The organism is Geodermatophilus sp. SYSU D00525 (genome assembly GCF_054050475.1).
The window spans coordinates 55,013-109,565 of sequence record NZ_JBJGZK010000010.1 but is presented as its reverse complement, the minus strand read 5'-3'; the positions used below and the strand labels follow the sequence as shown (position 1 = coordinate 109,565).

The 54,553-nt window shown below is 75.8% G+C and carries 62 protein-coding genes and 1 other RNA gene (2 of these 63 cut by a window edge); 17 read left to right on the top strand and 46 right to left on the bottom strand.

The genetic code is table 11. The annotated features are described in order from the left end of the window. The 5 genes from ACI796_RS11220 to ACI796_RS11200 form a co-directional block, all read right to left on the bottom strand. Window positions 1-211, bottom strand: the 5' end (the start) of a protein-coding gene (locus ACI796_RS11220; protein ID WP_456941307.1) for an RNA polymerase sigma factor. Its footprint begins 332 nt before the window's first position; only the first 211 of its 543 coding nucleotides appear in the window; its start codon is at window positions 209-211; its stop codon lies off the left edge, out of view. A gap of 104 nt (window positions 212-315) precedes the next feature. Continuing rightward, window positions 316-1,836, bottom strand: a complete 1,521-nt coding sequence (locus tag ACI796_RS11215) for an adenylate/guanylate cyclase domain-containing protein (protein WP_456941306.1) — start codon at window positions 1,834-1,836, stop codon at window positions 316-318. Between the two features lie 66 nt (window positions 1,837-1,902). Then, window positions 1,903-2,790, bottom strand: a complete 888-nt coding sequence (locus tag ACI796_RS11210; RefSeq protein ID WP_456941305.1) for an alpha/beta fold hydrolase — start codon at window positions 2,788-2,790, stop codon at window positions 1,903-1,905. A 9-nt stretch (window positions 2,791-2,799) separates the two neighbouring features. Further along, the gene (locus ACI796_RS11205) at window positions 2,800-4,251 is read right to left on the bottom strand and encodes an FAD-dependent oxidoreductase (RefSeq protein ID WP_456941304.1); all 1,452 of its coding nucleotides are present in this window, start codon (window positions 4,249-4,251) and stop codon (window positions 2,800-2,802) included. Between the two features lie 90 nt (window positions 4,252-4,341). Further along, a complete protein-coding gene (locus ACI796_RS11200) occupies window positions 4,342-4,518 on the bottom strand; it encodes a hypothetical protein (RefSeq protein ID WP_456941303.1) in 177 nt (58 codons plus the stop codon). Between the two features lie 95 nt (window positions 4,519-4,613). Here ACI796_RS11200 and ACI796_RS11195 point away from each other — a divergent pair, with 95 nt between their 5' ends. Then, window positions 4,614-4,991: a YybH family protein gene (locus ACI796_RS11195; protein WP_456941302.1), complete on the top strand. Its 378-nt coding sequence runs from the start codon at window positions 4,614-4,616 to the stop codon at window positions 4,989-4,991. Window positions 4,992-5,053: 62 nt separating this feature from the next. Here ACI796_RS11195 and ACI796_RS11190 read toward each other — a convergent pair whose 3' ends face one another. Continuing rightward, a complete protein-coding gene (locus tag ACI796_RS11190) occupies window positions 5,054-5,911 on the bottom strand; it encodes an SDR family oxidoreductase (RefSeq protein ID WP_456941301.1) in 858 nt (285 codons plus the stop codon). A gap of 272 nt (window positions 5,912-6,183) precedes the next feature. On the opposite strand from ACI796_RS11190, the gene ACI796_RS11185 reads away from it, so the two are divergent. The 4 genes from ACI796_RS11185 (at window position 6,184) to ACI796_RS11170 (ending at window position 12,107) form a co-directional block, all read left to right on the top strand. Beyond that, window positions 6,184-8,019: a BCCT family transporter gene (locus ACI796_RS11185; protein ID WP_456941300.1), complete on the top strand. Its 1,836-nt coding sequence runs from the start codon at window positions 6,184-6,186 to the stop codon at window positions 8,017-8,019. 10 nt (window positions 8,020-8,029) lie between these two features. Continuing rightward, the gene (locus tag ACI796_RS11180) at window positions 8,030-9,124 is read left to right on the top strand and encodes an FUSC family protein (protein ID WP_456941299.1); all 1,095 of its coding nucleotides are present in this window, start codon (window positions 8,030-8,032) and stop codon (window positions 9,122-9,124) included. Window positions 9,125-9,261: 137 nt separating this feature from the next. Continuing rightward, window positions 9,262-10,386, top strand: coding sequence for a hypothetical protein (locus ACI796_RS11175; protein WP_456941298.1), 1,125 nt, complete (start codon window positions 9,262-9,264; stop codon window positions 10,384-10,386). 65 nt (window positions 10,387-10,451) lie between these two features. After that, window positions 10,452-12,107: an FAD-dependent oxidoreductase gene (locus tag ACI796_RS11170; protein ID WP_456941297.1), complete on the top strand. Its 1,656-nt coding sequence runs from the start codon at window positions 10,452-10,454 to the stop codon at window positions 12,105-12,107. A gap of 15 nt (window positions 12,108-12,122) precedes the next feature. Here the strand turns inward: ACI796_RS11170 and ACI796_RS11165 are convergent, their stop codons facing one another. Further along, window positions 12,123-12,809 (bottom strand): TetR/AcrR family transcriptional regulator, encoded by a 687-nt coding sequence (locus ACI796_RS11165; protein ID WP_456941296.1) that lies wholly within the window; start codon window positions 12,807-12,809, stop codon window positions 12,123-12,125. A gap of 93 nt (window positions 12,810-12,902) precedes the next feature. On the opposite strand from ACI796_RS11165, the gene ACI796_RS11160 reads away from it, so the two are divergent. Further along, window positions 12,903-13,604: a DUF4386 domain-containing protein gene (locus ACI796_RS11160; RefSeq protein ID WP_456941295.1), complete on the top strand. Its 702-nt coding sequence runs from the start codon at window positions 12,903-12,905 to the stop codon at window positions 13,602-13,604. Window positions 13,605-13,610: 6 nt separating this feature from the next. On the opposite strand, the gene ACI796_RS11155 is transcribed toward ACI796_RS11160, so the two are convergent. The 5 genes from ACI796_RS11155 to ACI796_RS11135 form a co-directional block, all read right to left on the bottom strand. Continuing rightward, complete coding sequence (locus ACI796_RS11155) at window positions 13,611-14,057, bottom strand: SRPBCC family protein (RefSeq protein WP_456941294.1); 447 nt, start codon at window positions 14,055-14,057, stop codon at window positions 13,611-13,613. 100 nt (window positions 14,058-14,157) lie between these two features. Then, entirely contained in the window at window positions 14,158-15,075 is a 918-nt protein-coding gene (locus ACI796_RS11150; RefSeq protein ID WP_456941293.1) for an oxygen-binding di-iron domain-containing protein, read from the bottom strand. 117 nt (window positions 15,076-15,192) lie between these two features. Then, the gene (locus tag ACI796_RS11145) at window positions 15,193-16,371 is read right to left on the bottom strand and encodes an anti-sigma factor RsbA family regulatory protein (RefSeq protein WP_456941292.1); all 1,179 of its coding nucleotides are present in this window, start codon (window positions 16,369-16,371) and stop codon (window positions 15,193-15,195) included. Continuing rightward, window positions 16,368-17,216, bottom strand: a complete 849-nt coding sequence (locus tag ACI796_RS11140; RefSeq protein WP_456941291.1) for an MEDS domain-containing protein — start codon at window positions 17,214-17,216, stop codon at window positions 16,368-16,370. The genes ACI796_RS11145 and ACI796_RS11140 overlap by 4 nt, the downstream gene beginning before the upstream one ends. Window positions 17,217-17,291: 75 nt before the next feature. Next, entirely contained in the window at window positions 17,292-17,912 is a 621-nt protein-coding gene (locus ACI796_RS11135; RefSeq protein ID WP_456941290.1) for an antibiotic biosynthesis monooxygenase, read from the bottom strand. A 345-nt stretch (window positions 17,913-18,257) separates the two neighbouring features. Here ACI796_RS11135 and ACI796_RS11130 point away from each other — a divergent pair, with 345 nt between their 5' ends. From ACI796_RS11130 to ACI796_RS11115, 4 genes are all read left to right on the top strand, one after another. After that, window positions 18,258-18,737 carry a hypothetical protein gene (locus tag ACI796_RS11130; protein ID WP_456941289.1) on the top strand — a complete coding sequence of 160 codons (480 nt, stop codon included), beginning with the start codon at window positions 18,258-18,260 and terminating at the stop codon, window positions 18,735-18,737. 104 nt (window positions 18,738-18,841) lie between these two features. Next, window positions 18,842-20,245 (top strand): MFS transporter, encoded by a 1,404-nt coding sequence (locus tag ACI796_RS11125; protein ID WP_456941288.1) that lies wholly within the window; start codon window positions 18,842-18,844, stop codon window positions 20,243-20,245. 52 nt (window positions 20,246-20,297) lie between these two features. Beyond that, window positions 20,298-21,047 (top strand): hypothetical protein, encoded by a 750-nt coding sequence (locus ACI796_RS11120; RefSeq protein ID WP_456941287.1) that lies wholly within the window; start codon window positions 20,298-20,300, stop codon window positions 21,045-21,047. Window positions 21,048-21,094: 47 nt separating this feature from the next. Next, window positions 21,095-21,595, top strand: a complete 501-nt coding sequence (locus ACI796_RS11115) for a methyltransferase family protein (protein ID WP_456941286.1) — start codon at window positions 21,095-21,097, stop codon at window positions 21,593-21,595. 113 nt (window positions 21,596-21,708) lie between these two features. Here the strand turns inward: ACI796_RS11115 and ssrA are convergent. From ssrA to ACI796_RS11030, 17 genes are all read right to left on the bottom strand, one after another. Then, window positions 21,709-22,084: a transfer-messenger RNA gene (ssrA, locus tag ACI796_RS11110) on the bottom strand. Between the two features lie 88 nt (window positions 22,085-22,172). Continuing rightward, on the bottom strand, window positions 22,173-23,315 hold the full coding sequence (locus ACI796_RS11105; protein ID WP_456941285.1) for a magnesium and cobalt transport protein CorA: 1,143 nt from the start codon (window positions 23,313-23,315) through the stop codon (window positions 22,173-22,175). 342 nt (window positions 23,316-23,657) lie between these two features. Beyond that, window positions 23,658-25,262: an SLC13 family permease gene (locus ACI796_RS11100; RefSeq protein WP_456941284.1), complete on the bottom strand. Its 1,605-nt coding sequence runs from the start codon at window positions 25,260-25,262 to the stop codon at window positions 23,658-23,660. A 49-nt stretch (window positions 25,263-25,311) separates the two neighbouring features. Then, a complete protein-coding gene (locus ACI796_RS11095; RefSeq protein WP_456941283.1) occupies window positions 25,312-25,845 on the bottom strand; it encodes a carboxymuconolactone decarboxylase family protein in 534 nt (177 codons plus the stop codon). Next, on the bottom strand, window positions 25,842-26,720 hold the full coding sequence (locus ACI796_RS11090; RefSeq protein WP_456941282.1) for an SCO6745 family protein: 879 nt from the start codon (window positions 26,718-26,720) through the stop codon (window positions 25,842-25,844). The genes ACI796_RS11095 and ACI796_RS11090 overlap by 4 nt, the downstream gene beginning before the upstream one ends. 10 nt (window positions 26,721-26,730) lie before the next feature. Continuing rightward, window positions 26,731-27,174, bottom strand: coding sequence for a GNAT family N-acetyltransferase (locus tag ACI796_RS11085; protein ID WP_456941281.1), 444 nt, complete (start codon window positions 27,172-27,174; stop codon window positions 26,731-26,733). Beyond that, entirely contained in the window at window positions 27,171-28,187 is a 1,017-nt protein-coding gene (locus ACI796_RS11080; protein ID WP_456941280.1) for a GNAT family N-acetyltransferase, read from the bottom strand. Before ACI796_RS11080 ends, ACI796_RS11085 begins: the two co-directional genes overlap by 4 nt. Window positions 28,188-28,198: 11 nt before the next feature. Then, window positions 28,199-28,603, bottom strand: a complete 405-nt coding sequence (locus tag ACI796_RS11075; protein ID WP_456941279.1) for a VOC family protein — start codon at window positions 28,601-28,603, stop codon at window positions 28,199-28,201. After that, window positions 28,600-29,496 (bottom strand): amidohydrolase family protein, encoded by an 897-nt coding sequence (locus ACI796_RS11070; protein WP_456941278.1) that lies wholly within the window; start codon window positions 29,494-29,496, stop codon window positions 28,600-28,602. The genes ACI796_RS11075 and ACI796_RS11070 overlap by 4 nt, the downstream gene beginning before the upstream one ends. A 34-nt stretch (window positions 29,497-29,530) precedes the next feature. After that, complete coding sequence (locus ACI796_RS11065) at window positions 29,531-30,694, bottom strand: serine hydrolase domain-containing protein (protein WP_456941277.1); 1,164 nt, start codon at window positions 30,692-30,694, stop codon at window positions 29,531-29,533. 75 nt (window positions 30,695-30,769) lie between these two features. Then, window positions 30,770-31,693, bottom strand: a complete 924-nt coding sequence (locus ACI796_RS11060; RefSeq protein ID WP_456941276.1) for an NADP-dependent oxidoreductase — start codon at window positions 31,691-31,693, stop codon at window positions 30,770-30,772. Window positions 31,694-31,717: 24 nt separating this feature from the next. Next, window positions 31,718-32,194 (bottom strand): SsrA-binding protein SmpB, encoded by a 477-nt coding sequence (gene smpB / locus ACI796_RS11055; protein ID WP_456888337.1) that lies wholly within the window; start codon window positions 32,192-32,194, stop codon window positions 31,718-31,720. A 9-nt stretch (window positions 32,195-32,203) separates the two neighbouring features. Continuing rightward, complete coding sequence (locus ACI796_RS11050; RefSeq protein WP_456941275.1) at window positions 32,204-33,223, bottom strand: hypothetical protein; 1,020 nt, start codon at window positions 33,221-33,223, stop codon at window positions 32,204-32,206. Window positions 33,224-33,333: 110 nt separating this feature from the next. After that, window positions 33,334-34,218: a permease-like cell division protein FtsX gene (gene ftsX / locus ACI796_RS11045; RefSeq protein WP_456941274.1), complete on the bottom strand. Its 885-nt coding sequence runs from the start codon at window positions 34,216-34,218 to the stop codon at window positions 33,334-33,336. 46 nt (window positions 34,219-34,264) lie between these two features. After that, the gene (gene ftsE, locus ACI796_RS11040; protein WP_456938721.1) at window positions 34,265-34,954 is read right to left on the bottom strand and encodes a cell division ATP-binding protein FtsE; all 690 of its coding nucleotides are present in this window, start codon (window positions 34,952-34,954) and stop codon (window positions 34,265-34,267) included. Window positions 34,955-35,091: 137 nt separating this feature from the next. After that, window positions 35,092-36,204 (bottom strand): peptide chain release factor 2, encoded by a 1,113-nt coding sequence (prfB, locus tag ACI796_RS11035; protein WP_456941273.1) that lies wholly within the window; start codon window positions 36,202-36,204, stop codon window positions 35,092-35,094. A gap of 46 nt (window positions 36,205-36,250) precedes the next feature. Continuing rightward, on the bottom strand, window positions 36,251-36,670 hold the full coding sequence (locus tag ACI796_RS11030) for a hypothetical protein (RefSeq protein ID WP_456941272.1): 420 nt from the start codon (window positions 36,668-36,670) through the stop codon (window positions 36,251-36,253). A 60-nt stretch (window positions 36,671-36,730) separates the two neighbouring features. Here ACI796_RS11030 and ACI796_RS11025 point away from each other — a divergent pair, with 60 nt between their 5' ends. Beyond that, the gene (locus ACI796_RS11025; protein ID WP_456941271.1) at window positions 36,731-37,018 is read left to right on the top strand and encodes a DUF6343 family protein; all 288 of its coding nucleotides are present in this window, start codon (window positions 36,731-36,733) and stop codon (window positions 37,016-37,018) included. A gap of 69 nt (window positions 37,019-37,087) precedes the next feature. After that, window positions 37,088-37,987, top strand: a complete 900-nt coding sequence (locus ACI796_RS11020; protein ID WP_456941270.1) for an NADP-dependent oxidoreductase — start codon at window positions 37,088-37,090, stop codon at window positions 37,985-37,987. Here the strand turns inward: ACI796_RS11020 and cutA are convergent. Beyond that, the gene (gene cutA / locus ACI796_RS11015) at window positions 37,984-38,304 is read right to left on the bottom strand and encodes a divalent-cation tolerance protein CutA (protein ID WP_456941269.1); all 321 of its coding nucleotides are present in this window, start codon (window positions 38,302-38,304) and stop codon (window positions 37,984-37,986) included. The two genes, ACI796_RS11020 and cutA, sit on opposite strands and share 4 nt — an antisense overlap. Before the next feature lie 52 nt (window positions 38,305-38,356). On the opposite strand from cutA, the gene ACI796_RS11010 reads away from it, so the two are divergent. Further along, window positions 38,357-38,593 (top strand): hypothetical protein, encoded by a 237-nt coding sequence (locus ACI796_RS11010; protein ID WP_456941268.1) that lies wholly within the window; start codon window positions 38,357-38,359, stop codon window positions 38,591-38,593. Between the two features lie 43 nt (window positions 38,594-38,636). Here the strand turns inward: ACI796_RS11010 and ACI796_RS11005 are convergent, their stop codons facing one another. Then, window positions 38,637-39,665 (bottom strand): lipase family alpha/beta hydrolase, encoded by a 1,029-nt coding sequence (locus ACI796_RS11005; RefSeq protein ID WP_456941267.1) that lies wholly within the window; start codon window positions 39,663-39,665, stop codon window positions 38,637-38,639. Window positions 39,666-39,889: 224 nt separating this feature from the next. Here ACI796_RS11005 and ACI796_RS11000 point away from each other — a divergent pair, with 224 nt between their 5' ends. Then, window positions 39,890-40,141: a hypothetical protein gene (locus tag ACI796_RS11000; protein WP_456941266.1), complete on the top strand. Its 252-nt coding sequence runs from the start codon at window positions 39,890-39,892 to the stop codon at window positions 40,139-40,141. A gap of 12 nt (window positions 40,142-40,153) precedes the next feature. On the opposite strand, the gene ACI796_RS10995 is transcribed toward ACI796_RS11000, so the two are convergent. Further along, window positions 40,154-40,627, bottom strand: a complete 474-nt coding sequence (locus ACI796_RS10995) for a MarR family winged helix-turn-helix transcriptional regulator (RefSeq protein WP_456941265.1) — start codon at window positions 40,625-40,627, stop codon at window positions 40,154-40,156. 28 nt (window positions 40,628-40,655) lie between these two features. Between ACI796_RS10995 and ACI796_RS10990 the strand changes: the two genes are divergently transcribed. Continuing rightward, complete coding sequence (locus ACI796_RS10990; protein ID WP_456941264.1) at window positions 40,656-41,075, top strand: nuclear transport factor 2 family protein; 420 nt, start codon at window positions 40,656-40,658, stop codon at window positions 41,073-41,075. Between the two features lie 5 nt (window positions 41,076-41,080). Here the strand turns inward: ACI796_RS10990 and ACI796_RS10985 are convergent, their stop codons facing one another. After that, a complete protein-coding gene (locus tag ACI796_RS10985) occupies window positions 41,081-41,239 on the bottom strand; it encodes a hypothetical protein (protein WP_456941263.1) in 159 nt (52 codons plus the stop codon). Window positions 41,240-41,376: 137 nt separating this feature from the next. Further along, entirely contained in the window at window positions 41,377-41,559 is a 183-nt protein-coding gene (locus tag ACI796_RS10980; RefSeq protein ID WP_456926199.1) for a hypothetical protein, read from the bottom strand. Window positions 41,560-41,718: 159 nt separating this feature from the next. Between ACI796_RS10980 and ACI796_RS10975 the strand changes: the two genes are divergently transcribed. Continuing rightward, window positions 41,719-42,231 (top strand): DinB family protein, encoded by a 513-nt coding sequence (locus tag ACI796_RS10975; protein ID WP_456941262.1) that lies wholly within the window; start codon window positions 41,719-41,721, stop codon window positions 42,229-42,231. A 33-nt stretch (window positions 42,232-42,264) separates the two neighbouring features. Here ACI796_RS10975 and ACI796_RS10970 read toward each other — a convergent pair whose 3' ends face one another. From ACI796_RS10970 to ACI796_RS10940, 7 genes are all read right to left on the bottom strand, one after another. Then, window positions 42,265-42,723, bottom strand: coding sequence for a hypothetical protein (locus ACI796_RS10970; protein ID WP_456941261.1), 459 nt, complete (start codon window positions 42,721-42,723; stop codon window positions 42,265-42,267). Next, a complete protein-coding gene (locus ACI796_RS10965) occupies window positions 42,720-43,133 on the bottom strand; it encodes a TadE/TadG family type IV pilus assembly protein (protein ID WP_456941260.1) in 414 nt (137 codons plus the stop codon). The genes ACI796_RS10970 and ACI796_RS10965 overlap by 4 nt, the downstream gene beginning before the upstream one ends. Continuing rightward, window positions 43,123-43,329 carry a hypothetical protein gene (locus ACI796_RS10960; protein WP_456941259.1) on the bottom strand — a complete coding sequence of 69 codons (207 nt, stop codon included), beginning with the start codon at window positions 43,327-43,329 and terminating at the stop codon, window positions 43,123-43,125. The genes ACI796_RS10965 and ACI796_RS10960 overlap by 11 nt, the downstream gene beginning before the upstream one ends. 30 nt (window positions 43,330-43,359) lie before the next feature. After that, a complete protein-coding gene (locus ACI796_RS10955) occupies window positions 43,360-44,295 on the bottom strand; it encodes a type II secretion system F family protein (RefSeq protein ID WP_456941258.1) in 936 nt (311 codons plus the stop codon). A 70-nt stretch (window positions 44,296-44,365) separates the two neighbouring features. After that, on the bottom strand, window positions 44,366-45,229 hold the full coding sequence (locus ACI796_RS10950; RefSeq protein ID WP_456941257.1) for a type II secretion system F family protein: 864 nt from the start codon (window positions 45,227-45,229) through the stop codon (window positions 44,366-44,368). Next, window positions 45,220-46,464: a CpaF family protein gene (locus ACI796_RS10945; RefSeq protein ID WP_456941256.1), complete on the bottom strand. Its 1,245-nt coding sequence runs from the start codon at window positions 46,462-46,464 to the stop codon at window positions 45,220-45,222. The genes ACI796_RS10950 and ACI796_RS10945 overlap by 10 nt, the downstream gene beginning before the upstream one ends. Window positions 46,465-46,670: 206 nt before the next feature. Further along, window positions 46,671-47,321, bottom strand: coding sequence for a hypothetical protein (locus ACI796_RS10940; RefSeq protein ID WP_456941255.1), 651 nt, complete (start codon window positions 47,319-47,321; stop codon window positions 46,671-46,673). 544 nt (window positions 47,322-47,865) lie between these two features. Here ACI796_RS10940 and ACI796_RS10935 point away from each other — a divergent pair. Further along, on the top strand, window positions 47,866-48,447 hold the full coding sequence (locus ACI796_RS10935) for a DUF4230 domain-containing protein (RefSeq protein ID WP_456941254.1): 582 nt from the start codon (window positions 47,866-47,868) through the stop codon (window positions 48,445-48,447). An 11-nt stretch (window positions 48,448-48,458) separates the two neighbouring features. On the opposite strand, the gene ACI796_RS10930 is transcribed toward ACI796_RS10935, so the two are convergent. From ACI796_RS10930 to ACI796_RS10910, 5 genes are all read right to left on the bottom strand, one after another. Then, entirely contained in the window at window positions 48,459-51,164 is a 2,706-nt protein-coding gene (locus ACI796_RS10930) for a putative bifunctional diguanylate cyclase/phosphodiesterase (protein WP_456941253.1), read from the bottom strand. 83 nt (window positions 51,165-51,247) lie between these two features. Continuing rightward, on the bottom strand, window positions 51,248-52,798 hold the full coding sequence (locus tag ACI796_RS10925; protein WP_456941252.1) for an acetolactate synthase large subunit: 1,551 nt from the start codon (window positions 52,796-52,798) through the stop codon (window positions 51,248-51,250). Continuing rightward, window positions 52,795-53,115, bottom strand: a complete 321-nt coding sequence (locus tag ACI796_RS10920) for an EthD family reductase (protein WP_456941251.1) — start codon at window positions 53,113-53,115, stop codon at window positions 52,795-52,797. The genes ACI796_RS10925 and ACI796_RS10920 overlap by 4 nt, the downstream gene beginning before the upstream one ends. An 80-nt stretch (window positions 53,116-53,195) precedes the next feature. Next, window positions 53,196-54,131 carry an NADP-dependent oxidoreductase gene (locus tag ACI796_RS10915; protein WP_456941250.1) on the bottom strand — a complete coding sequence of 312 codons (936 nt, stop codon included), beginning with the start codon at window positions 54,129-54,131 and terminating at the stop codon, window positions 53,196-53,198. A gap of 64 nt (window positions 54,132-54,195) precedes the next feature. Continuing rightward, on the bottom strand, window positions 54,196-54,553 hold the final stretch of the coding sequence (locus ACI796_RS10910; RefSeq protein ID WP_456941249.1) for a LacI family DNA-binding transcriptional regulator. It continues 698 nt past the right edge of the window; 358 of the gene's 1,056 nt are visible here — the last part of the coding sequence; the start codon falls outside the window, past its right edge — the gene reads right to left on this strand; its stop codon occupies window positions 54,196-54,198.

Sequence of the window (54,553 nt, the reverse complement as noted above, 5' to 3'; positions counted from 1 at the left end):
CCCCGGAGCCGCGGTACCCCGCAGGCCTGCGCCAGACGGCGAGGAAGGTGTCCTGCAGGACCTCCTCGACCACGCCCCCGTCACCGCAGCGGCGGGCCAGGCGCGCCCGCAGCCACGGGGCGTGCCGGTCGTACAGCTCCCGCAGCGCTGCCCGGTCCCGTTCGGCGACGGCCTGCAGCAGGTCACCGTCCGAGCGCGGCTCCTGCCTCATGCTGCACCTGTAGCTCCGGGGTGCCCGAGCTGTTCACCGGCCCCCCGTGCCGGCCCGTCCCGGAGTGTCCCGGTGGCCGCGCCGCGGCAGAAGGACTCCGAGCGTCACGACGTGCGGGGCACCCAGGTGCGGGTCGGCTCGCCGCGGCCGCGCAGCTCCACCTCCGCGTCGGGCGCCCAGTGCGCGGCCTCGCCCCCGCCGGCGGCGCGGACCGCGGCCTCGCTGGCCACCGCCCGCCCGGGCCGGTCCTTGGCCAGCTCGGTGAGCCGGGCGGCCTCGTTCACCGGGTCGCCGATGACGGTGTACTCCATCCGGCTGGCGGTGCCGACCTGCCCGGCCCACGCCGGCCCGCAGGCCACGCCGACGCCGACGTCGACCTCCCCGGCGCGCGCGACGTCGTCGCAGATCCGGCGGGCGGCGCGCAGCGCGGCGCCGGAGGCGTCGGGGTGACCGGTGGGCGCGCCGAACACGCACAGCGCGGCGTCGCCCTCGAACTTGTCCACCAGCCCGCCCTCGGCCTCGACCGCGTCGACGACGACGGCGAAGAACCGGTTGAGCAGGCCGACCATCCCCTCCGGGCCGGTGCGCCGCACCAGCGCCGTCGACCCGACGACGTCGACGAACAGCGCCGCCACCGGCCGCAGCTCCCCGCCCAGCGAGGCGCCCTCGGCCAGCGCCCGTGCGGCGACCGTCGTCCCGACGTGCCGGCCGAACAGGTCGCGCAGCCGCTCCCGCTCGGCGAGCCCGGCGGCCATCGTGTTGACGCCCTCCTGCAGCAGGCCGATCTCGCCGGCGTCGTCGACGGTGACGCTCGCGCCGTAGTCGCCGGCGCCGACCCGCTGCACCACCTGCCGCAGGTCGCGCAGCGGCTGCCCGACCGCGCGGGCGGTGAGCAGGGTGGCCAGCCCGCCGACGAGCACGGCGACGACGGCGAGGAAGACGACGGCGGCGCGGCCGGGCCCGCCGGGGTTGCTCGGGTCGGCGAACAGCAGCACCACCCCGAGCAGCGGGACCGCGCTGGTCAGGCCCCAGGTGAGCAGCAGGCGCGGGCGGACGCCGAGGGCGAGGCGGCCGGACGGCGGGTGCGCGGCCAGCGCGCGGGTGGTGAGCGCGCGGGCGGCGCGGGCGACGAGCAGGTAGACCACACCGGCGGTGACCGCGCCGCCGAGCAGCGCGACGACGCCGACCCGCAGGCCGACCAGCGGGTCGGGGAAGGCGGCCGCCGCGACGGCGCCGGTCAGGACGGCCCCGGCCAGCCACACCACGGCGGCGATCAGCGCGGCGTCCACCGGCAGCCGCAGCGCGCGGGCGGCCTCGGCCGGGGTGGGGTCGCGGCCGGCGACCAGCCACGCGGTGGTGGCCCGCTGCCGGCGCAGCCCGGCGAGGGTGGCCGCGGGCAGCGCGACGAGCAGGTAGGCCAGCGCGGCGAGCAGGGTGGGGCCGCGGCCGGCCTCGTCCCCGTCGTCGGAGACGCCGAGCAGCAGCATGGTGACGGTGCCGACGCCGACCAGGTCGGCGACGACGACCAGCGCGACGATGAGCGGGACGGCGATCCGGCCGCTCGGGGCCCAGGCCAGCACGTCGTCGGCGCGGCGGGCGGCCGTGCGGGCGCTGTCCGGGATCACGGAGGGCTCAACGAGGACCGGCCCACCCGGACACGCAGGCACCCTCCGCCGCGGGAGGCGCGGCCGTCAGGGCGCGGCGGGCACCCGGCCGGCCGCGGTCACCTCCCGGAGGAACGGGAGGACGGCGTGCTCGAAGGCGACGGGGTCGTCGAGCATCGGCCAGTGCCCGCTGTCGTCGAGGACCACGACCCGCGCAGACGGGAAGGTCTCGCGCTGCCGCTCCGCCCAGGCGACGGGCAGGTACGGATCGTGCCGTCCCCAGACCACCAGCACCGGCCGGTCGAGGTCACCCAGCCGGCGGTGCAGGTCCTCGCCGTGGGCGGCGATGTCCGTGGCGCGGTAGAGCCGGAGCACCGCGCGCTGGCAGCCGGGATCCCGGGCGCTGCGGTACATGCGCTGGACGGCCTCCTCGGGCAGTCCCCGGGGGCAGCCGCGGCCCAGGATCATCCGCATGCCCCGCAGCGACGTCGTCCGCATGAACAGCTCGCCCAGCCCCGACGTCCGCCAGATCCGGGCCAGGGAGTGCCACGGGTAGTCCCGCATGACGCCGATGTTCACGAGCGTCAGGCTGCCCACGCGGTCGGGGTGGTCGGCCGCCCAGGCCAGACCCCACGGCCCGCCGAAGTCGTGCAGGACCAGGTGCGCGCGGGTGACGCCGAGGGCGTCCAGCATCGCCGCGAGGTGCCGGGCGTAGCCGTCCACGGTGTAGACGAACCGCTCCGGTTTGTCCGCCTCGCCGTACCCCGGCATGTCGGGGGCGACGGCGCGGGCGAAGACCCCCGTGCGGGCGACCAGCCGACGCCAGTCGTCGGCCGGGCCCGGGTTGCCGTGGACGAACACCACGGCCTCCGCGGCGTCCTCGGGACCGGCGGACAGGACCCGGCTGCGGATCCCGGCGACGGCGACGGTGCCCTCGGTCACCTCTGCCAGCTGCTCGGTCGTGGGAGTGGTCACGACGGCCTCCTAGGCGTCCGCACCGGCGAGTGCTGCCTCCGCCGGCCTCCGGGGCGGGACCCCGCCCTCCCGGTCGAGGCGGGCGCGCAGGGCCGCGGCGACCACGTGCGGGCGGAAGACGGCGGACGCCGGCTCCAGCATCCCGAGCGTCCGGGCGAAGAGATCGGCGACCCGGGGGTCCTGCGTGGACGCGGCGAGCACGCGGTCCAGGTACCGGTGCATCAGCCGGCTCGTGCGCGTCACCTCCGTGCCCGTGGTCGTCGGGAAGCGCAGGTCCTCACCGGTCGAGAACATCCACGGGTCGGCGAGGGCGCGGGCGAGCCGGCGCTGGAAGCGGGTCGCCAGACCGTCGAGGTCCCCGGCCCGCTGCCGGCGGCGCTGCTCGCAGAGGCAGGCGTCGAGGATCTCGGCCTCGACGGCGGCCATGCTCATGCCCTGGCCGTACACGGGGTCGAAGGCGCACACGGCGTCGCCCACGACGACGAACCGCTCGGGCCGGCGGGGCATCCGCTCGAAGTGCCACCGCCGGTTGGCCGTCCCCCGGTGGCTCCGGACAGGGGTGACCGGCTCGGCGCGCTCGACGGCGTCCGCGAGGACGGGGTGGCGCAGGCTGCGCAGGAAGGCGGCGAAGCCCGCGTCGTCGGTCGGCGGGTGGTCACCGGCGGCGCCCATCGCCGCGACGTGCCACTGGCGTCCCTCGATCGGGAAGACGTACCCGGTCCGCAGGACCGTCGGTGGCTTGGAGGTGAGCATCACGGCCTTCCAGTCCGCCGTGAACCCCTCCGGGATGCGGACCAGCCGGCTGGCGTAGGCGATGTCGGGGTCGACCTCGCTGCGTTCCGGTTCGGGGTAGCCGAGGGCGGTCAGCCAGGCGACCGCGCGGGAGCCCCGGCCGGAGGCGTCGACGACGAGGTCGGCGTCGAGCCGGGTGGTCTCCCCGGTGTCCAGCCGTCGGACCGTGACGCCGCTGACCGCCCGTCCGTCCTCGGACGCGCGGACGCCGGTGACCTCGCAGCCCTCGCGCACGGTCACCCCCGGGAGCTGCCGCACCCGGCGGCGCACCGTGGCCTCGATCAGCGGGCGGCTCGCGAACAGCCCCGTCCAGCCGGCCGCCCGCCGGTCGATCCACCCGAAGGGACCGAGGAGAGCGAAGTCGGCGGGCATCCGCGCCCACACTGCCCCGGCCGCCTCGAGTTCGGCGCTGAAGCCGGGGAACAGCCGGTCGAGACTGCCTCGGCCGCGGGCCAGGAGCGCGTGCAACTGCCGGTCCTGCGGCACCCCCTTGCGGTGCCCGGGCCCCTCGGGGAGCACGTCCCGCTCGACGACGGTGACCCGGTCGAGGTGCCCGGCCAGGGCACGTGCGGCCAGCAGACCGGCCATGCTGCCGCCGACGACGACCGCGTGCCCGCCACCTCCCGCGCGATCCGCAGCCGGTACGGATCGGACGGACGTCTCGGTCATCGGGTCCTCCCCGCGGGCAGACCGGTGAGGTGTGGAGCGACCCTCCACCCGGACCGCGGGAAGCGGACAGGGCCCAAGGGCTCCGGGCGGTCAGACCGGCAGGGCGGCGAGCTCCGCGGTCAACCGGGCGTCGGCCGGCACGAGGTCGGCGGCGGTGGTGTGCCGGCCGGCCACCAGCAGCAGCGGCCAGGGGCGCTCGTCGTCGGCCGAGGCGGTGGCCGCGACCAGGCCCGCCTGCGCCACGGCGCGGCACGCGATCGGGTTCATGCCCCGGGGATCGGCACCGCCGCGGGCCGGGTGCAGCCGGGCGGCGGACCTCACCCCGGGGGACGAGATCCGGGGCCCGGGGCAGTCTGCCCTGCATGGACTCCGACGAGGTGCAGGTCCGCCAGGTGCTGGAGGCGTGGGCGCAGGCCGTGCGGCGCGCCGACGTCGACGCGGTGACGGCCGTGCACACCGGCGACGTCGTGCTGTTCGACGCCCCGCCGCCGATGGTGGTGACCGGGATCGGTGACTACCTGGAGCAGTGGCGGCTGTTCTGGGAGGCGCAGGGCGAGGGCCTGTTCGACGTCTCGCGGCTGACGGTGGTGGCCGGGGACGGCGTCGCCTTCGCGCACGGCCTGCTGCGGGTCGGCGCGGTCGGCACCGAGGGCTTCGACGTGCGGCTGACCGTGGGGCTGCGCCGGGTGGACGGGCGCTGGCTGGTCACCCACGAGCACCACTCGGTGCCCGCGGACTGACCGGACGGCCGCGGGCACGTCCGCGGCCGCCCGGGGTCGACCCGGGCGGCCGCGGGACGGGCTCAGGCGCGGGTGGCGCGGACGGCGTCGGCCAGCGGGGTCACCGGCCGGCCGAGCAGCGCGACGAGGTCGGCGTCGCCGGTGTCGAGCTCGCCGTTCGCGATCGAGGTGTCGATGGCGGCGACGAACCCGGCGGTGCCGGCGTCGAGGCCGGCGCCCTGCAGGGTCGCGACGAGCTCGTCGGCCGGGAGGTCGCGGTAGCGGACCGTCGTCTCGGTGGCCTCGGTGACGGCGGCGGCGAGGTCGGCGAGGGTCACGCCGGGCCCGCCGACCTCCAGGACGACGGTGCCCTCCTCGTCGGTCAGCAGCGCGGCCGCGGCGGCGACGGCGTAGTCGTCCCGCGGGGCGATCGACACCCGGCCCGCCCCCGCGGCGCCGACGATCTCGCCGGTGGCGAGGTACCGGTCCAGCTGCGCGGTGTAGTTCTCGAGGTACCAGCTGTTGCGCAGGACGGTCGCCGGGACGTCCGCCTTGAGCAGCACCTCCTCGGTCCCGCGGTGCTCGGGAGCGAGCGGGTTGGCCGAGGTGTCGGCGTGCGCGATCGACGTGTAGACGACCCGCTGCACCCCGGCGGCCACCGCCGCGTCGATGACGGCCTCGTGCTGGGCGACCCGCTGCCCCGGCTCGCTGCCGGACACCAGCAGCAGCCGGTCGACGCCGGCCAGGGCCGCGGGCAGGGTGTCCGGCCTCGAGTAGTCGCCGTGGCGGACCTGCACGCCGCGCCCGGCCAGGTCGGCGGCGGCCTCGGGACGGCGGGCGACGGCGACGACGTCGGGCGCCGGGACGCCGCGGTCGAGCAGCTCCTCGACGGCGCGGCGGCCGAGGTGGCCGGTGGCTCCGGTGACGGCGTAGGTGGTCATGCGGGCGCTCTCCTCGTGCGGGGGTGAAGTGCTTGCACGTTCAACAACCCGGCGCCCCCGCCCCGTCATCCCGGCGCGGCGCACGTCCCCCGTCCGGCGGACCCGGGAGCTGTGGGGCGACCGGCCCGTTTGCGCGACCGCCGGATCGCGTCGACCCTGGATCCGCGGGGCCTGCGCGCTGACCGTGCGCGCACACCTCCCCCGCCAGGGACACCGTCCCCCACCGCACACCGAACGGAGGTTCGCCCGCGCCTGCGCGCGGACGGGTACCAGTGAGCTCCCCCGCACCGCCCGGACACCCCGACGGCGCGACGGCCGCACCGGCCCTCGTCCCGTCCCCCGCAGACCCGCACCCCGCGATCGCCGAGCCGCCTCGCCCGGCGGCCGACGCGCACGGCCGGCTGGACCGCGTCGTGTTCGCCGTCGCCGCGGTCCTGGCCCTCGCGTTCCTCGCCTGGGGGTTCGTCAGCCCGACCGGCCTGGGCTCGGCCAGCAGCAGCGCGCTGGTGTGGATCGAGTCGAACCTCGGCTGGCTGTTCGTGACGCTGGCCTCGACGTTCGTCGTCTTCGTGCTGTGGCTGGCGGCCAGCCGGTACGGCCGCATCCCGCTCGGCCGCGACGACGAGACGCCGGAGTTCCGCACCGTCTCGTGGATCGCGATGATGTTCAGCGCCGGGATGGGCATCGGGCTGATGTTCTACGGCGTCGCCGAGCCACTCGCGCACTACGTGACGCCGCCGCCGCGCACGGTGGCCGCCGAGACCCCCGAGGCCGTGCAGACCGCCATGGCCACGACGCTGTTCCACTGGACGCTGCACCCCTGGGCGATCTACGCCGTGGTGGGACTGGCCATCGCCTACGGCACGTTCCGCCGCGGCCGCCGGCAGCTGGTCAGCGCGGCGTTCGAGCCGCTGTTCGGCCGGCGCCGCACCGAGGGCTGGGCCGGCCGGGTCGTCGACGTCCTGGCCATCTTCGCCACGCTGTTCGGCTCGGCGGCCTCGCTGGGCCTGGGCGCGCTGCAGATCGGCAGCGGCGTGGAGATCCTGGGCTGGGCCGGCGACGTCGGCAACGGCGTCCTGGTCGGGATCATCGCCGTGCTGACCGCCGCGTTCGTCGCGTCCGCGGTCTCCGGGGTCGCCCGGGGCATCCAGTGGCTGTCCAACGTCAACATGGTGCTGGCCCTCGTCCTCGCCGTCTTCGTCTTCGTCGCAGGACCGACCGTGCTGATCCTCAACCTGGTCCCCGGCGCGGTCGGCAACTACGCCGCGGACCTCGCCCGGATGGCCGCGCGCACCGAGGCCAGCGGCGGTGAGGCGACGGCGACGTGGCTGCGCGGCTGGACGGTCTTCTACTGGGCCTGGTGGATCTCGTGGACGCCGTTCGTCGGCGTCTTCCTCGCCCGGATCAGCCGCGGCCGCACCATCCGCCAGTTCGTCACCGGCGTCCTGCTGGTGCCGAGCGGGGTCAGCCTCGTGTGGTTCGCCGTCTTCGGCGGGGCCGGCATCGCCGCGCAGCGGTCCGGCGCGGACGTCGCCGGGCAGGCCACCTCCGAGGGGCAGCTGTTCGGGGTGCTGGAGCAGTACCCGCTGGCCACCGCCACGACGGTGCTGGTCATGGTGCTGGTGGCGGTCTTCTTCGTCTCCGGGGCCGACGCCGCCTCGATCGTCATGGGCTCGCTGTCCGAGCGCGGCACGCTGCGGCCGCGCCGCGGGACGGTGGTCTTCTGGGGCGTGGTCATGGGCGCCGTCGCGGCGGTGATGCTGCTGGTCGGCGGCGGGGAGGCGCTCACCGGCCTGCAGAACCTGACGATCATCGCGGCGCTGCCCTTCGCGCTGGTCATGGTCGGCCTGGCCGTGTCGCTCGCGAAGGACGTGCGCACCGACCCGATGGTGCTGCGCCGCACCTACGCCGTCGAGGCGGTCGAGCAGGCCGTCGTCGAGGGCATCACCCGGCACGGCGAGGACTTCGCGCTGGTCGTGGAGGCCGGCGGGGACGGCGCGGACGGCACGCCGGAGGTCCCGTCGGTGCGGGTCACCGGGAACACGGCCGGGCCGGCGCCCGCGGGCGACGGGGTGGAACCCGCCGCCCGCGCCCGGCCGGGCGGGTAGCCGCACCGCGGTGCGGACACCGGGAACGGGGGCCCGGACGGGCGAGCTGCTGCGCAGGCCCTGGGTGCAGCGTGCGGTGCGGGCGGCGCTGGCCGCCGCGCTCGCCTGGCAGGTGGCGGTGCTGCTGCCGCCGCCGTTCCCCCAGTACGCGTACTACGCCCCGCTCGGCGCGGTCGTCGCCGTGCACCCCACGGTCGCCGACTCCGCCGGCGCGGCCTGGCGGACGGTCCTCGCCATCCTGCTGGGCTTCGGCCTGGGCGTCACGGTGCACCAGCTCACCGCCGAGGCGCTGCCCGGCGCGCTCACCATCGCGCTGATCGTGGCGCTGGCCGTGGGCGTCGAGCAGTGGCGGGTGCTGCAGGAGCACGCCAGCTGGGTGAGCTTCGCCGCCGTCCTCATGCTCACCGTCGGGACGGCGGCCGACCCCGCGCGCTACGCCGTCGCCTACGCCGGGCTGACCCTGCTCGGCGCGGCGATCGGCGTCCTGGTCACCACCGTCCTGTTCCCGCCGATGCAGCTCACCGCGGCCGTCCGGGCGATCGCGACCACGCGGGCGCTGCTGGCCCGGCACCTGCACGACATCGCCGGCGGCCTGCGGCACGGTGAGCTGCCCGCGCCGGGGGCGTGGGAGGGGCCCCGCCGGGACCTGGACGCCGCGCTGGACCGGATGCGGGCGGCCGAGGCCGTCGTCGAGCGCGCCCGGCTGGCCAACCCGCGGGCGCGGCGCTGGGGCGGCACCGCGGCGCGGGTCCGGGAGGAGTCGCGGGCCCTGGACCGGGTCGCCGTCCTCGTCGACGACCTGACCACGCTCGTCGCCCACCTGCCCCCGCACCGCCGGGGCATCGACCGCATCGACGGCGGGACCGGCTGGCTGCTGGCCGACGCCCTCGACGGCCTCGCCCGGCTGGTCCGCGCCCCCGGTGGTGCGGGGGGCGGGGACGACGCGGTCCGGGACGCCGGTGACGCACTGCGGCGGCTCACCGCCCTGCTCCGCGACTCCGCCACGGCCGACGACGAGGGGGTCGTCGCCCTCGGCGCGGTCGCCGTCGGCGTCTACCGCTCGCTGGACACGCTGCGCGGCCGGACACACGCCGTCGACGCCTGAGTCCCGTCGGGCGTGGCGGTCGCAGGCCGTACCGCCACGCCGCGGAGCCGGAACGCGGACGACCCGGGGGCTGGACCGCCGCCGCGCCGTCCCCCTGGGATGAGCCGCGCCGGACTCCCGAGACCGCGGAGGACGCCGTGCGCCCGACCCCGCTCCCCCGCCGCACGCTGGTCGGCGCCGTCCTCGCCGGGAGCCTTGCGGCCGTGCTGCTCGCGTCCCCCGCCTCCGCCACCACCGCGGGGCCGACCGCCCCGGCGGCCGCGCCGCCGACGGTCGAGGCGCCCGCCCCCTACGTCGCCCAGGCGGTCTGCGACCCCGCACCGAAGCCCGGCACGCGCGACCTGGCCGACGCGCTGCTGGCCCACTACGGCGCCGGCAGCGTCGGCATCTCCCGCGACTGCGCCGTCGGCGGGCCCAGCGAGCACAAGGAGGGCCGCGCCCTCGACTGGATGCTCGACGCGGGCGTCCCGGCGCAGCGGGCCGTCGCCGAGGGGTTCCTGGCGTGGCTCGCCGCGCCCGGCCCCTCCGGCGAGTCCGCCTGGGCGGCGCGGCGGCTCGGCGTCATGTACGTCATCTGGGACCGGGAGATCTGGTCGCCGGGCCGGGGGTGGCAGCCGTACGACGGCGCCAGCCCGCACACCGACCACGTGCACGTCTCGCTGTCGTGGGCCGGGGCCATGGGTGCCACCTCGTGGTGGACCGGCGTCGCCGCCCGCGTCGACACCGGCCCGTGCACGCCCGTCCCGGCGCGCGGCGACCTGCCGCCGTGCGCGCCCGGCGCCGAGCAGCCCGCACCGAGCACCGCCGCGGCCGCCGAGCCGCAGGAGGACGCGGGAGAGCCCGAGGCGGAGGCCCGCGCGCTGGCCGAGCTCGCGGCGCTGCGGGAGGAGTCGCTGGCCCGGGTGCCCCTGGACGGCCGGTGGGTCGCCCAGCTCGCGTCCAAGGACGTCGGCACCACCGACCCGCTGCAGACCGCGCAGGACGGCTCGCACACCTTCTCCGCCGTCGACGTCCTGGCCGAGAGCCGGGCCGGGCTGGCCACGGTGACCGACCCGTCGGCGCTGTACGTCCTGCAGGGCACCGACTTCGGGCGGCGGTCGACCGCACCCGACGGCGACCCCTGGTGGATCACCGTGGTCGACACCGGCGCCGCCGGGCGGGCCGACGTCGAGGCGTGGTGCGCGGCCACCTACCCCCAGCTGCACGGCGCGGAACTGGTCAACGCCTGCGTGCCGCGCCGGCTCACCCCGCCGCACGACTGACCCCGGCCGGTCCCGGGTCCCACGACCCTGGGCCGCCCGGCGTCGGCTCCCTACGCTCCGCCCGCATGAGCGGTCCGGTGCTGATGGCCGTCGACGACGACCCGGCCCTGCTGGGCGCCGTCGGGCGGGAGCTGTGCAGCCGGTACGAGCGGGACTACCGCGTCCTGTGCCTGGGGTCGGCGGACGAGGCACTCGCCTCGCTGGACGAGCTCGCGCAGGCCGGCGAGGAGGTCGCCCTCGTCCTCGCGGGCGAGACGGTCTCCGGCGCCCCGGGCACGGAGCTGCTGGCGGAGGTGCGCAGCCGGTTCCCGGACGCCGAGCGCGCGCTGCTCGTCCCGTGGGGGCACGTCGGGGACCCGGGCACCGGGGACGCGGTCCTCGAGGCGATCGCCCGCGGCCGCATCGACCACTACCTGGTGCGGCCGGCGTCGCCGCCGGACGAGCAGTTCCACCAGGCGGTCTCGGGGTTCCTGCTCGCGTGGGCGCAGACGCGGCACCGCGCGCCGCACACCATCGACGTCGTCGGGGAGACCTGGAGCGGGCGGGCGTACGAGCTGCGCGAGGTGCTCGGCCGCTGCGCGATGCCGCACCGCTTCTGCCTGGCGGACTCCGACGAGGGCCGCGCCCTGCTCACCGACCGGGAGCACCGGAGGCTGCCGCTGCTGGTCATGCCCGACGGGACGGTGCTCGAGGACCCCACCGACCTCGACATCGCGCAGTCGGCGGGGACGGCGATCGACCCGTCCGGCGACCGGTACGACCTGGTGATCGTCGGGTGCGGGCCCGCCGGCCTGTCCGCGGGCGTGTACGGCGCCTCCGAGGGCCTGCGCACGATCGTCGTCGACTCCGGCAGCATCGGCGGCCAGGCGACCTCCAGCTCGGCGATCCGCAACTACCTGGGCTTCCCCCGCGGCGTGACCGGCGGGGAGCTGGCGCGCCGCGCCTACGAGCAGGCGTGGCTGTTCGGGGCCCGGTTCGCGTTCATGCAGGAGGTCACGGACCTGGTGCGGGAGTCCGACGGCATCGTCGTCTCGCTCGCCACCGGCGGGGTCGTGGTCGCCCGTGCGGTGGTCCTCGCCCCGGGCGCGAGCTACCGCCGCCTCGGGGTGGAGTCGCTCGAGGCGCTGCGCGGGGCCGGCGTCTCCTACGGCGCCGCGGCGTCGGAGGCCCCGCTGGTGGCGGGCGAGGAGGTCTACGTCGTCGGGGGCGCCAACTCGGCCGGGCAGGCGGCGCTGCACCTGGCCCGGTTCGCGGCGCGGGTCACGCTCGTGGTCCGGGCCGCGTCGCTGGACGCCGGGATGTCGCACTACCTCGTGCGCCAGGTCGAGGGCACCCCCGGCATCGAGGTGCGGACCGGCACCGAGGTCGTCGGCGGGGGCGGCGACGGCCGGCTCGACCACCTCGTGCTGCGCGACCGGGCCAGTGGCGCGGTGGAGACGGTGCGCGCGCACGCGCTGTTCCTCCTGATCGGCGCCCGGCCGCACACCGACTGGCTGCCGCCGGCCGTCGAGCGCGACCCCGGGGGCTTCGTCATGACCGGGCCGGACGTGAGCGCCGGCGCGGCCCGCGCCCTCGGCCGTCCCCCGCTGCCGCTGGAGACCAGCGTCCCGGGCGTCCTCGCGGCCGGCGACGCCCGGCACGGGTCGGTCAAGCGCGTGGCCTCCGCCGTCGGCGAGGGCTCGATCGCGATCCGGCTGGTCCACCAGCTCCTCGCCGCCTGAGCCGCCGCGCACCCGTCAGGACGGCGAGCTGCGCCAGCCCCGCGCGTGCAGCCGCTCGGCGCCGTCGAGCAGCAGGTCGAGGGCGAAGGCGAACTCGAAGTCCTCGTCGCACCCCTGCCCGACGCCGGACAGGTCGCCGCCGGTGGCCGCCGTGGCGATCTCCAGCACGTGCGGGAACCGCCGCGCGAACTCGGCGGCCACCGCCTGCCGCTCCTCCGGGGTCGGCTCCGGCGCCTCGTCGTCGCGCGGTGCGTCGAACAGCTCCGGGCTGAAGCCCCAGATGCGGTTGCCGAGGGCGTGCATGAGGTGGTGGGTGAGGTCGACGGAGAACCCGCCGGCCCGGAAGGTGCCGGCGACGGCGTCCATGTGGCCGAGGACGGCGGGCGTCCGGTGGGTGCGCGACTCGATCGCCTGCCGCGCCCAGGCGTGCCGGAGCACCGCCCGGCGGGCGGAGAGCAGCCGCTGCCGGACCGCGGTCCGCCAGTCCGAGCCCGGGCCGGGCTCCTCGAACTCCCCGATGACGACGTCGACCATCCCGTCGAGCAGCTCGTCCTTGTCGGCGACGTGCTTGTACAGCGCCATGGGGACGACGCCGAGCTCCTGGGCCAGCCGCCGCATGCTCACCGCGGCCAGGCCGGCCTCGTCGGCGAGCGCCACCGCGGCCGCGAGGACGCGCGCCCGGTTCAGGGGCTCCCGTGCCATCCGACCCTCCTGCTTGACGGGTGTACGGCGTACACCGTACCGTCCCCGCCGTCGGTGTACGCCGTACACCACCATCGGAGGGAGCAGCAGGTCGTGAGGGAGTCCCGCGGAGCCGCCGTCGTCACGGGCGTGTTCTTCCTGGTCGCCGCGGTCACCGCGGTCGCGGCGCTGGCGCTGTACCAGCCGCTGCTCGGCGACCCCGGGTACGTGCTGGGCGCCGGCGCCGACACGCAGGTGCGCTGGGGCGCGCTGCTGGAGGTCGGACTGGCCGCGGCGTGCATCGGCACCGCGGTCACGGCCTACCCGGTCGTCGAGCGGCACGGCCGGGCGCTGGCCCTCGGCTACGTGTGCGGGCGGCTGCTCGAGGCGGCGGTGATCGTCACCGGGATCGTCAGCGTCCTCGCGGTGGTCGCGCTGCGGCAGGGCGACCACGACGCGTCCCTGGTCGGCGTCGCCCGCGGGCTGGTGGCCCTGCACGACGCGACGTTCCTCGTCGGCCCCGGCCTGGTCATCGGCGTCAACACGCTGCTGCTGGCCACGCTGGTGTACCGGGGCCGCCTGGCACCCCGGTGGATCGCGGTGACCGGCCTGGTCGGCGGCCCGGTGGTGTTCCTCTCCTCGACCGCGGTCCTGTTCGGCCTCCACGACCAGGTGTCCGCCGTGGCCGGGCTCGCCGCCCTCCCCGTGACCGTCTGGGAGATGGGCCTCGCGGTGTACCTGATCGCGCGGGGCTTCCGCAGCCCCGCGGCCCCCGTGCAGTCCGGCCCCGCCCGGCCGGTGCCGGTCCCGGCCTGACGTCGGTCAGTGCACTTCCAGCACTGCCCGCAGCCGGGCGAGGTCGGCGCGGTTGGCCCGGCGGACGGCGCCCGCCAGGAGCGGCGCCACCCACCGGGAGAACCCGTGCGGCCGGCCGCGGTTGCGCAGCACCATCCGGGTCCGGCCGTCGTCCAGCGCCTCCCAGGCGTAGGTCGTCTCCATGGGGAAGGGCCCCTGAGCCGTCCGCATGACCAGCCGCTCGCCGGGCACCAGCTCGGTGACCTCGTAGGTGTAGGCGAGCCGGCGGCCGAGGAAGCGGGCGACGAAGTCCACCCGGGACCCGACCGCGACCGGCGGCGCGGTCCGCCAGTCGACCGACTCGATGTTCGCGTACCACCCGGGGGCGTTCGCGGGGTCCCCGGCGTAGGCGGCCACCTCCGCCCGGGGACGGCGGATGACCGTCTCGGTACGGACGTCGACCTGCCGGCCCACGCCCGGCATGATCCCGCCGCACCGGACCGGGCGCGAGGGGTCCGGCCGCCGGCCGGAGCCGCCCGGGGGTCCTGCGGCCACGGGACCCCTGGGTGTGCGGCTACGGGCTCCGGACGGTCTCGCCCGCCGGCGACGTGGGCCCTCGCGGCGCCGGCGGGGACACGCCCGGCCCGGGTGCCGCGTCGGCCACCGTCGGGGTCGCGGGGACCTGCTCGCCGGCGCGCTGCATCTCCGCCATGGCCTTGATCATGTCGGTGAACTGCTCGGCGTCCGGTGGCACGAACCGCTCGGCGGTGGGGACCTGTGCCAGCACGCGCAGGAACTCCTCCAGCTCCGTCCCGCTCGCGACGGGGAGGTGCGAGGAGAAGATCCGCCGGGGCTGGATCTGCCGGACGCGGTCGAGGACCCGGCCGAACTCGGCCTCGTCCGTGATGTGCACCCAGGGCGAGTCCGCCGTGGCCCAGCCGATCATGCCGCCCGCGAGGGCCTCCGGGGACACGTCGGCCGCGTCCTGCGTGGGCTCGGGGAGCAGCGCCCCGAAGGCGTCGACGGTGAACAGCGCCCCGGTGGAGCGGTCCAGGATCCCGAGGGACATCGGGTTGTCGAACAGCGGCGGGGCGACCGCGGTGAGCGTGCGGTCCCCCACGTGGATCTCGTCGCCGGCCCGGATGGCGTGCACGCGCTCCATCGGGACGGGCCACCACGTCGACATGCGCAGGGCGGAGAACCCGTGCGTGACCAGCCGCGCGTTCGGGGCCGCCTCCATGATGCGCTGGACGTTCCCGGTGTGGTCGGCGTCGTCGTGGGTGAGCCACACCCACTTCAGGGCCTCCAGGTCGACGATCGAGCCGACCGCGTCGAGGAACTGGTCCGCGTCGACGGCCAGGCCGCTGTCGATGAGGACCGGTTCCTCGGACGTGATCAGGTAGGCGTTGATCGGGAGGACGCCGACCCCCGGCAGGGAGAGGTTGGTGGGCAGGACGTGGACGTCGGCCTGACCCCGGTAGGGGCTGTCCATGGGACGCCTCCGGTGGTCGCGCTCGGTGGCCGCCTCCTCGGCCGCCCCGAACGTAGGGCGGCTCCCCCGGCACCCACCAGGGTCCTTGTCCTCGGAGGACGCACGGGAGGGACGCCGCTAGCCGAGGCCGTGGTGGTCCACCAGGAGCCCGCACCGGCGGCACCGCTCCTCGGGAGGGACGTCGGACCAGGAGCGGTCCCCGACCGGGTCGAGTCGGTCGGCGGGCACGCTCCCGCAGAACGACGAGCCGTCGCCGTCGACGGCGTGGACGGCGCCCGGACCGCGGGGTTCCCCGCGCGCGGTGCCGGGACGCAGGACCGGGACGCCCCCGGCCTCCGGCGCGGGGGCGGGCGGCCGGCCGGTGCGGAGCCGGACGGTGCAGCCGTCGGTGGTGAGGAGCGCGACGTCGACCTCGGCGAGCCGGCAGCTGAGCCACAGGCCGAGCCCGGCGCCGGCCGCGCTGTCGGGGGCGGGGACCAGACCGGTGAGGGGGTCGGCGGGCCCGGGGCCGGTGTCGTGCACGTGCACGACGACGCGGCCGTCCCCGGTCCAGGCCCGGACGGTGGTGGGCGGCCGGCCGTACAGCTGCGCGTTGACGACGGCCTCGGACAGCGCGAACAGCAGCTCGTCGAGCGCCGTGGCGCCGACCAGGTCCTGCACGGCGTCGCGGACGCGGCGCCGGGTCTGCTTCAGCGAGACGTCGGTCAGGTCGACGACCGGCGCCGTCCGCTCCAGCGGGTCGACGGCCGGCGGCAGCCCCTCGAACTCGGCGACGTCCTGGTAACGCGGGCTGGCGCCGGCGCCGCCGTCCGGGGTGACCAGGCGGGGGTGGGTGCGGCCGACGACCTCGCGCACGGCGTCCGGCACGGTGGTGGCGTCGTACAGGCAGCGGCTCCACACCGGGTAGTCCTGCCAGACGACGTTGACCGCCGACTCGTACCGGTCCCAGCCCTCGAACCGCCCGCCGTTGCCCTCGTGCGGGACGTCGCCGGCGATCCGGACCTGCCCCGCGCCGGCGGCCACGTGCCGCTCGAACTGCTGGCGGTACGCCTCGATGGCGCGCGCGGGCGAGGCGTAGAGGCTCGCGTCCTCGATGAAGGTGACCCCGTCCGGCCGGGGCAGCGCCGCCCGGAGCAGGTCGCACTTGCGGCTGTCGTACCCGATGACCACCGGCTCGCCGACGGTGGTGCCCTGGGTCACGAAGGGCACGATGAGCGCCAGGAACTCGTCGTCCGACGAGTAGAAGCCGGCCTCGTGGAAGTTGCCGGTCCGGCCCCGTGCGGCACCCGTTCTCATGACTCCGCTCCCACGTCTGCGAGCCGCAGGTAGGACGCCGGCAACAGGTCCAGCAGCCGGGCCGCGAACGGCGGGGTCGATCTGATGGTCAGACGTACCCCGGTCCGGCGGACGTAGTCGTCGAGGGTCCGCAGCAACCGGTGGTCGACGTACTCGACGTCGCCCATGTCGACGACCAGCGTCCCGGTGTCGGCTCCCGCCCCCAGGCGGGCCAGCACCCGCCCGAGCGCGGTGACGGCGACCGGGTCGGTCTCCCCGGTGAGGCCGAGCGCGCCGTCGGTGCGGGCGGAGACCCCCAGGGCCGGCTGCCCGGACGGATCGGGGGCGTGCAGTGCGGCGAACTCGGTCACGAGGTCGATCCCGAGGTCGGTCGAGAAGCCGCACAGGGCCGACATCGGGTGGTCGGCCATGTAGCGCCCCACGAGGAACTCGTACCGGGCGAAGGCGTCCCGCTGGTGCGGGGGGCGGAGCAGCTCAGAACCCTCCGCGCTGACCCGCAGCCCCCGGAAGCCGTCGGCCAGGGCCCGCTCGGTCGCCGCCGCCCAGTGCCGTACCACCTCGCCGGCCCGCACCGGACCGCCGGATCCGTACACGTCACCGAGCGTCAGGACCTGGAGGCTGCCGCCACGCTGCAGCCGTTCGAGGTCCCCGAGCCCGGCGAGGTCCTCCGCCGCTCCCTCGGGGGACCCGGAGGCGACGTAGACCACGCGTAGGCCGTCGCGCAGGCCCTCGGCGAAGAAGGCGACGACGCGGCGGCGGTACTCCGCGACGTCGTCGTGGAGGACGCAGAGGTGACCTCGTGCACCACGGCTCCGGACGGAGCCGGCGTGACCCGATCCGGGCACGGGTCCACGCTACGCCGCACGACCCCGCCCGGCCTCCCGGCCGGGGCCCTCGCTCGGGCCCGCGCGGCAGGCCGCTCAGACGGTCTCGGGTACCCGCAGGTGGGCGAGGACGAGCTCCATCTCGGCGACGTCGACCACCTCCCGGCCCATCGCACGGACGGACTCCTCGCGGAGGGACCGGGCCTGTTCCCGGGAGGCCTCGAGCGCGTCGCGGTCGTCGAAGGTGACGGTGCCCACCGCCAGGTCGCTGTCGTGGTCGACCAGGAGGCTGAGGCTGCAGAAGCCCGGCATCTGCTCGATCCGCGGCATCGTCGTCGAGCGGTAGACCTCGAGTGCCCGGTCGATGCCCGCGAGGTCCCCGCGCGTCCAGGTCAGCCGCGCCCAGGCGCCGTCGTGGGTCTCGTGCGCGCGGTGCAGGACCGCGATCTGCCACTCCCGGACCTCCGGCTCACCGCCGAACACCCCGACCAGTTGCACGCGCATCGGGCGCACCTGCGCGGCGCTGGAGCGCATGGCCCGTTCGTCCTCCCAGGCGGAGGTGACGATGCAGCGGCCGGCGTCCCGGTCGACGAGCATCGAGAGGCCGACGAAACCGTCCACGTGCCGTATCACGGGCAGCACCTCGTTGCGCGTGTAGGTGATGCCGGCGTCGACGCGCTCCGGGTTGCCGCGGATGGTGGTGGTCCGGGCGTACATGCCACCGCTCCTCTCTCGAGCAGGCGGCGGTGCCCCTGCGGCATCGCCGCGCGGCCCACTGTCCCCGCCTCCCGCCGCGCACGACAGAGCCGAGCGTCCCGCCCGGCGGGCCCCTGGCCGTCGACGGGGCCCGCGACAGCCGTGCGACGGAGCCCCTCCCGTCCTGCCCACGCGGCACGGTCGCCGACGACCGGCTCGGCTCTGCCGGCCTGGAGGACGTGATCCGCCCCGTGGTGGCGGCCCCCGCGGCCGTCCCCCCGGAGCCGGGGGCGGCTCTCCCTCCCCCGGAGCCCCTCGTGGTGCGAGCATGACGCCGGCTGCGCCGGTAGCGCACAGGGAGATCCCATGGTAGATCCCGAGGTCCTCGAGCCCCTGGTCCTGACCGCGATCGAGGACTACTTCCGCCTCCTCCAGGCGCACGTGCCCGCGGAGGAGATGCTGGCGGAGGTCCTGACGGAGGACTTCGAGACGGGGTTCGTCGGCGGCCGTGTGTGGCGCGGGCCGGACGGGCTGGCCGACTTCCTCGCCTCCCGGTCGGTGTTCTTCGACGAGTCCCACGAGGTCCTGCAGGTGATGGACGCCCGGCGTACCTCCGAGGACGAGCTGACGGCACGGACCCGGCTGCGCTTCTTCCTGCGCCGCCGGCTCCCCGAGGCCGCAGTGAGCGAGGAGTTCACCGGGCAGGCCTTCCACACGTGGCGGTTCCGCCGGGACGCGGCCCCCGGACGCTGGCGGGTGAGCGCCCAGATGGTCGACGGCTTCGCCCTCCTCGACGACAACGCGGCCGCCCTGTTCTCCGCGCCCGCGGAGGGCCTGCGCACGTGACGCCGCCCCGGCGGTCCTGACCGGGCGCGGCCGCGGTCGAGGTCGTTGTCGCCCGCGCCTCCGCGCTGCGACACTGGCCGGGCGCGACGAGGGGGCGGTCGTTCATGACGACACCCGGGACCCTGCGGCGGACGCTGCCGTTCCTGCCCGTGGCCGGGGCGCTGTTCTGCATCCAGCTGGACTTCTTCTCGCTCGCCCTGGCGCTCCCGACCATCGCGACCGACCTCGGGTCGACCACGACGGACCTGCAGTGGCTGCTGAGCGGTTACATGATCGCCCTGGGGTCGCTGCTGATCCCGGCCGGACGATCGGGTGACGTGCTGGGACGGCGTCGCGTGCTGCTGCTCGGCACCACCGTGTTCGCGCTGACGTCGCTGGTGTGCGGGCTCACCTCGGCGGTCCCGGTGCTGATCGCCGCCCGCGTGGCGCAGGGCCTCGGCGCCGCGATGATCATGCCGACGGCGCTGGCGCTGGTGACCAACGCGACGACCGAGGGCGAGCGGCCGCGGGTCACCGGCACCCTGCTGGGCATCGCCGGCGTCGGGACGGCGCTGGGCCCGGTCGTCGGCGGCGTGCTGGCCTCGGAGGTCAGCTGGCGGTGGGTGTTCCTGCTCAACGTCCCCATCGCCGCGCTGGCGTTCTGGGGGGTCCGGCGACTGCCCGAGTCCCGCGACGAGACCGGGCCCCGCACGCTCCGGCAGCTGGACTGGTGGGGCGTGGTCTCGGTGGTCGGGGGGCTCGCCCTCGTCAGCGTCGCCATCGACGACGTCGGCGCCGAGGGCTGGGCGAGCCCGGTCACGATCGTGCCGCTGGTGGCCGGCTCCGCGCTGCTCGCGGTGTTCGCGGTGGTGGAGACGCGGGTCCCGGCACCCCTGGTGCGCCCGTCGCTGGTGCGCGACCGGGTGTTCGTGGTGCTCACCGTCGCCGGCACCATCGCCAACATCGGGGCCTGCGTGTTCATCGTCCTCGCGACCCTCGAGCTGCAGGACGTCCGGGGGCTGTCCGCGGCCGCCGCGGGACTGGTCTTCCTCGCCTCCTCGGTCGGGCTGGCGTCGTGCGGGCCCCTGGCCGGGCCGCTCTCCGTGCACTTCCCGGCGGGGATCGTCATGGGGGTGGCCGTCCTGCTGGCCGCGCCGGCGCTGGTGCTGCTGGCCGTGGCCGGCCCGCTGCCGCTCTACGTCGTCGCGCTCGCGCTCTGCGGCGTCACCACCGGCATGGGCTTCTCCCTCGGCCAGGTCGCCGTGCAGAACGTCCTGCCGCCCGCGCGCTCCGCGGAGGGCACGAGCGTGCTCCTCACCGTCCTCATCAGCGTCGGCGGCGTCGGCGTGGTGGCCGCCACGGCCGTCGTGGAGGCCACCGGGGACGGCCGGGCCACGAGCGGCGGCATCGAGCTCGTCCTCGGCGTCCTCGCCGCCGTGCTGCTCGTGACCGGGATCGTCACGCTCGTCACCGAGTCGCGGAGGCTCCTCGCGGCGCGAGCGACCGGTCGCACCCCGCTCCCGACGTAGCGCCGGCCGCGCCGGGCCGCGGCACGGACCCGAACCCCCTCGAGGAGCGCAGATGTCCGTTCCCGACGCCGTCGCACCGCCGGACCCCCAGCACGGGCCGGCCGCCGTCGCCCCGAGGACGCCGCCCTCGTCCCGCGCGCGACCGCCGTCGTACCGCGACACCGCGGCAGACCTGCCCCGCCAGCTGGCGAACGCCGTCGTCGACCTGCCGCTCTGCCTGGTCGCCCCGCTGTTCCGGCGCCGGCACCGCACGTGGGGGGCCCGTCCCGAGGAGGTCGCGGCGCCGATGCCCGGGGACGACCTGCTCCCCCGCGCCCAGTACGTCGCCACCCGGGCGATCACCGTCTCCGCCCCTCCGGAGGAGGTGTGGCCGTGGCTGGTGCAGGTGGGGTACCGGCGCGGCGGCTGGTACGCCGACGACCTGCTCGACGACTTCGCGCTCCCCAGCGCCCGGGACGTCGTCCCCGAGCTGCAGGACATCCACGTCGGCCAGCGGCTGGCGATGGTCCCGCGGCCGTCGGAGCGGACGGCGTTCGTCGTCGACGGCTTCGTCGCCCCGGAGTGGCTGCTGTGGCGGACCCCGAACCGGACCTTCGCCTGGCGCCTGGTGCCGCTCCCCGGCGGACGGACGAGGCTGGTCACCCGGCTGGCCACCGTCTACGAGTGGTCGCGGCCGCTGGTCCTGGGCACGGTCGTGCTGATGGAGTTCGGGGACTACCCGATGATGCGGCGCATGCTGCGCGGGATCCGGAAGCGGGCGGAGGCCAGGCACCGGCGCCTGGCACGGGAGTCGCACCGGTAGGGCGGCGGACCCGGCAGCGCACCGGGCGCCGTGGCCACCCTCGGCCGGTGGATCGCGTGCGGGTCCGGGCACGGGCCGGCACGCTCGTGTTCCTCGTGCTCACACCGGGCGTGGTGGCCGGGCTGGTCCCGGGGCTGATCACCGGCTGGCGGATCCCGTGGACGGGCGCCTGGGTCTGGCCGGTCGCGATCGTGGCGGCCGTCGCCGTCCTCGGCGGGGTCGTCGTGCTGCTCGACGCCTTCGCCCGTTTCGCGCGTGCCGACGGGACCCCCGCGCCACCGGTGCCGACCGCGCGTCTCGTCGTCGTGGGGCCGTACCGGCACGTGCGCAACCCCATGTACCTGGCGGTGCTGGCGATCGTCCTCGGGCAGGCACTGCTGTTCGGGAGCTGGGGTGCCCTGCTCCACGCGGGCGTCGTGCTCCTCGCGGTGGTGGCGTTCGTGCGGGGCTACGAGGAGCTGACCCGGGAGCTCCAGTACGGCGACCAGTACCGGGAGTACCGGCGGAACGTCCGGGGGTGGATCCCGCGGCTGCGGCCCTGGAGCTGACGGGCGGAAGGAGGTCTCCAGCCCGCGGACGGCGGAGAGCCGGGGGGCACGACTGTTCGCCGTGTCCCCCGGCTCTCCGCCGGCAGCGGGCCCCGGCATCGGCCGGGACCCAGGGGTGGAGGTGGCGGGAATCGAACCCGCGTCCTGCGACGCATCACCAGGGCTTCTCCGAGCGCAGTCCGCTGCGCCTCTGCTCGACCCTCCCGATCTCACGGACGAGACGGGATGACGGGCCCAGTCGCTGTGAGGTGTCCCGTGCGCGCCCGCGACCGGCACGCACGGTGAGTCATCTAGCTGATGCCAGACACCGGGCCGATGACGGAACCCGGGCTGACAGCGTCACACTCGCTGATCAGGCAGCGAGGGCGTACGCGCGCTGACTCTTGTCGGCGCTTGTGTGTTTTCCGACGCGTGGTTAACGAGCTCATCGTCGGCTTCCTCGGCTCGCTTCCCCTGGTCACCCGACCGCAGTCGAGACCATTCACCCCCTGTGTAGTTGTGCACCCATCGTAACCGGCCTGGCCACCGGGTTGTTCCCCGACGCCACGGGACGTCGACCACCGGGTGGCGCCGGTCGTCAGATCCAGTCGCGGCGCTTGAAGACGGCGTACAGCGTCAGGCTCACGCCCAGCATCAGCACCAGCGCGAACGGGTAGCCCAGGTGCCACGACAGCTCGGGCATGTCGTCGAAGTTCATCCCGTAGACCGTGCCCACCAGCGTCGGCGCGAACAGGATGGCCGCCCACGCGGAGATCTTCTTGACCTCCTCGCCCTGCGCGATCGAGGCCTCGGTCAGCTCGCGGATCTCGTCGTTCTGCCGCTGCGCCACCAGGGTCGCGTTCACGGTGAGGATGTCGCGCAGCTGCAGCCGGAACGCCTCGATGCGCTCGTTGACCTGCGTGACGTGGTCGGCGACGTCGCGCAGGTAGCTGCGCAGCTCCTCGTCGACGCCGTACTTGTCGAACCCGGCGGTGATCGCGGCGAGGATCCCGGTCAGCGGCTGGGCGGCCCGCTGGAACTCCAGGACCTCCTGCGACAGCTCGTAGATGCGCCGCGAGACCCCGGGGTCCCCGCGGAAGACCTCGGTCTCGATCTCGTCGATGTCGTTGGCGAGGCCCGCGACGACCGGCGAGTACCCGTCGACGACGGCGTCGAGGATCGCGTACAGCACCGCCTCGCTGCCCTTGGCCAGCAGCGCCGGCTCGCTCTCCAGCCGCCGCCGGACGCGGGCCAGGTCCGGCGACTCGGCGTGCCGGACGGTGATCGCGAACTGCCGGCCGAGGAACAGGTGCAGCTCGCCGAACTCGACCTCCTCGGCCGCGTCCAGGTACCGCGCGGCCTTGAGGACGACGAACAGCGTGTCGCCGTAGCGCTCGAACTTGGGCCGCTGGTGGGCCTGGATGGCGTCCTCGACGGCGAGCTCGGGCAGGTCGTACTGCTCGGCGAGCTCCCCCAGCTCCGCGGGCTCGGGCCGGTACAGGCCCAGCCACACCAGCCGGTCCTCGAAGCCCTCGGTCAGCCAGTCGTGGCTCTCCTCCGCCGACGGCGGGGTGGCGATGCGCCGGCCGCTCGCGTAGACGGCGTTGTCGACCAGGCGCGACTGGCGCTCGGGCCGGGGCGGCGCCGGCGGCGGGGACGGCACCGGCCGCAGGACCTGCGGCCGCGGACGGCGGCCGAGGGTGGACAGGGCGGTGAGGGGCGCGAGGCGACGGTCGGCCATGACGGGCTCCCGGGGGACGCTGGGCGGCGGGACTCAGCGGAGGCCCTCCACGCAGCACCGCCCCGGCGCGCGCGGCACGACCGGGAGCTAGGCGGGGAGGGCCTCGGGACTGGGACTGGGGGGCTCGCTGCGCACGGCTCGCCCTCCCTCCCGTCGACCGGTGCCCGGCATCGCTCGGGCCGTCGTCCATCGTGACACGTGCCCGCGCGGGAGTGCTCGCCGGAGAGGGAGACTTCCCTCTCCGTTCACCCGTCGGACGTCGAGGACCCGGACGTCGAGGACCCGGACGTCGAGGACCCGGACGTCGAGGACCCGGACGTCGAGGACCCGGACGTCGAGGACTCAGACGTTGAGGACGAGGTCCACCATCACCGGCAGCAGGACCACGATCAGCAGGGCGCCCAGGACGTCGAAGGAGATGCCCGAGCGGATCATCTTGGTGATCGGCACGACGCCGGAGCCGTAGACGATGGCGTTCTGCGGCGTCGACACCGGCAGCATGAACCCGAAGGACGCCGCGAAGGTCGCCGCCAGGGCGGGCACGAACGGGTTGATGCTCGCCGCCACGGCCACCGGGATGATGATCGGCACGACGACCGCGGCCGAGGCGGTGTTCGACGTCGTCTCGCTGATGACGATCGCCAGGATCACCGCGAAGACCGTGATGGCGAACGTGCTGGTCAGGCCGAGCCAGTCGGCGGAGCTGTTCCCGATGGTCTCGGCCAGGCCGGTGTCGGCGAGCAGCGAGCCGAAGATGATCCCGGTGCCGAACAGCAGGATCGTGCCCCAGTCGATCTTCGCGGCGTCGGACCAGTTGAGGGTGAACTCCCGCCGCTTCCAGTCGGTGGGCAGCAGGAACAGCAGCGACGCCCCGAGGACGGCGATGACGCCCTCGTCCATCCGGTCGCTGATCGTCGTGTAGAGGTCGGACTCCGTGCCGGCGGTCAACGCGATGACGCCGGGGAAGATCCAGCACGCGACGGTGATGCCGAAGGCGGTCAGCGTGTTCTTCTCCGCCCGCGAGACGGGGCCGAGCTGCGCGCGCTCCTGCTGCACGTACTCGTGCACGCCCTCGATCCGCTTGATCTCCGGCCGGTTGAGCAGCAGCAGGACCGCGGCCAGCGCGACGAACATGAGCGCGCAGATCGGCAGCGCCATGAGCATCCAGTCGAGGAACCCGATCCGCTCCCCCGTCGCCTCCTCGATCAGCCCGCGGCCGATCAGGTTCGGCGGCGTGCCGACCGGGGTGATCAGCCCGCCGACGCTCGCGCCGTAGGCCAGCATGAGCATCAGCGCGACGCCGACCCGCAGCCGCAGCGGGTCGAAGTCCGGCCGGACCAGACCCTTGTCCTGCATGAGCTTGGCGATCACGGAGAGGATGCCGATCGCCGTGGGCAGCAGCATCGCCACGGTGGCGGTGTTGGAGACGAACGCCGACAGCAGCGCCGTGATCAACCCGAACGCGATGATCACCCGCGCGGTCGAGGCGCCGACCCACTGCATCGACAGGATCGCCATCGCGAACCGCCGCGCGACGCCGTGCTTGAGCATGGCGGCGGCCAGGATGAACGCGCCGATGAAGGTGAACACCGTCGTCGAGCCGAGCGGCGCCACCGCGTCGTCGGCCGGCACCACCCCGAGGACGACGATCGCGCCGACGCCGATGAGGCCGCCCACCGGGATGGGCACCGGCTCGGTGATCCACAGGACGATGACGCCCAGCAGGATCGCGGCGAGCATGTGCTGGTCACGGGGCAGGTCCAGCGGCAGCAGCGCGAAGACGATCGTCACGACCGGGGCGAGGAACAGCCCGACGGTCCGGCGGCCCTTCTCGAAGCGCTCCTCGGCGGGGCTGAGCTGCTGCTCGCCCAGGCTGCGGTAGGTCGCCGTGCCGCGGAAGGCGGCGTCGACGTCGGTGCGCTGCGGAGGACGGTCGGTCGTGGTCATGGCAGCTCCCCGGTGGTGTGACCTGGAGCACACGATAGGGAGCAACGGGTCAGCCGGGAACCTCCCCGTCCGGTGGGGGCACCTGCAGCGCGACCAGGAAGCGGGCGACCATCGCGTAGCCGCCCACCAGCGCGGTGAGCTCGACGACCCCGCGGTCGTCGAGGTGCGCGCGCACCGCGGCGAACACCGGGTCGGGGACGGTGACGGCGCGGGCCGAGGCGTCGGTGAAGGCCAGCACGGCGGCCTGCGCCGGCGTCCACACCGGCTCGGCGGTGGCGTCGTCGGCGCGCAGCACGCGCAGGTGCAGGTCGGTGAGCCCGGCACGGCGGGCGATCGGCTCGTGCGCGGCCCACTCGAACTCCGCGCCGGCGAGCACGGCGATCCGCAGGACCACCAGTTCCCGCAGGTCGGCGGGGAGCGTGGTGGCGCCCCGCAGCGCGCCGAGCAGCGCGTTCCAGCCCTCGGCCACCGGCGGGCTGTGCAGCAGCAGCCGGTCGAGGGTGGAGAGGTCGCCGCCGCGCCGGGCGCGCAGCAGGTCCGCCGTCGGCCCCTCGCCGGGCGCCTCGGGCAGCCGCGGGGTCACCGGCCGGCGAAGACGCCGGAGGGGTAGGCGCCGTTGGCGACGAGCGTGGCCGACAGCCGCTTGCCGAGCTCGACCACCCGCGCCGTCCGCTCCGGGCCCAGGTGCGCCCACGGCGTGGTCCCCAGGGCGTCGGTCTCGGCCTCGAGGTCGGCGCGCAGCCGCTGCCCGGCCTCGGTGAGGCGGTCGCCGCCGAGCAGGCCGCGGCCGGCCAGCCGCGCGGCCGCGGCGGCCCAGTCCTCGTCGCTCCAGCCGCGGGTGGCCTTCGCCGACGCGGGCAGGAAGCCGCGACCGGTGGCGGTGTGGGTGACCAGCGCCTCCAGGCCCGACAGGCCGTGGCGGACCAGGACGGCGACGTGCCCGTCGCCGCGCCACTCGCGCAGCAGCGACGCGGCGTGCCAGAGCCGGGTGACCGGGTCCTCCGGCCAGGGCAGGTCGGCGTGGCCGGCGTACAGCGGCCGCCCCTGCGCGGGGAGCACCGAGCAGGCGTCGGCGAGCAGGTCGCCGAGCTCGGTGACCTCCGGGGCGGCCGCGGCCTCCTCGCCGCCGAGCAGCCGGGTCAGCGAGGCGCGGGCGGAGGCGAACCGGGTCTCCACCACCTGCGCGGGCGAGGCCAGCGTCCAGGCCCGCGGGATGTGGCGGGCCACGATGGCCGGGGAGAAGTTGGAGAAGGTCGCCGTCACCACGCCCGGGCCGACGGCGCCCATCGGGGCCGCGCGGCCGGCGAAGTAGACCATCCGCCCGGGCCGCAGGCCGATCGCCGTCAGGTGCTGCTCCGTCTCCGGCACGAAGTACACGTGGTTGTGCAGCGGCTCGACGGCGCGGTGCGCACGGCCGACGAGGGCGGGGTCCAGGACGGGCTGATCGGCGGTGACCATGCGGGCGACCCTAGCGAGCGGCCCGGGCCGCCCGGCGGTAGAGCAGGTAGTCGCCGTCCTCCCCCGCCGGCGCGAAGCCCGCGGTCTCGTAGAGGGCGCGGGCCGGGTTGTCCCGGTGCACGCCGAGCCGCACCTCGGCCAGGCCGGCGGCCGCGGCGTCGGCGGCGCAGGCCTCGAGCAGCCGCCGCCCGTGGCCGCGCCGGCGGAACGGCGGCAGCACCTGCACGGTCACCACCAGCGCGGCCCCGTCGTCCGGGGTCCACATGACGAACCCGGCGGGCTCTCCCTCCACCTCGAGCACGGTGGTGCGGGCCAGGTTGGCCCGCCACAGCGCCCGGTTGCGGTCCAGCGCGGCGGTCCAGGCCGCCTCCTGGGCCGGCTCGACGTCCCGGACGTACGCCCGCTCGGCCGCCTCGACCAGCGGCAGGTCCGCCTCCCGCGCCGGGCGCGTCACCCGGCGACCGGCGGGACCGGGAACGCCCAGGCGTGGTGGGTGCGGGTGACCCGGAAGCCGACCCGCTCGTAGAGCGCGAACGCGCCGGTCGTGTTCTCGGTGTCGACGTCGAGACGGGCGGCGCGGCAGCCGCCGGCCGCGGCGCCGGCCAGCGCGGCGGCGATGGCCGTGCCCGCCACGCCGCGCCCGCGGGCGCCGGGCAGCACGCCGATCTGGCCGAGGTGGACGGTGGGGATCCCGGTGGCGCGGGTGTCGGCCTCGTACACGTACGCGAGGACGTACCCGGCGACGGCGCCGTCGCCGTCCAGCGCGAGCACCGAGAGGTCGGGCCGGAACGCCCGCACGCCGGTGAACCAGGTGCGCCAGGCGGTCTCGTCGCGCTCGGTGGAGCCGTGGTGCTCGGTGAACGCGGCGTTGTGCGCGCGGCGCACCTCGTCGTCACGGTCCCAGGTGAAGGGCACCAGCTCGATCCCGGCGGGCGGGACGGCGGCGGGCAGCGCGTCGAGCGGGCGCTCCATGGTGGCGAACAGCCGCTCGACCGCGAAGCCCCGGCGCTGCAGCAGCCGCTCGAGCGAGGTCATCGCGGGCCAGGCGCTGACGACGAGCCGGCCGGGCAGCCCGGGCGGCGCGAACGCCGCGTGCTGTGCGGTGCCGCGGCGCACCTGCCAGTCGACCAGCGCCCGGCCGATGCCGCGCCCGCGCCAGTCCGGGTGCACCCGGCCCTCGGCCCAGACGCGCAGCGCCTCGCGGCCGCCGCGCTGGGAGATCGACGTCGCCCAGGCCACCAGCCGCCCGTCCCCGGTGACCACGGCCCGGCCGTCGGAGGGCAGGTCGACCAGCTCCCGGCCCCACCACTCGGCCAGGTCGCCGGTGTCCTCGTGCTCGCCGGTGTCGTCGACGGCCTCGGCGGCCGCGAGCAGGTCGGCCGCGGCGGGGGCGTCGTCGAGGGTGAGCGGGCGGGCGGTCAGCCCGCCGGGCAGGCCGGTCACGTCGGCGGCGAGCACGTCGGTCACGGGCGGTCAGGCTAGGCGGGCTCCCCCGGCGCGGGCGAGCGGGTTTCCACGTGGGTGAACAGGCAGAAGGGGTGGCCGGCGGGGTCGGCGTAGATCCGCACGAGCTCGTCCGGGTCGTCGTAGCCGCCGATGCGCCGGGCGCCGGCCTCCTCGGCGAGCGCGCAGGCCGCGTCGAGGTCGTCGACCTCCAGGTCGAGGTGGACCTGCATCTGCTGGGTGCCCGGCTCCGGCGGCCAGACCGGCGGGACGTGGTCGCGCTCGAGCTGGAAGGACAGCCCGGTGCCGCCGTCGTCCGGGCGCAGCGTGGCCCACTCGGGCCCGTCGTCGCGGATCGGCCAGCCGAGCAGCCGCTGGTAGAAGCGGGCCAGCCCGCGCGGGTCCGGGGTGCCGAGGACGGGGGCGGTCAGCCGGATCACCGGGCACCGATCCCGAACAGCCGGGCGCCGTTGTCGTGCAGCACCGCGCGCAGCCAGTCGTCGCCGAGGTCGAGCCGGGCCAGCGCGGCCAGCTGCTCGGCGTAGGGGTACGGGATGGACGGGAAGTCGCTGCCGAGCAGCACCTTGTCCCGCAGCGCGGCCAGCCGCGGCAGGTCGACGCGGTCGAAGGGCATGAGCCGCTCGGTGAAGGCGGTGGCGAACATCGTGGTGTCCAGGTGCACCCGCTCGTACGCCTCGGCGAGGTCGAGGAAGTCCCGGTACTCGGGCATGCCGAGGTGCGCGATCACCAGCTGCAGCCGCGGGTGGCGCTCGAGCAGGCCGGCCGCGGGCCCGGGGCCGGTGTGCTCGCCGCGCAACGGACCGGAGCCGCAGTGGATGACGACCGGGGTGCCGGTCTCCTCCAGCCGCGCCCACACCGGGTCCAGCAGCGGGTCGCGCGGGTCGAACGCGCCGACCTGCACGTGCACCTTGAACACCCGCACCCCGCGGTCGAGCGCCTCGGCGACGTAGTACGGCGCCTCGGGCTCCGGGAAGAACGTGGCCGAGCGCAGCACCTGCGGGTGGGCGTCGGCGAAGTCCGAGGACCAGTCGTTGAGCCAGGCGGCCATCCCGGGCTTGTGCGGGTACGGCAGCGTGGGGAAGGCGCGGACGCCGAGCCGGTCCAGGACGGCGAGCCGCTCGTCCTCGGGCAGCGCGTAGGCCACCGGCCACCCGGTGCCGTAGTGCGTCTCCGCCGCCTCGAAGTACGACCACACCTTGGCCTGCACCCGCGGCGGCAGGAAGTGCACGTGGACGTCGACCAGGCCGGGCAGTCCCAGCTCGCGCCAGAACCGCGGGACGTCGTCGTCGTCGACCGGGGGATCGCAGCTCACCCGAGCGAACGTAGCGCCGGCCCGGGGACCGGGCTCACCGGTGCGGTCCGACGGCGGCGCAGGTGGCCAGCTCGAACACCGCGCGCAGCCGCGGGAACAGGTCCGGCGCGCTGTCCGGCGTGAGCTGCCCGGTGACCGAGACGGTGACCGTCCGGGCGCCGTCGGCGGTGGCGGCGGCGAACTGGGTGTAGCCGGCGGTGTTGCCGGTGTGCCCGAAGACGGTGCCGCAGCGGGTGTCGTACCGGAACAGCCCGAGGCCCGCGGCGTTCTCCCCCGGTCCGGGCGGCTCCGACGACCCCGGGCGGAAGGTGGACTGCTCGGCCCGGGTCGCCGGGTCGGTGAACGCGCCGCGGACGTCGGCGCCGACGAACCGGGCGAGGTCGGCCGGGGTGGACACGACCCCGCCCGAGGCCCACGACCAGCCCGCCGCGATCGCCGTGCTCACGTCCTCGGGCGGCTGCTCGGAGACGTCGTAGCCGTGCAGGTACGGGCTCGGCAGGTCCGGGCCGACGGGGAGGCCCGTGGCGGTCAGGCCGGCGGGCCGCAGCACCAGCGCGGCCAGCACCTCGGCGTAGGGGCGGCCGGTCCCCGCCTCGACCACGAGGCCGGCCAGGACGTTGTCGGAGTTCGAGTACCGGTACTCCGTGCCGGGGGCGAACAGCAGCGGCTCGTCCTCGACGTACGAGAGGAGCTCCCGGGGCGGGGGTGGGTCCTGCAGCGACGCCAGCAGCGCGTCCACGAAGGCCTCGCTCCGGCTGAAGTCCGGGAGGCCGCTGGTGTGCCCGAGCAGCTGGCGCAGGGTCAGCGCCTGCCAGGCCGGGGGCAGGTCGTGCCGCCAGGTGCCGACGGGCTCGTCCAGGGAGAGGACGCCGCGGGACACCAGGGCCAGCACCGTGGCGGCGTTGTACGCCTTGGCCACGCTGGCGACCCGCATGGCGTCCCCGGCCGCGGGCGGGCGCCCGGTGGCGAGGTCGGCGACGCCGGCGGTGAGGACGTCGAGGTCCCCGCCGCGGCCCAGCGTCACGACGGCCCCGGGCGGGCCGCCGGGCTGCTGGACCAGGTCGGTCAGCGCGGCCCGCAGCGCCCCGGCGTGCGGCGCCGGCGCGGGATCGGCGACCGCCGTCGCCGGCACACCGGCCAGCGCCACCGCCGTGACCAGCGGGACCAGCAGGGACAGCGCACGCCGCGACCCGGGCATGCGGGCAGGCTGCTCCGCGTCCGCGCCACCCCGGTAGGCCGCCGCCCGGGGAGCCGGCCGCCACGCCGGGTGCACTCAGCGGAGCGTGACGACGACCTTCCCGCGGACGTGCCCGCCGGCCACCAGGTCGTGGGCCTCGGCGGTGCGCTCGAGCGGGAACGCCCGGGCGATCGACACCCGCAGCTGACCGGCGTCGGCCATCCGGCCGAGCTCCTCGAGGTCGTGCCGCTCCGGCCGGACGAACACGTACCGCCCGCCCATCTCGTTCACCGCCGGGTCGACGACGCCGGCGATCCGGGCGACGTCACGCACCTGCTTGGGGGCGTCGGTGAGCGCGTCGCCGCCGTTGAGGTCGAGGACGGCGTCGACCGGCTCCGACAGCTGCGCGCTGATCGGCCCGGCCGAGTAGTCGAGCACCTCGGCGGCGCCGGCGTCGCGGAGGAAGCCGTGGTTGCGCGGGCTGGCGGTGCCGATGACGTGCGCGCCGAGCGCGACGGCGATCTGGACGGCGAAGAAGCCGACCCCGCCCGCCGCGCGGTGCACCAGGACCCGGTCCCCCTCGCCGACGTCGAGCGTCTCGGTGAGCGCCTGGTAGGCGGTCAGCCCGGCCAGCGGCAGCGCCCCCGCCTCGGCGAACGACAGCGACTCCGGCTTGCGCGCCACGCAGCGCTGCGGCGCGGGCACCAGGTCGGCGGCGGTCCCCCACTGCACGTCGTCGCGGCGCAGGTAGCCGAACACCTCGTCCCCGGGGGCGAGGTCGTGCACCGCGGGCCCGACCGCCTCGACGGTGCCGGCGAGGTCCCATCCCGGCACGATCGGGAAGTGGTGCGGGAAGGCCCCGGCCAGGTGCCCCTCGCGGATGGCGACGTCGACCGGGTTGACCCCGGCGGCGTGCGTGCGGACGAGCACCGTGTCCGGCCCGACCGGGGGCTCGGGCAGGTCGTCGCGCAGGGTCAGGACCTCGGACCCGCCGAACCGGTCGTACGCGACGCCCCTCAACGCATTCCCCTCATGCCTGCCCGATCACCTGCGTCCCTTCACGTAGCGGCCGAACGCCCGCTGGATCTCCCGCCGCGAGTCGCGCTCGGCGAGGTCCTGGCGCTTGTCGTAGGACTTCTTGCCCTTGGCCAGCGCGAGCGTGGCCTTGACCTTCCCGTCCTTGAAGTACAGGTCCAGCGGCACGAGCGTCAGGCCACCCTCGCGGGTCTTGCCGATCAGCTTGTCGATCTCCTCGCGGTGCATGAGCACCTTGCGCTTGCGGCGCGGGGCGTGGTTGGTCCAGGTCCCCTGCGTGTACTCGGGGATGTGCACGTGCTGGAGCCACACCTCGCCGTCGTCGACGGTGGCGAAGCCGTCGACCAGCGACGCCCGGCCGGCGCGGAGGCTCTTCACCTCGGTGCCGGTGAGCACCAGGCCGACCTCGTAGGTGTCGAGGATCGAGTAGTCGTGCCGCGCCTTCTTGTTCTGGGCGATGAGCTTGCGCCCCTGTTCACGCGGCATGTCCCCAGGTTACTGCCGGTGCCCGGCCGCGGTGATCTCCCGCCGGAGCTGCGCGTACGTGGGCGCCTGCACCGGCAGGAACGCCACCTCGCGCACCCGCCGCGCGGTGTCGCTGGCGGCGAGGTAGCCCTGCCCACCGCTGACGGCCGACTCCAGCCGCACCGCCTCGGCGGCGAGGTCGAGGGCGGCCAGCCGCAGCCGCGCCAGGTCGCCGGGGCCCACGCCCACCCGGTCGCCGGCGAGGTCCTCCAGCCGCCGGGCGGCGTCGTCGCGGCGCTCGGACAGCGCGTCGGCGTCGGCCCGCAGCACGCCGGGGACGTGCTCGGCCGCCGCGTCCAGCGCGGCGTCGGCGACGCCGAGGGCCAGGGAGGTCTGCAGCAGCAGCATCGCCGGCCGGCACACCGCCACGAAGGAGGACAGGTCGTCGCTGAGCACCTGTCCCGGCCCGACGGCGACGCCGTCGAGGTGCAGCCCACCGGTGCCGGTGCCGTTGAGGCCGAGCAGGTGGAAGTGCCCGGTCGGCGTCACGCCGGGGTCGGTCAGCCGGAACAGCACGACGACGCGGCCCTCGTCCGGGGTGCGCGCGGGGGTCACGACGACGGCGTCGTCGAAGAGGTTGGACGCCCAGCCGACGGTGCCCGACAGCCGCCAGCCGGCGCCGTCGCGGGTGGCGGTGAGCGGCAGCGTGCCGGTGCCGGCGAGGTCGGCGACCGCCGGGGCGAGCGCGGTGGCCCCCGGGACGGTGCCCGCCCGCAGCCCCGCGACCAGCTCGGGCTGCGGCTGCGGCGGCGGGCAGCAGCGCAGGTACTCGAGGACCATCCGCTGCGACCAGGCGGCGAAGGCGGTGGCCAGCGACACCGACGCGAGCTCCCGGACCATCCGCACCGAGGCCAGCAGCGCCTCGGTCGGGTCGTCGTCGTCCCGCTCGAACGCGCCGATCGCGCCCAGCCGCCGCAGCGCCGGCCGCACGTCGGCCCGCCCGGTGTCGACGTCCCCGGCCCGCCCCAGCGCCTCGCCCGTCGTCGTCATGCCCGGTCCCTACCCCCGAGCGGCCCCTCACGCGCGAGATCCCGCGATCTCGTCCGCTCCGGCTCCGCCGGCGGACGAGATCGCGGGATCTCGACGAGGGTGTGTGGGGGCTACAGCCGGACGTAGAGGCGCAGCGTGACGTAGGCGGCGATCGCGGCCAGGCCCACGCCGGCGGCGCCGATGATCGGGCTGATCGTGGCGATCGCGCCCCAGTCGACCGGCGGGATGATCCCGGCCTTGATCGGGCCGGCCAGCGTCTTGTCGACGAACAGCACCTTGGTCAGCACCAGGCCGCCGACGGCGAGCAGCGCACCGATGAGCCCGGCCAGCGCGGCCTCGAGGATGAACGGCAGCTGGGTGTACCAGCGGGAGGCGCCGACCAGCCGCATGATGTTGGTCTCGTTGCGGCGGTTGAACGCGGCCAGCTGGATCGTGTTGGAGATCAGCAGCAACGCCGCGAGTGCCTGCACCACCGCGACGGCGATCGTCGCGTTGCGGGCGCCGTTGAGCAGGCTGAACAGGCGGTCGAGGAAGTCGCCCTCGTCGCGCACCTGGTCGACGCCCTCCTGCCCGTTCGGGAACTCCGCGGCGATGACCTCGTAGCGCTCGGGGTTGACCAGCTCGACCCGGAAGCTCTCCGGCAGCGCGTCCTGCGGCGTGTTCTCGACCAGCTCGGGCTGCTGGGAGAACTGCTGCCGGAAGCGCTCGTAGGCCTCCTCCTTGGACTCGTAGATGAAGCTCTTCACCTCCGACGAGTCCGACAGCTGCTGCTCGATCGTGCTGCGCTGCTCGTCGGTGACGTCGTCGGCCAGGAAGATGGAGACCTGCACCTTGTCGTAGTAGATCTCCTTCATGTCGGAGATCATCCCGGCGATGAGCAGGCCGGTCCCCATGAGACCGAGCGAGATGGCCGTCGTCAGGATCATCGCGACCGTCATGGTCAGGTTGCGACGCAGCCCGGTGGCCACCTCGGAGAGGACGAAGTTGACGCGCATGGATTCCCTGTCGTGAGGTGCAGGTCCGAGGAGGGGTGACCGACCGTCAGCGGCCGACGCCGTAGACGCCGCGCGACTGGTCGCGGGTGATCTGGCCCCCGTTGAGCTCGATGACGCGACGGCGCATGGAGTCGACGATGTGGTAGTCGTGCGTCGCCATGATCACGGTGGTGCCGGTGCGGTTGATCCGCTCCAGCAGCAGCATGATCCCCTCGCTGGTCTCCGGGTCGAGGTTGCCGGTGGGCTCGTCGGCGAGCAGCACCAGCGGCCGGTTGACGAACGCGCGGGCGATCGCGACCCGCTGCTGCTCACCACCGGACAGCTCGTGCGGCAGCCGGTTGGCCTTGCCGTCGAGGCCGACCATCTCCAGCACCTCGGGCACGACCCGCTTGATCGTGCGGTGCGGCTTGTTGATGACCTCGAGGGCGAAGGCCACGTTCTCGGCCACGGTGCGGTTGCGCAGCAGCCGGAAGTCCTGGAAGACGCAGCCCATGGTGCGGCGGAGCTTGGGCACCTGCCACTTGCTCATGCCGTTGAGGGTCTTGCCGTTGACGGTGACCGTGCCGCGGGTGGGGTCGTCCTCCTTGAGCAGCAGCCGGAGGAAGGTCGACTTGCCGGAGCCGGAGGAGCCGATGAGGAAGACGAACTCGCCCTTGTCGATCTCCGTCGACACGTCATCGAGGGCCGGCCGGGAGCTGGCCGGATAGAGCTTGGTGACGTGTTGCAATTCGATCACGAGGGGCCACGGTACCTGCCCGGCGACCCACCATGGTCGGTTCGCGCGGAGACGCACCGGGAGCAGTTCCCCGGCCCGCGCACCCACCCAGCGGGATCTCCCGGCGAACTGCTCCGCGGTGTGACCGACCCGACGCCTCAGCCGGCGGCGACGGTCTCCTGCTGACGACGCCAGCGGATGCCGGCCTCGATGAACGAGTCGATGTCGCCGTCGAGGACCGCCGAGGTGTTGCCGGTCTCCTGCTCGGTCCGCAGGTCCTTGACCATCTGGTACGGGTGCAGCACGTAGGAGCGCATCTGGTTGCCCCAGCTGGAGCCCTCGCCCTTGAGCGCGTCCATGGCGGCGCGCTGCTCCTCCTGCCGCTTGGCCAGCAGCCGCGCCTGGAGCACGCGCATCGCCGCCGCCCGGTTCTGGATCTGCGACTTCTCGTTCTGGCAGGACACCACGATGCCGGTGGGCAGGTGGGTGATCCGGACGGCGGAGTCGGTGGTGTTCACGCTCTGCCCGCCGGGGCCGGAGGACCGGAAGACGTCGATGCGGATCTCGTTCTCCGGGATGTCGACGTGGTCGGTCTGCTCGACGACCGGCAGCACCTCGACGCCGGCGAACGACGTCTGCCGGCGGCCCTGGTTGTCGAACGGCGAGATCCGCACCAGCCGGTGCGTGCCCTGCTCGACCGACAGCGTCCCGTAGGCGTAGGGCTGCTTGACCGCGAAGGTGGCCGACTTGATCCCGGCCTCCTCGGCGTAGGAGGTGTCGTAGACCTCGACCGGGTAGCGGTGCCGCTCCGCCCAGCGCAGGTACATGCGCATGAGCATCTCGGCGAAGTCCGCGGCGTCGACGCCGCCGGCCTCCGAGCGGATGGTCACCAGCGCCTCGCGGGCGTCGTACTCGCCGTTGAGCAGCGTGCGGACCTCGAGCTCGTCGATCTCCTTGCGCAGCGCGGCGAGCTCGCGCTCGGCCTCGGCCGCGGTGGCCTCGTCGGACTCCTCCTCGGCCATCTCGTGCAGCACGCCGACGTCGTCGAGCCGGCGGCGCAGCTCCTCGACCCGGCGCAGGTCGCCCTGCAGGTAGGACAGCCGGGAGGTCAGCGCCTGGGCGGCCTCGACGTCGTTCCAGAGGTCCGGCGCGGCGGCCTGCTCCTCGAGCTCGGCCACCTCGCGGCGGAGCCGGTCGACGTCGAGGACGGACTCGATGCTCGAGAGGGTCGTGTCGAGTTCGTCGAGGACGACGGGGAAGTCAGCGGCCACGTCGATCCAGGGTAGTGCGCCGCCCGTCCGGGAGCGCCGGGCGCTGTCAGCTGATCCGGTCGGCCATCCACGGGGGGACGGCGTCCGGCGGCCGCGGGTGGTCGCGCAGCTCGGCGAGCAGCGCCTCCCGCGGCAGCGGCGGCCCCTCGGGTTCGGCGTCGGCGTTGAAGATCGGTAGCAGCCGGCTCGTGGCCCGGTCGAGGGTCATGTCGGTCTGCAGCCAGGTGCCCCGCTCCGGCGTCCACATGACCCGCTTGAGCTCCTCGACGGCGGTCCGGACGGCGGCGGTGGCCGGCACCGGCACCGGCTCCCCGTCGGCGGGCCCGGCGGTGAGCAGGTCGCGGCGGACGTCGCCGACGACCGTGGCGCGGTAGCGGACGCGGGCCGCGTCGGCCGGCGCGGCGGCGAGCAGGGCGGCGCCGAGGTCGCGGAGGACGGCGGTGGTGTCGCGGGCGGGCGGGGTCACGCCCGCCATCCTCGCAGCGGCCCGCCGGGTGACCGGGCCGGCACCGGGTACCCCTCCGGCATGAGCGAGCCGCGGCGCAGACGCACCCGCGAGGAGTACGCGCGGGGCCTGCCCGACCACCACGACCCGACGGCGGGCATCGGCGGCGCGGCGCCGGCGCAGTCGGCGCTCACCCTCCGGCTGGTGCTCGCCGCCTTCGGGCTGGTCACCTGCACGGTGTTCGGCGTCCTGTGGTGGCGCACCGACCTGCCCGCGTGGCCCGCGGTGGTGCTGTTCGTCCTCGCCGCGGTCGCGCTGGTCGACCTCGTGGTCGTCGCCCGGCGCAAGCGGCGCGGCGAGCCGGGCTGACGGCGGGAACGGGCGCGCGCCCACGGCGGTTGCAGCGCCACGTCGACCGCCGAGCGGGAGGAGCGCGGCATGCGCGCCGTCGTCTACACCGAGTACGGGGAGCCCGACGTCCTGCACGTCGCCGAGGTCGAGGAGCCGCACGCCGGGCCGGGGCAGGTCCGGATCGCCGTCCGCGCGGCGAGCGTGAACCAGTTCGACTGGAAGCAGGTCACCGGCCTGATGGCCCGCGGTGAGCGGCCGGCCGGGCCGGCCGTGCCCGGCGTGGACGCGGCCGGGGTGGTGGACGAGGTCGGCGAGGGCGTGACCGGGGTGCGGGTCGGCGACGCGGTGCTCGGCCTGGGCCGGCGGACCGCCGCCGAGCACGCCGTCCTCACCGGGTGGGTGCCCAAGCCACCGGAGGTGTCGTTCGAGGTCGCCGCCGGGCTGGGGGTGGCCGGGGAGACCGCCGTCCGGGTGCTCGACCTGCTCGGGCTGGACGCCGGCCGCACGGTCGTCGTCGACGGCGCGAGCGGCGGCGTGGGCAGCGTGACCGTGCAGGTCGCCGTCAGCCGCGGGCTGACGGTCGTCGGGACGTCGTCGCCGGCCAACGCCGACTTCGTCCGCTCGCTCGGCGCGCTGCCGACCACCTACGGCGCGGGCCTCGTCGACCGGGTGCACGAGCTCGCCCCCGACGGGGTGGACGGCGCGGTCGACACCGCCGGGCGGGGGTCGGTGCCTGACCTGATCACGCTCACCGGCGACCCGGGGCGGGTGGTCACCATCGCCGACTTCGGCGCGGCCGGGCTCGGGGTGCACGTGACGTCGTCCAGCTCCGGCGCCGCGCCCCGCCTGGCCGAGGTCGCCGGGCTGGTGCGGCAGGGCCGGCTGCAGCTGCCGGTCGCCGGCACCTATCCGTTCGAGCGGGCGGCCGAGGCGTTCGCGCGCAGCCGCGAGGGCCACGTCCGCGGCAAGCTCGTGCTCGTGCCCTAGGGCTCGCGGGTCTCGGCGACCACCCAGCGCAGGTAGTCGGGACCGCCGCCGGCCAGCGGCAGCGCGATGACGCACGGGACGTCGTAGGGGTGCAGCTCGGCGGTGCGGGCGACGATCGCCGGCACCAGCGCGGCGCGGGTGTGCAGCGCGACGCGGGCCTCCGGGTCGTCGTGCACCTCCCCCGCCCACCGGTACACCGACCGGATCGCGGTCAGCTGGTGGCCGCAGGCGGCCAGCCGCTCCTCCACCAGGGTCCGCGTGTAGCCGGCCAGCCAGTCGGCGTCCGGCCCGGTGACGACCACCTCGACGACGTCCACGACGGCCATCCTCCGGGTGCGTGCGCCGGGCCGCGCCGGGTAGGGGCCGCCCATGAGCGACGACCTGACACTCGAGATCGACGGCGAGACGTACGTGCTGCGGCAGGGCGACGACGGGCTGCAGGTGGGCCGCCGCAACGGCGACGACGTGAGCTGGCTCGACGACGTCGACCCGTCCCTGCTGCCCGAGGACGCCCGCACCGCGCTCGCCGAGGGCGACACCGCGAACGCGGCGCTGCGCACCGCGATCGGCGGCATCGTCCAGGCCGAGGTCGAGCGCGGCGGCTGACCCCGACCGGGGTGGCCGCCCGGTGCCCGGGCGGCCACCCCGGTCAGCGGTACACGTACGGCGCGAGCGCCGGCTCCTCCGGGACGTCGGGCGCGTTGCCCGCGCTGTCGCCCGCGTAGGCGAGGAACGCGGCGTGGTCGGTGGGGAAGGTGAGCGGGTCGACGCCGGGCTGGAACGGCTGCAGGCAGGTGGTCGCGGGGATCCGCGAGCGCACCGCCGGCCCGTCGTGGGTCAGCGCGTCGGCGACGATCGCGTAGCCCACGGCGTCGTAGCTGCCGATGGCGAAGTGGTCGGCCGCGTCCGCCGGGCAGACCTCCTGGACGGCGATGTTCGCGACCGCGCCGGCGCCGGTGCGCAGCGGCGAGCTCGGCGTCAGGGCGTTGGGGACGACGACCTCGTCGGCCAGCGTGTAGGCGACGGTGTAGTCGACGCCGGCGAAGGTCTCCGCGCCGCTGTTGAGCGCCTGCAGGAACCGCGACCCGACCGCCTGCTGGTGGAACGCCGGGTTGCAGTCCCCGCAGGTGACCCCGGAGAGCATGGTGCCGTGGTTGGACGGCGACAGGCCCACGACGTCGTCGACGAGGGCGCGGGTGTCGGGCCAGAACCGCAGCGCCCAGCGCGGCACCATCCCGCCCTGGCTCCAGCCGACGACGTCGACGTCGCGGCGCGACTGCTGCGCCATCGTGCGGATGGCGTGGACCAGGTACTCGCCGGCGACCTGGACGTCGCCGGTGGCGTCGGAGGGCAGCGTGACCGTGCACCAGCGCCAGCCGTTGCGGTCGAACGCGCGGGTGTAGTTCCAGCCGAAGCCGACCTGCGGGTCCATGGTCGTGCCGGGCACCAGCAGGACGGGGTCCTGCGCCAGGCCGCGCAGGGAGCCGTTGCAGGACAGGCTCGCGTCGACGTCGACCCGCGGCACCGACAACCTCGGGCCGGGCCGGTCGAGCGGGGCGAACTCGCCCGTGTCGGCGGGAGCGGGCGCGGCGCCGGCGGTGCCGGTGCCCAGGAGGACGGCGGCCGCGGCGGTGGCCAGGGCCGTGGTCAGGGCGGTCAGCAGTCGGGACCTCGTCATCGAGGGTCACGTCTCCCCACGGTTCCGGCGCGCACCGGTCACGCGCTCGTGGAACACAACGAGCGACCGTCCCAGGAGGTGTGGGGCCCGCCGCGGGCCGGCTCCGCTGACCGAGGGCCGCGGCGGCAGGGCCCAAGGACCCTCCGCGGCGCCGGGCGGCGGTCCTAGCGTCGGGGCCGGACGCCGATCACGCGGCGCCCGAGGCGCCACCCCAGGGAGTCGCCATGACCGCCTCCACCGATCGTCCGCCCGCCGCCGAGCAGCCCGCCGTCGCCGGCGCGCCCGCCCCGGCCGAGGAGGTCCAGCGGCCCTCCGACGCCCCGGCCACCCCGCTCACCCCGGAGAAGCGCGGCATCGAGGAACGCGGCTGGCTGCTGTTCGCGATCGTGGTCACCTTCATCGCGCTGGCCTTCGCCGGGATGATCGTGCTCACCGCGCTGGGTGGCGGCACCGACTACGCGCCCTGGGGCGGCTGACCGCCCTCCCCTCTACAGCGCGCCGTCGGGCGGCCGCACCGCCCGGCGGCGCACCTGCTCGCCCAGGCCGAGGACGTCGAGCGCGTCGAGCAGCACGTCCCGGCACGCCTCGAACCGCTCGTCGCCGACCGCCGCGCGCACCCGCGCGTCGACGTCGGCGCGGGTCTCCCGGGCCACCTGCACCACCCGCCGCCCGGCCGGCGTGAGCGCCACCGGGCGCCACCGCCGGTCCTCGGCGTCCCCGGCCGGCCCGACGTAGCCGAGGTCGGCCAGCTCCCTGAGCGTCTTCGACACCGCCTGCTGGCTGACGCCCAGCTCGGCGGCCACCTCCGTCGCGGTGGCGGGGCCGGCCAGCAGGCGCTGCACGAGGTAGCCGTGCCCGCGGCGCAGCCCGGTGCCGTCGAGTGCCCGGAGGACGGCGTCGTCGACCGCGGCGCCGAGCAGGGAGAGGACGGAGGCGAGGTCGAGCTCCGGGGACCTGGACACACAACCATGGTTGTGCAAGCGTGCGGTCATGACAACCACGGCACCGGACACGGACGTCGCCACGGTCGTCCGCCGCTACTACGCCACCGTCTCCGACCTCACCGCGACCGAGGACGACCTGCGCCCGCTGCTCGGCGCGCAGTTGCGGGTGGTGGAGCACCCGAACGCCGTCACGCCGCGCGGCGCCGTCCGCGACCTCGAGGGGACGCTCGCCGGCTTCCGCGCCGGCAAGGCGCTGCTGCGGGAGCAGGTGTTCGACGTGCACGAGGTGGTCACCGCCGGCCCGCGGGCCGCCGTCCGGGCCACGTGGCGCGGGACCGTCGGCGTCGACGCCGGCCCCCACCGCGCCGGCCAGGAGCTGGTCGCGCACGTGGCCGCGCTGCTCACCGTCCGGGACGGCCGGGTCGTCGACCACGAGACCTTCGACTGCTACGAGCCCCTGCCGTAGGCCGGTCAGTCCATCTGCCGGCTGATCAGCGCCTCGGACGTCGGCCCGAGGAACCACGCCAGGACGGCGACGCACCCCAGCGCGACGACGGCCCCCAGCAGGTAGACGAGGACGGCGGCGAGGGCGACGACGCCCCGGCGGACGGCGGCGCGCGTCGTCGTCACCGCTACTCACGGGCGTCGGCCATGTCCTGGCGGTCCCTGCGCACGAGTAGACACCCGACGACGGGCCGGAGCCGGACATCCCTCGCTGCAGGGCCCGCACCGCCCTCGTCAGGCGACGGGGCACTCCTCGCGGCGGGTCACTGCTGGGCCGCGAACCGCTCGTCGAGCAGACGGTTCACGCAGGCCTCCGCCTCGTCGACGGCCCGGGCGTTCTCCCCGCTCGGGCACCGGTCCCACGAGGTGCGGGCGACGCCGAGCGCGATGTAGGCGACCGAGATGTCGAGGTCGATCTGGTCGATGCTGGTGATGGTCGGGCTCATCGCGACCTCCGCGTCCTGTGCCTGTGAGCTGCACGTTAGGTCGCGGGTGTGACAGTTCTGTTGCCCCGAGGACGTCGGCGGATGCCGATCCGTCCCACCGGGCGCTCCCTCCCCCTAGCGTCGCCACCGACCCCCCAGAGGACGACGGAAGGCGATCCCATGACCGGTTCGACCACCCTCACGCGCGAGCGGGCCGACCTGATCGAGTCGCTGCGGCGGCACCGGGCCTTCCTGCGGTTCACCGTCCGCGGCCTGACCGACGAGCAGGCGACCCGGCGGCCGACCGCCAGCGCGCTGAACCTGGCCGGGCTCATCAAGCACGTGGCGGGCACGGAGGCGTCGTGGGTGCGCTTCGCCGAGGGCGGGTCCGAGGCGATGCACCGCAACTGGGGCCCGGACGTCGTCAGCCGTCACTGGCACCTCGAGCGCGGGGAGACGCTGGAGAGCGTGCTGGCGGGCTACGAGGAGGTGGCGCGGCACACCGACGAGGTGATCGCCTCGATGCCCGACCTGGACGTCGACCACGAGCTGCCGGAGGCACCCTGGTTCGAGCCGGGCGCCCGCTGGTCGGCCCGGCGGGTGTTCCTGCACGTCATCGCCGAGACTGCGCAGCACGCCGGCCACGCCGACATCCTGCGGGAGTCGATCGACGGCCAGAAGACGATGGGCTGACCCGCCCTCTGCCGCGACGACCGGGGCCGGTCCTCAGCGGTCGACGTAGCGGTCGGTCTCGACGACGAACCGCCCGGTGGCGGTGTTGGCGTCGATCCACTCCGGCAGCAGCGGGATCCGCACGGTCACCGTGGCGCACACGGCGAACTCCTCCCCCGGTGCGAGGGTAGGCGCGTAGCTCGCCGTCCCGCACTCGGCGCCTGGAGGAGAGAAGGACAGACGCACGTCGGTGGCGTCGACCGACTGGTCGGCCACCGCCAACAGCGCCGCCCGTTCCGCCCGCGCCAGCCCGGTGGAGACGTCGGGCGCGGTGGCCAGCGCGCGGCCGGCCTCCCGCGCGGCCGCGGTCGCGGCGAACACCCCGCGCTGCACCGCGGAGAACCCGGCGACGACGTAGACCAGCGGCACGAACACCACCAGCGCGACGAAGACGAACTCCACGACCGCCGACCCGCGTTCCCCGGACCCGAGCCGGGCGCGCAGCCACCTCACGCGGCCTCCTCCACCGCGCGGCCGGTGACGTCCAGCGGCAGCAGGTCGCCCAGGCCCGCCAGCAGCGTCGGTACCGCGCCGCTGCAGCGCACGCTGACCAGCACCAGCCCGGTGTCGTCGACCTCCTCGGCCGCGGTGCACACCAGCCCCTCGGCGGTGCCGGCCGTGGTCGCCCGCGCCACCGCCTCCAGCGCCCGCCCGGTCGCGGCCTCGGCGGGCACGTCCGCGTTGGCCGCGTACCGGGCGCCCTCCTGCGCGCTCGCCGTCACCACGTTGCGGACGTGCACGTAGACCGCGACCTGCAGCACCGCCAGCAGCAGCACGACGACCAGCACCGACACCAGCACGAAGTCGACGACGGCGCTGCCCCGCTCGCGGTCGGCCGCGGTGTCAGGAGCGTCAGCCGCCATTCGTGACGGAGGCCAGCGCGTTCTGCACCGCCGACACGATCGCCTCGCGGAACGGCACCAGGATGGCCAGCACCAGGGCCGCCGTCATCACGGTGATCATCACCCAGCCGGGGACGTCGCCCCGCTCGGGATCCTCGTCCCGCAGGCGTGCAGCAACCGCCGCCGTCACCGTGAGCAGCCAGGCCAGCGCCCGCATCCGTCGTCCTCCTCCGTTGTGCACCGGCGCTCACCGCGCCAGCGAGACGATGCTGATCAGCCCCGGGAACAGGGCGAACAGGACGGTGACCGGCAGCACCAGGAAGACGACCGGCACCATCATCTGGATCTCCTTGCGGCCGCCGGCCTCGAGCAGCCGGCGCTTGCCGGCCTCGCGGACGTCGGCCGCCTGGGCGCGCAGCACCTCGGCGAGCGGGGTGCCGCGCTCGATGGCCACGAGCAGGCCGTCGACGAAGCGGGCCAGCGCGTCGACCGAGGTCCGGTCGGCCACCTGCTGCAGCGCCGCCGTCAGCGGGACGCCGGCCCGCGCCCGCCCGAGCGCGCCGCCGAGCTCGCGGGCCAGCTCGCCGCCGGAGAGGCGGGTGACCCGGGCGATCGCCGCCGCCGGCCCCTCGCCCGCCGTCACCGCCAGCGCGAGCAGCTCGGCGACGACGGGGAACTCCGCGAGCAGCAGGTCCTCGCGCCTGCGCACCTGCTGGGTCAGCCACCAGTCGCGGCCGAGCACACCGCCGAGCAGGCCGGCCAGGCACAGCAGCGCCACCGACAGCACGTTGACGCTGCCGGCCACCAGCGCGCCGAGCGCCGCCAGCAGCGCCGCACCCAGCAGGCCGACCCCGCCCCACACGACCTGCTCGACGCGCAGGTCCTCCACGGACCGCTCGCCGCCGAGCGCGTCCAGCCGGCGCCGGACGGCGGAGCGGCCGCCGAGCACGCGGTCGACGAACCGGGCGCCGTCGGTCACCACCGGCCCGAACACCCGGCGCGCGGCGGTGAGCAGCCCGGGCTCGGTCGCCGTCCCGAGCAGCCGCGACGGCGGCGGGGTGTCGTGCACGTAGGGCGCCAGCCGGTCGACCAGCCGCACCGAGCGGAACGGCGGCGCGAAGGTGACCACGAGCAGCACGCCGGCCGCGGCCGCGCCGCCCAGCAGCATCCCGAGCAGCGTCACCGTGACTCCCCGCCGCTCCGCGGCCCGTTCGCTCCGCTCCTCGCTCGCTGGCGCTCGCTGCGGTGCTCGCTCACTGGAGCACCCGCACGTCCTGCGGCAGCCGCCCGATCCGCAGCATCACCCGGTAGGCCACCAGGCACACCGCGCCCCCGCCGAGCAGCAGCGCGGTGCCCGGCGGCGAGTCGTAGGCGGCCAGCGTCGTCGACTGGGTCGCCAGCAGCAGGAGCACCGCCCACGGCGCGGCGACGGCGAGCCGCGCGGCCTGGACGACCCAGCCCTGGCGGGTCTCCAGCTCGGCGCGGGCGCGGGCGTCCTCGCGGAGGAAGCCGGCCAGCGTGCGCAGCACCCGGCCGAGGTCGCTGCCGCCGACCTCCCGGGCCACCCGCAGCGTCTCGACGATCCGGTCGCCCACCGGGTCGGCCAGGTCGGCCTTGAGCCGGTCGAGGCTCTCGCCGAAGCGGCCGGTGGAGCGGTGGTCGGCGGCGAACCGGGCGAACGGCGGGCGCAGCACCTCCGGGCCGCGGGTGGCCAGCGCCGCCAGCGACTCCGGCAGCGACAGCCCCGCGCGCACGGCCGAGGCCAGGTTATCGACCACCTCGGGCCACACCTCGCGCAGGTCGGCGCGGCGGCGGGCGGCCAGCCGGCGCACCTGCACGTGCGGCAGGGCGGCGGCGAACACGCCGAACGTGAGGCTGACCGTCACCGTGCCGGTGGTCAGCAGGACGACGACGAGCGCCAGCAGCCCGAGGCCGATCTGCAGCGCGACCAGCTGCGCCGGGTTGATCCCGGTCAGGCCCGCCTCGGCCAGCAGCCGCGCCCGGCGGCCGGGACGGCGCGGGCCGGCGGACCGCTGCGGCGCCCGCGGCCCGCTGCGCCAAACGAGCAGCAGGCCGACGCCGAGCAGCAGCCCGAGCAGCGCGCCGGTCAGCTCCACGCGGGCGTCCCGAGGAGCGCGGCCAGGTCGTACCCGGCGGCGGCGAACCGCTCGGCGTGCGGCGGGAAGCCCTCGGCGCGGACCAGCCGCCCGTCGCGGGTGGTGAAGACGTCGGCCAGCTCGACGACGCCGTCCTCGGCGCGGCCGGGCACCGCCACGACCTCCCGCACCCGGCGCTGGCCGGAGGCCTCCGTGGCCACGTGCACCACCAGGTCCACGCTGGCCGCGACCGTGGGGACGACGAAGGCGTGCCCGATGTTGTCGCCGGCCAGCAGCGGCAGCGTGCACATCTTCACCACGGCCTCGCGGGCGCTGTTCGCGTGCAGCGTGCACATCCCGGGCAACCCGCTGTTGAGCGCGATGAGCAGGTCCAGGCACTCCTCCTGCCGCACCTCGCCGACGACGATCCGCGAGGGCCGCATCCGCAGCGCCTCCTTGACCAGCCGGCGCAGCGGGATCTCCCCGGCGCCCTCGAGGTTGGGCTGGCGGGTCTGCATCGCGACGACGTCGGGCAGCGGGACGCGGAGCTCGAAGACCTCCTCGCAGGTGATCACCCGCTCCCGCGCCGGGATCGCCGCGCACAGGGTGTTCAGCAGCGTCGTCTTCCCCGCCTGCGTCCCGCCGGAGACCAGGACGTTGAGGCCCGCGGCGACGGCGGCCTCGAGGAAGCGGGCGGCCTGCGGCGTCAGCGTCCCGGTGGCGACCAGCTCGTCGAGGCCGTGCGCCCGCAGCACGAACTTGCGGATGTTGACCGCCATGTGCCGCCGGGTGATGTCCGGGATGACCACGTGCAGCCGGGAGCCGTCGGGCAGCATCGCGTCGACGAAGGGCTGGCTCATGTCGATGCGCCGGCCTGAGCTGCGCAGCATCCGCTCGACGAGGTCGGCCAGCTCGCCGGCGCCGAGGATCGTCGTCGTCAGCTCGCTGCGGCCGCGGCGGGCCACGAACACCCGGCCGGGCTCGTTGACCCAGATCTCCTCGACCTCGGGGTCGTCCAGGTGCCGCTGCAGCGGCCCGAACCCGGCCACCCGGTCGAGGACGTCGCGCACCACGGACTCGGGGTCGCCGATCGGCGGCAGCGCCGAGGTCAGGGACCGCTCGGAGTAGTCGGCGACGACGTCGCGCACCAGCACGCGGACCGGCGCGGGGTCGGTGAACGGGTCGAGCCCGCGGCGCCGGATGAGCTCGCGCACCTCGCCGTCGACGACGTCCAGGGCACTCGTCGAGGTCGGCACCGCACCCCCGTCACATCCCGTTGCAGAACGGCAGCGACCGTAGGTCGGCCCCGGCCCGGGACGGGAGCCCGGTCAGCCGATCTGTGGACAACCCGTGACCCGGCCGCGGACACCGGCCACCCGCCCGGGTGAGGCGATCCCCCACCCGGGCGGGTGAGCCGGCGGGACCCCAGCCGCCCGCGCGCCGATCGGTCCGGTGGTGCGCCCTACCCGTGGTGTGCGTGGGCGTGGGCGTGGGCGTGGGCGTGGGCGTGCCCGCGGTCGCCGTCGAACCACGTGCACAGGTCGTGGACGCGTGCGTCGACATCGGCCTCTTCGGAGATGAACTCGCCGGTCTCCGGGTCGAGGACGACGGAGAACGTGACGACGCCCTCGCGGTAGTACGTCAGGTCCGGCAGGCCGGCCGCCTCGAAGGCAGCGGCATCGACCGGCCCGAACTCCGGGATGGGGAAGAGGATCGAGGGGCCGTACACGTGATCGGTGATGTGCGTCCCGTCAGCGGAGATCACCTCGATCCCGGGGCCGGAGATGTCGAGCTCGTCGATCACCTCGCCCGTGTCCTGGCGTGTGAGGTCGACGGTCCACTCGCCCCGCGTCTCGAAGAGCAGGTCTCCGTTCGGGAGCGTGGTCTCGCGGCCCTCCACGTCGGCGACGTCGCCGGTGGCCATGGTGACCGTCGTTCCGCAGGCCGAGATGTCGACCGGGTTGTAGTAGCCGGGGCGCAGCTCCTCGATCGGCACCCAGCCGGCGCCGTCGTCCGGCGCCGGTCCACCGGAGTGGGCCCCTGCCGGCGACGCGACGAGCGTCATCGTCCCGCTGGCGACCAGGACGAGGCCGAGACGTGCTGAACGGTTCATGAGGGCTCCTCGCTGAGCGGTGTCGACCTGACCGTTGATCTCGTGACCGTCGCAGGGCCCTGTAGAGCCTCCCCCTGACCCCGCGAGGACTGTGACCCGAGTCACAGCACATGTCCAGCGTCGTCGCAGCGAACACCCAGGGAAGCGTCGCCGTCGACCCGCCGGTCGTCACAACCGGCAGGTAGCCGTTCACGGTGACGACGGCCCAGGTGGACCGGGACCGCAGCACCCGCTCGACCGGGTCGGCCGGCTCGCCGGCGCCGAGGTCGTCGTCGTTGGCTCGCGGGCGGCCGCGCGGCGAGCGGGTGCGCCGCTGTAGCGTTCCCGGACGCTGGATGCGGCCCGAGCGCACCCGCCCGGCGGGAAGAGATACGGCGCGCGGGGTGCTGTACGGCACATCCCCCACGACCGCGAGGAGATCGCGCGCATGCCGGTCCTGCTCCCGTCCCGTGTCCCCGCTCCCTCCGCCGCGCCGGCACGGCGCCGCCGCGGATGGTTGAAGGCGGGGATCGCCGCCGCCGTCGTCGTCCCGGTAGGTGTCGTCGTGGCCGACAGGGTGGGCGACTGGACGGCGCCGTTCGGGCAGGAGACCGTCGACCGCAGCACGAGGCCGCTGCTGCTGGCGATCGCCGACCTCGACGAGTACCACGCCGCCACCGGCACCTTCCAGGTCGTCGTCGACCAGGAGACCGACACCGCCTGGGTGCCCTCGGCGATCAGCGGCGAGCGGGTGCAGTTCCTCGCCACCGGCGACGTCGACGCCTACGTCGACTTCGGCGCCCTCGGCGAGGACGGCGTCGACCTCTCCCCCGACGGCACGGCGGCCACCATCACCCTCCCGGCCCCGCAGCTCGGCGAGGCCCGGATCGACCCGGACGAGAGCCGCGTGCTCGACCGCGACCGCGGCCTCGTGGAGCGGCTGGGCGACGCGTTCGCCGACGACCCGACCGACGAGAGCGCGCTGTTCGCGCTCGCCGAGCACCGGCTGGAGTCGGCCGCCGCGGACAGCGACCTGCTCGACCGCGCCGAGGACGGCACCCGCGACATGCTGACCACGCTGGCCCGGTCCCTCGGCGTCGACGACGTCACGGTCACCTTCGAGCCCGCGCCCGGGGCCGCCGGCTGACCGTCCCGGCGTCAGACCGGGGACGTCAGCGCCCGCGGCGCGCGGGGCAGCGGCACGATCGCCGGCCTCCCGCCGCGCGCCGCGGCCTGCTCGAGGAGCAGCGCCTCGGCGTCGCAGCGCTCCAGCGGCTTCGCGAACAGCCAGCCCTGCGCGCTGTCGCAGCGGCCCTCGGCCAGCAGCCGCGCCTGGTGCTCGTGCTCGACGCCCTCGGCGAGGACCTCCAGGCCCAGCGTGCGGCCCAGGTCGATGGTGCCGCGCACGATCGCCGGCAGCGGCTCGCACTCGGCGATCGCGCCCACGAACGAGCGGTCGATCTTGAGCACGTCCACGGTGAACTGCCGCAGGTGGGCCAGTGACGAGTAGCCGGTGCCGAAGTCGTCCAGCGCCAGTCGCACGCCCAGCGCGCGCAGCGCGGTGAGGCAGGCGGCCGCTCGCTCGGGGTCGCCGACCAGCGCGGTCTCGGTCACCTCGAGCACGAGCGCACCGGCCGGCAGCCCGCTCCGGGCCAGGGCCGCGGCGACGGAGCCGACCAGGTCCGGCGAGGTCAGCTGGGTGGCCGACACGTTGACCGCCATCACCGGGTCACCGGCGCCGAGGTGCCGCCAGGCGGCCGCGGTCGCGCACGCCTCCTGCAGCACCCACGCGCCGATCTCGTCGATGAGGCCCGCCGCCTCGGCGACCGGCACGAACCGGTCGGGGCCGACCGGGCCCAGCCGCGGGCTGTCCCAGCGCAGCAGGGCCTCGAAGCCGGTCACCCGGCGGTCGGCCAGGGCGACCACCGGCTGGTAGACCAGCCGGAACTCGCCGCGCGTCACCGCGCCGCGCAGCTCCTGCTCCAGCTCGCGGGCGGCCACCGCCGCCGCGCGCATGCCGGGCTCGAACCGCTGCACCCGGTTGCGGCCGTCGAGCTCGGCCGCGTACAGCGCGAGGTCGGCGTCGCGGATCAGCGCGTCGGCGGCCACGGCCCCGCGGCCGACGGCCACGCCGATGCTGGCCGACACGGTCACCGGGCCGCCGGGCAGTGCCACGGGCCGGGAGAGCACCTCGAGCACGCGGGTGGCGGTCACCAGCGCCTGGTCGTCGCCGACGCCGGTCTGCTCGACCAGCACGGCGAACTCGTCGCCGCCCAGGCGGGCCACGGTGTCGTCGGCGCGGACGGTGGTGCGCAGCCGTGTCGCCACCTCGCGCAGCAGCGCGTCGCCGGCGGTGTGGCCGAGGGCGTCGTTGACGGCCTTGAAGCCGTCGATGTCGAGGGAGAGCACGGCCGCCGAGCCGCCGCCGCGGACGGTGCGGCGCAGCGCCTGGCCCACGCGGTCGGTGAACAGCGCGCGGTTGGCGAGGCCGGTGAGCCCGTCGTGCAGCACCGAGTGGGCCAGCGCCTCCTCCGCGCGGCGGCGGCCGGTCACGTCGGTGACGTGGACGACGACGCCGCCGACGTCGGGATCGTCCCCGAGGTCGACCATGCGGACGCCGATCCAGCGGTCCTCCCCGCGGTGGCGGGCGGGCAGCTCGGCGTCGACGACGCTGCCGCCGGCGGCCCGGGCCCGCGCGAACAGCGCGCCGGTCAGCTCGGGGTCCACCCCGGCCAGGCGGACGGCGTCCGCGGGGGTGGCGACGCCGGTGGTCACGGTCCCGAGCAGCGCGGCCAGCGGCGCGGGGTCGCTGAGCAGCCGGCCGTCGCGGGAGACGACGAGCACCGCGTCGGAGGAGTGCGCGGTGAGCTTGGCGGCGAACCGCTCCCGCGAGCGCACCAGCGCCCGGGCGGTGGCCTCGCTGCGCAGCAGCAGCGCGGCGCGGACGAAGACCAGCGCGGTCAGCGCGCCCATCGCGACGACCACCGCGCCCGAGGCGTCCTCGACGCCGGCCAGGTCGGTGACCAGCTCGCTCGCGGGCGGCACCATGAGCGCGGCCAGGCACACGGCCAGGCGGGCCAGGCCCGACCGGCCGTCCTCGCCGGGGCCGCCCGTGGTGGCGGTGCCGGCGGCGGACCACCGGACGGCGAGCGCGAGCAGCGCGCTGCCCAGCAGCCAGCCGGCGTCCAGCCAGCTGCCGATGCTCTCGGCATCGGCGTCGAGCAGGTAGGCGACGTCGGAGACCAGCCAGCAGGCGCAGGCGGCGGCCACGGCGAGCGAGGTCCGCTCCCCCTGCCGGCGGGTGGCCAGCAGCCGCACGACCAGGCCGATGAGCGCCGCGTCCAGCGCCGGGTAGAGCGCGAGGACGACGCGGTCGACGACGGGGAGGCCGGCGTCGAGGACCGTCGTGGCGATCGACAGCTCCCAGACGACGAGCATCGCGGCCACGAACACGACCAGCGCGTCGATCCAGCCGGCCGCGCGCCGGTCGCGGTCGACGTGCCGGTCCCGGGCCAGCAGCGCGAGCCCGACGGCGAGGACGACGTAACTGCCCAGGTACACGAGGTCGGCCATCCCGACGTCCGCACCCGACCCGGTCAGCGACACCTGCACCTGCCAGACGACGTCCGCGAGCGCGGACAGGCTGACGCCCGAGGCGAGCAGGACGGCGACCGGCCGCCGCCCCGCGCGGTGCACCCCGGCCCACGCGGCGACGACGGTCAGCCCGATGACGGCGAAGTAGAGCGCGGTGCCGGCGGCCGTCCCGTGCAGCAGCCCCTGCAGCGCGACCACCGCGAGCAGGAGGGCGCACGCGACGACGGCCACCGGCCGGCCGCCCACGACTCCGGCAGTGCCGCTGGTCATCAACACACGCCGGACATCGGTCCGAAACGGATGCGTCTGGAACGGATGCGGCGGGTGTTCCCCCGCGGGGGTGAGCCCGTGTGTCAGCCGGTCGGCCGCAGCACCGCCTGCACCAGGTGCGGACCGGGCTCGTGCAGCGCCGTGCCCAGCTGCTCGGCCAGCTCCTCCGCGGTCTCGGCGCGGGTGGCCGGCACGCCCATCCCGGTGGCCAGCGCGACGAAGTCCAGCGCCGGGCCGCCCAGGTCGAGCAGCTGCCCGGCCCGCTCCCCGCCGCCGGCGGCCCCCACCCGCGCCAGCTCCCCCTGGAGGATCGCGTAGGACGCGTTGTCGTAGAGGAGGACGGTGACGTCGAGCTGCTCGCGGGCCATCGTCCACAGCGCCTGCAGCGTGTACATCGCACTGCCGTCGGCCTGCAGGACCACCACCGGCCGGTCCGGGCAGGCCACCGCCGCGCCGACCGCCATCGGCAGGCCGTCGCCGATCGCCCCGCCGGTCAGGGCGAGCCAGTCGTGCCGGGGTGCGCCCGCGGTCTGCTCGACGATGCCGATCCCGGAGGTGATCGCCTCGTCGACCACGATCGCCCGCTCGGGCAGCAGCGCGCCGACCACCGCGGAGACGCCCCGCGGCGTCAGGCGCCCCGTCGGCTGCTCCGGGCGGGAGGCCTCGCGCAGCTCCGGCTCGGCGCCGGCGGCCACCTTCGCGGCGAGCTCCTCGAGCGCCGCCACGCCGTCGTCCCCGGGCGCCGACAGCACGTGCACGGTGCAGTCCTCCGGCACCGGCGTGCCCGGCGTGCCGGGGTAGGCGAAGAAGTGCACCGGCGAGGTCGCCCCGGCCAGCACCAGGTGCCGGGTGCCGGCCAGCGCCTTGATCGCCACCTCGGGCGGGTAGGGCAGCTTGCCCACGGCGGGCAGCCCCGCGCCCCGCACCATCCGCGCCGGGAACGTCTCGGCCATCAGCCGGACGCCGGTGCCGGCGGCCACCCGCGCCGCGGCCAGCAGCCCCGCCTCCGACGCGACGACGTCGTCGCCGAGCAGCAGCACGGTGGGCTCGCCGGCCCGGACCACCGCGGCGGTGTCGTCCACCACCGACGGCGCCACCTGCGGCCGCGGTCGCACCGGCCGGGGCTCGGCGACGGCCGCGCCCTCGGACCAGGACACGTCGGCCGGCAGCACCAGCGTGGTGACCTGCCCGCGGGCGGCGGCGGCGACGGCGTCCGCGGCGTCGGCGGCGACGTCCTCGGGGGCCAGCGACCGGCGCACCCAGCCGGAGACCGTGCCGGCGAGGGCGTCGATGTCGGACTCCAGCGGCGCGTCCAGCCGCTTGTGCGAGCGGCCGTGGTCGCCGACGACGTTCACCATCGGCGTCCGGCCGCGGCGGGCGTTGTGCAGGTTGGCCAGGCCGTTGCCCATGCCCGGGCCGAGGTGCAGCAGCGTGGCGGCGGGCCGGCCGGCCATCCGCGCGAAGCCGTCGGCGGCGCCGGTGGCCACGCCCTCGAACAGGGTGAGGACGCCGCGCATCTCGGGGACGTCGTCGAGGGCGGCGACGAAGTGCATCTCGGACGTGCCGGGGTTGGCGAAGCAGACGTCGACCCCGGCGTCGACGAGCGTGCGGATCAGTGCCTGGGCGCCGTTCACCGGGAGACGTGCACCTCGTTCACCTCGTAGTGCGTCATGGTCACGCCGCCGCTGGCGAAGCTGCGGACGTCGGCAGCACTCGCCTTGCCCGCCTCGGAGGCGAACGCCGCGCCCATCGCCTGCTCGGAGTCGAAGTCCAGGTGGGCGACCAGGTAGGGCGCGGACTGGCGCGGGTCGAGCGCCTGCGGGCTGCCGGTGGTGAACCGGATCAGGCCGGGCATCTGCACGGTCAGCGGGACGTGGGTGTCCCGGTAGTGGACGTCGAACGCCGCCGGGTCCTCCGGCTGCCCGTAGCTGACCACCAGCCTGTGCACCATCTGCCGCTCCTCCGCGCTCCTCCCCGGGCACCGTTGCCGGGGGCTCCCCCACCCTGGCACACGGGCCCGGGCGCGCGACCTCAGAAGGTGATCACCAGCCGGCCGCGCACACCGCCGGCGGCCAGCGCCCGGTGCGCCTCGGGCGCCTCCTCCGGCGTGAAGGTGCGGGCCACCCGCAGCGTCAGCGCGCCCGACTCGACCTGCTCGCGCAGCCGGTCGAGCGCGGCGCCGTTCTCGGCGTAGTGGCGCACCCTCGTGGGCAGCACGTCGACCCGGCCGGTCCCGTCGCCGCGGTAGCCGCGCACGGTGGCCACCTTCCCGCCGTCGCGCACGGCGGGCAGCACCAGCGCGTCCTGCACCGACCCGTCGGCCAGCCCGTCGACGCCGTCGGGGAACTCGGCGCGGATCCGCCCGGCCACGTCGTCGCCCCGCCGCACGACGACGTCGGCGCCGAGGTCGCGGACGAGCTGCTCGTCGGCCCCGGAGGCGTCGGCGACGACGGTGTGCCCGTCGGCCTTCGCCAGCTGGACGACGTAGCCGCCGAAGGCGCCCGCCGCGCCGGTCACCGCGACGACCGAGCCGGGCGGCAGGGCCATCTGGTCCAGCGCCAGCCGGGCGGTGAGCGCGTTCATCGGCAGCGTGCACGCGGCGACGGCGCCGGCGCCCGCGGGCACCCGGGCCACCGAGCCGGCCGGCAGCACGAGGTCCTCGCGGTAGCCGCCGTGCGCGCCGGTGGGGACGACGATCGCCATGACCGCGTCGCCGGCGGCCACCCGGTCGACGCCCTCGCCCACCTCGACGACCTCGCCGGCGGCGTCCATGCCGGGCACCCACGGCGGGGTCTTCACCGGGTCGCGGCCGGCGTAGGCGCCCTCGCGCAGGTGGGTGTCGGTCGGGCTCACCGCGGCGGCGCGCACGCGCAGCCGCACCTGCCCCGGCCCGAGGGGCTCGTCGGGCACGTCGACGACGGTGAGGGCCTCGGGCCCGCCGAACTCGGTCACTCCCACGGCTCGCACGCCCCGACCCTAGGAGGCCTCCCCACCTCCCCGCCCGGCGCCGGCCGGGCGCGGGCCGGCGCGCTCAACGGGTGCTCGCCCGCTCCACCACGCGCCACGCGTCCGGTGCCGGGACCTCCGGCGCGCGCCCGAGCGCGACGAGGGCGCACGCGGCCCCCTGCCGGCGCAGCGACTGCGCGACGGTGGTCAGCCCGGCCGGCTCCGCGGCGTCGCTGTCGTCCCAGCCGGTGACCGCCACGTCGCCGGGGACGGCCAGGCCCGCCGCCGCCACCGCCCGCAGCGCCCCGAGCGCCAACTCGTCGCTCATCGCGGCGATCGCGTCCGGCCGGTCCGGGCCGGCGAGCAGCTCGGCGGCGAACGCCTCGCCCTCGTCGGCGTCGTTGACCGGGCACACGGCCAGCCGCAGCTCCGCCGCCGGGTGC

What these genes read in the sequence shown, in the direction of transcription:
- ACI796_RS11205 (WP_456941304.1), bottom strand. Translation starts at nt 4,251, where the DNA reads ATGACCGAGACGTCCGTCCGATCCGTACCGGCTGCGGATCGCGCGGGA.
- ACI796_RS11200 (WP_456941303.1), bottom strand. Translation starts at nt 4,518, where the DNA reads ATGAACCCGATCGCGTGCCGCGCCGTGGCGCAGGCGGGCCTGGTCGCG.
- ACI796_RS11195 (WP_456941302.1), top strand. Translation starts at nt 4,614, where the DNA reads ATGGACTCCGACGAGGTGCAGGTCCGCCAGGTGCTGGAGGCGTGGGCG.
- ACI796_RS11190 (WP_456941301.1), bottom strand. Translation starts at nt 5,911, where the DNA reads ATGACCACCTACGCCGTCACCGGAGCCACCGGCCACCTCGGCCGCCGC.
- ACI796_RS11170 (WP_456941297.1), top strand. Translation starts at nt 10,452, where the DNA reads ATGAGCGGTCCGGTGCTGATGGCCGTCGACGACGACCCGGCCCTGCTG.
- ACI796_RS11165 (WP_456941296.1), bottom strand. Translation starts at nt 12,809, where the DNA reads ATGGCACGGGAGCCCCTGAACCGGGCGCGCGTCCTCGCGGCCGCGGTG.
- ACI796_RS11150 (WP_456941293.1), bottom strand. Translation starts at nt 15,075, where the DNA reads ATGGACAGCCCCTACCGGGGTCAGGCCGACGTCCACGTCCTGCCCACC.
- ACI796_RS11145 (WP_456941292.1), bottom strand. Translation starts at nt 16,371, where the DNA reads ATGAGAACGGGTGCCGCACGGGGCCGGACCGGCAACTTCCACGAGGCC.
- ACI796_RS11135 (WP_456941290.1), bottom strand. Translation starts at nt 17,912, where the DNA reads ATGTACGCCCGGACCACCACCATCCGCGGCAACCCGGAGCGCGTCGAC.
- ACI796_RS11130 (WP_456941289.1), top strand. Translation starts at nt 18,258, where the DNA reads ATGGTAGATCCCGAGGTCCTCGAGCCCCTGGTCCTGACCGCGATCGAG.
- ACI796_RS11125 (WP_456941288.1), top strand. Translation starts at nt 18,842, where the DNA reads ATGACGACACCCGGGACCCTGCGGCGGACGCTGCCGTTCCTGCCCGTG.
- ACI796_RS11120 (WP_456941287.1), top strand. Translation starts at nt 20,298, where the DNA reads ATGTCCGTTCCCGACGCCGTCGCACCGCCGGACCCCCAGCACGGGCCG.
- ACI796_RS11105 (WP_456941285.1), bottom strand. Translation starts at nt 23,315, where the DNA reads ATGGCCGACCGTCGCCTCGCGCCCCTCACCGCCCTGTCCACCCTCGGC.
- ACI796_RS11100 (WP_456941284.1), bottom strand. Translation starts at nt 25,262, where the DNA reads ATGACCACGACCGACCGTCCTCCGCAGCGCACCGACGTCGACGCCGCC.
- ACI796_RS11090 (WP_456941282.1), bottom strand. Translation starts at nt 26,720, where the DNA reads ATGGTCACCGCCGATCAGCCCGTCCTGGACCCCGCCCTCGTCGGCCGT.
- ACI796_RS11065 (WP_456941277.1), bottom strand. Translation starts at nt 30,694, where the DNA reads ATGCCCGGGTCGCGGCGTGCGCTGTCCCTGCTGGTCCCGCTGGTCACG.
- smpB (WP_456888337.1), bottom strand. Translation starts at nt 32,194, where the DNA reads ATGCCGCGTGAACAGGGGCGCAAGCTCATCGCCCAGAACAAGAAGGCG.
- ACI796_RS11050 (WP_456941275.1), bottom strand. Translation starts at nt 33,223, where the DNA reads ATGACGACGACGGGCGAGGCGCTGGGGCGGGCCGGGGACGTCGACACC.
- ftsX (WP_456941274.1), bottom strand. Translation starts at nt 34,218, where the DNA reads ATGCGCGTCAACTTCGTCCTCTCCGAGGTGGCCACCGGGCTGCGTCGC.
- ACI796_RS11025 (WP_456941271.1), top strand. Translation starts at nt 36,731, where the DNA reads ATGAGCGAGCCGCGGCGCAGACGCACCCGCGAGGAGTACGCGCGGGGC.
- ACI796_RS11020 (WP_456941270.1), top strand. Translation starts at nt 37,088, where the DNA reads ATGCGCGCCGTCGTCTACACCGAGTACGGGGAGCCCGACGTCCTGCAC.
- ACI796_RS11010 (WP_456941268.1), top strand. Translation starts at nt 38,357, where the DNA reads ATGAGCGACGACCTGACACTCGAGATCGACGGCGAGACGTACGTGCTG.
- ACI796_RS11005 (WP_456941267.1), bottom strand. Translation starts at nt 39,665, where the DNA reads ATGACGAGGTCCCGACTGCTGACCGCCCTGACCACGGCCCTGGCCACC.
- ACI796_RS11000 (WP_456941266.1), top strand. Translation starts at nt 39,890, where the DNA reads ATGACCGCCTCCACCGATCGTCCGCCCGCCGCCGAGCAGCCCGCCGTC.
- ACI796_RS10990 (WP_456941264.1), top strand. Translation starts at nt 40,656, where the DNA reads ATGACAACCACGGCACCGGACACGGACGTCGCCACGGTCGTCCGCCGC.
- ACI796_RS10980 (WP_456926199.1), bottom strand. Translation starts at nt 41,559, where the DNA reads ATGAGCCCGACCATCACCAGCATCGACCAGATCGACCTCGACATCTCG.
- ACI796_RS10975 (WP_456941262.1), top strand. Translation starts at nt 41,719, where the DNA reads ATGACCGGTTCGACCACCCTCACGCGCGAGCGGGCCGACCTGATCGAG.
- ACI796_RS10965 (WP_456941260.1), bottom strand. Translation starts at nt 43,133, where the DNA reads ATGGCGGCTGACGCTCCTGACACCGCGGCCGACCGCGAGCGGGGCAGC.
- ACI796_RS10960 (WP_456941259.1), bottom strand. Translation starts at nt 43,329, where the DNA reads ATGCGGGCGCTGGCCTGGCTGCTCACGGTGACGGCGGCGGTTGCTGCA.
- ACI796_RS10940 (WP_456941255.1), bottom strand. Translation starts at nt 47,321, where the DNA reads ATGAACCGTTCAGCACGTCTCGGCCTCGTCCTGGTCGCCAGCGGGACG.
- ACI796_RS10930 (WP_456941253.1), bottom strand. Translation starts at nt 51,164, where the DNA reads ATGACCAGCGGCACTGCCGGAGTCGTGGGCGGCCGGCCGGTGGCCGTC.
- ACI796_RS10920 (WP_456941251.1), bottom strand. Translation starts at nt 53,115, where the DNA reads ATGGTGCACAGGCTGGTGGTCAGCTACGGGCAGCCGGAGGACCCGGCG.